Source organism: Enterobacter sp. BNK-14 (assembly GCF_047456095.1).
GTDB classification, from domain to species: Bacteria; Pseudomonadota; Gammaproteobacteria; order Enterobacterales; family Enterobacteriaceae; genus Enterobacter; species Enterobacter kobei.
Genome location: NZ_CP179897.1, coordinates 2,632,703 through 2,690,373, shown reverse-complemented (window position 1 = coordinate 2,690,373; position 57,671 = coordinate 2,632,703). Strand labels below are relative to the sequence as shown.

The window sequence follows — 57,671 nt, the reverse complement described above, 5'->3', positions numbered from 1 at the left end:
TTCGCTACCGCGCCGCCGTCCACGCGCAGGGCGTGCAGGCGAATGCCGGAGTCTGCCTGCATCGCTTCCAGCACGTCGCGCGTCTGGTAGGCAATGGATTCCAGGGTGGCGCGAATAATGTGGTTCGAGTTCACACCACGCGTCAGACCGAAAATCGCACCGCGTGCATAGGGATCCCAGTACGGTGCGCCCAGGCCGGTGAACGCTGGCACCACGTACACACCGTTGGTGTCCTTCACTTTGGTTGCAAAGTATTCGGAGTCGAAGGCATCGCTAATCAGCTTCATCTCGTCACGCAGCCACTGAATAGATGCACCCGCCATAAACACCGCACCTTCCAGGGCGTAGTTCACTTCACCGCGAGGGCCGCAGGCGATGGTGGTCAGCAGGCCGTTTTCTGATTTCACCGCTTTCTCACCGGTATTCATCAGCATAAAGCAGCCGGTGCCGTAGGTGTTCTTCGCCATCCCTTCTTTGACGCACAGCTGGCCGAACAGTGCCGCCTGCTGGTCACCGGCGATACCGGCGATAGGAATACGGGTGCCGCCTTTACCGCCGATGTTGGTCTGACCGTAGACTTCTGAAGACTTGCGCACTTCAGGCAGCATCGCGCGTGGGATATCCAGCGCGTCCAGCATCTTGTCATCCCACTCCAGGGTGTTGATGTTGAACAGCATGGTACGCGAGGCGTTGGTGTAGTCGGTGACGTGAACGCGTCCCTGGGTCATCTTCCAGATAAGCCAGGTATCAACGGTTCCGAACAGCAGCTCGCCGCGTTTTGCACGCTCGCGTGAACCTTCCACGTGGTCGAGGATCCACTTCACTTTGGTGCCGGAGAAATACGGGTCAACCACCAGACCGGTGGCGCTGCGCACGTACTCTTCCATCCCGTCACGCTTCAGCTGTTCACAGATTTCTGAAGTACGGCGGCACTGCCAGACGATAGCGTTGTAGATAGGCTTACCGGTTTCGCGTTCCCAGACAATCGTCGTTTCACGCTGGTTGGTAATACCGATAGCGGCAATCTCGTCGGAACTGATATCGGCTTTCGCCAGTACTTCAACCAGCGTTGAGCTTTGTGAAGCCCAGATCTCCATTGGGTCATGTTCTACCCAGCCTGGACGAGGGTAAATTTGCTCAAATTCACGTTGAGACACGCTGACAATGTTCGCGTCATGATCCATTACGACAGCGCGGGAGCTGGTAGTGCCCTGGTCGAGCGCAACGATATATTTTTTTTCGGTCATGGTATGTGTCCCGTAGTCAGATTACAGCGAAGCTTTTTGTTGTGCGGTAGAAGTCGTTTCCTTCTCCTCTTCCACACAGGTGTCGCACGGTAAGTGGCGACCAATTAATTTGCGGTAGCTAAACGCGCCCAGCGCAGCCCCAACCACCGGCGCAAACAGCGGTACCAGGAAGTAAGGGATATCTTTCCCGCCAGTAAAGGCCACGTCGCCCCATCCCGCGATAAACGCGAAGGCTTTCGGTCCGATATCACGCGCCGGGTTCATCGCAAACCCGGTCAGCGGGCCCATGGATGCGCCGATCACCGCAATCAGCAGACCAATCAGCAAAGGTGCCAGCGGGCCACGCGGAATGCCGTTTCCGTCGTCGGTCAGCGCCAGGATAACGCCCATCAGAATAGCGGTAATCACCATTTCAACTGCGAACGCCTGCACAAAATTGATATGCGGGTTTGGATAGGTTGAGAAGATGCCTGCCAGATCCAGACTTTCGACGCTGCCGCGCACCATATGATGCGTCTGTTCGAAGTCGATGAAAAGATTGTAATAAAGCCCGTAAACTAACGCCGCTGCACAAAACGCGCCGGCAAACTGAGAAAGAATGAAGGGAACAACTTTGCGTCCGTCGAAGCACGCGAACAGCCACAGTGCGATAGTCACCGCCGGGTTAAGATGTGCACCAGAAACCCCTGCAGTCAGGTAGATGGCCATCGCCACGCCCAGACCCCAGATGATACTGATTTCCCACTGACCAAAACTGGCACCCGCCACTTTCAGTGCAGCGACACAGCCCACTCCGAAGAATATCAACAACCCGGTACCAAGGAACTCGGCAATGCACTGGCCTTTTAAGGTTGATGTCTGACTCATAATCGGAATCCTGAAGAAATTGATGTTTATTGTTAGCGTGGTCGCCCGTGACAGCCACGATGCCCTGTAGACATAGTGTTAATTTATCGTTAACGAGCAAAAACGAGAAATATCGAAATCAAAATGTGTGGTCTGCGTCAATAAAATGAGCGTTTTCGCGCCATAAAGCGCGTTTTTGCATCAGAAATGGAATGTGAGCTGAATCATTTCATTAACGAATGAGTTAACAACTTAGTGGTATATGCCGCGAACGCACCAGGACGAGACCGAAAAGTGTTGCAAACCGCGATCTGCGCGGCGTGTCGCTGGACACAGAGCGCCGCGCTCCATACAATCGATGGAATATGTCGTGCGCGTTTACGTTAAAGCGTCGCCTTGCAATTCAGGAGAGGTAGCATCATGTCTTTAGAAGTGTTTGAGAAACTGGAATCGAAAGTACAGCAGGCGATTGACACCATCACGCTGCTGCAAATGGAAATTGAAGAGCTGAAAGAGAAAAACAACAGCCTGGCGCAGGAAGTGCAGAACGCGCAGCACAGCCGCGAAGAACTGGAGCGTGAAAACAACCAGCTGCGCGAACAGCAGAACGGCTGGCAGGATCGCCTGCAGGCGCTGCTGGGACGTATGGAAGAAGTCTGATTCCCATTGCCCGAGGGACAAAAAAACCGCCACATTGTTATTGGCGGTTTTTTTATGATTTACGCTTACTGTTTTATTACTCAATATCCAGCGGATCTTCCGAAAGAATAATCCCGGTGTTATCAGCGTACAGATGGTCGCCGGAGAAGAAGGTCACGCCGCCAAAATTGACGCGGACGTCGCTTTCACCGATGCCGTCACCCGCTGCGCCTACCGGAATGGCCGCAATCGCCTGAATCCCGATATCCAGGTCTTCGAGATCGTCCACCTGGCGCACGGAACCGTACACCACAATGCCTTCCCACTCGTTCTGCACGGCAATGCCGGCCAGCTCTGCATCTATCAGAGCGCGACGCACGGAACCGCCGCCATCGACGACCAAAACGCGGCCACGACCGTTCTGTTCGAGCAGATCATACAGCAACCCGTTGTCCTCGAAACATTTCACCGTGACGATTTGTCCGCCAAACGACGACCGTCCACCAAAGTTGGAGAACAGCGGTTCAACGACGTTGACATCTTCCTGGTAGATGTCACAAAGCTCGGAGGTATCGTATTTCATAGGTTTACCGCTCAGTTGCTGCGAATGTGTTCAGTATATCGTGCTAAATGCGTTGTTGGCAAAATCATCAATTGTTAATTGATATTTGTCAGCTAACTGAGCGTCTGGCTTAAGACAATCCCAATGACGAACAACAGGTTAGTCAGCAGGGCGCCTTTTACCGTTCGTTCCAGCATCGGCGGCATCGCTGCCGGGCTAAGTTCACGCATGACGAAGCGGGCCTGCTTAATCAGCAGCGGCGCGGCGAGTATAAACAGCCAGCCCCATACGCTGTGCAGTGAGATCAGATTAAACAGTGCCAGACAAACCAGGGCACCAATCAGCAGGCAGGCATGATAGCGGCGCGCATTGACCGGCCCCAGACGTACCGCGAGCGTATTTTTACCGTTCTCACGGTCGCTGTCGATATCGCGCAGGTTATTGATGTTGAGTACCGCCGTCGCCAGCAGACCGCAGGCGGTTGCGGGCAGGAAAAGGGCAGGGATAACGGTATGCACCTGCAGGTACCAACTCCCCATCACGCTCAGCCAGCCGAAGAACACCAGCACGGAGATATCCCCGAGGCCAATATACCCGTAAGGACGCGTACCGACGGTGTAGGTAATGGCCGCGATAATTGCGAGCAAGCCCAGCACCAGGAAGCCGATGAAGTCGCTGGTGGTTTTCGAGGCGACCGTCACCAGTGCCAGACCCGATAAACAAATCAGTACCACGGTGATAATCAGCGCGCGCTTCATCTGTGCCTGGGTAATCACCCCTTTCTGCATCCCGCGCAGCGGTCCGATACGGTCAGGTTTGTCACTGCCTTTCACCGCATCACCGTAGTCGTTAGCGAGATTGGAGAGAATTTGCAGCAGCCCTGCGGTAATCAATGCCAGCGCAGCGACCAGAGGATCAAAATAACCTTGCCACCAGGCAAGTGCCGTGCCGACGATAATGGCGGCAAAGGCCAGAGGAAGCGTTTTAGGGCGTAGACTTTCGAGCCACGCCTGAGTACGGCTGATATCAGTCATAAGTAGTTAGCCAATAAAAATGGGGGCATTAGCCCCCATTAACGGTGATGAGAATGCAATAACCGCGATTATAGGATAAAACGGCTAAGATCTTCATCTGCCACTAACGCATCAAGATGTTTGCTCACATATTCAGCGTCAATGGTAATGGTTTGACCGTTAAGGTCGCTCGCATCATAAGAGATATCCTCCACCAGGCGTTCCAGCACGGTATGCAGACGACGCGCACCGATGTTTTCGGTGGTTTCGTTAACCTGCCACGCGGCCTGGGCGATACGTTTGATACCGTCTTCGGTGAACTCCAGGTTCACGCCTTCGGTCGCCATCAGCGCTTTGTACTGTACGGTCGCAGAGGCGTTTGGCTCGGTCAGGATGCGTTCGAAATCTTCGGTGGTCAGCGCCTGCAGTTCAACGCGGATCGGCAGACGACCCTGCAGTTCCGGGATCAGGTCAGACGGGCTGGCAACCTGGAACGCGCCGGAAGCGATAAACAGGATGTGGTCCGTTTTCACCATACCGTGCTTGGTGGAGACGGTGCAGCCTTCAACCAGCGGCAGCAGGTCGCGCTGAACGCCTTCACGGGACACGTCCGGGCCGGAGCTGTTGCCGCCGCGCTTACAAATTTTGTCGATTTCGTCGATGAACACGATGCCGTGCTGCTCAACCGCGTCGATAGCATCCTGCTTCAGCTCTTCCGGGTTCACCAGCTTCGCCGCTTCTTCTTCAATCAGCAGCTTCATCGCGTCTTTGATTTTCAGCTTACGTGCTTTCTGCTTCTGGCCGCCCAGGTTCTGGAACATGGACTGCAGCTGGCTGGTCATCTCTTCCATGCCAGGAGGTGCCATGATTTCTACACCCATTGGCGCGGCAGCAAGATCGATCTCAATCTCTTTATCATCCAGCTGGCCTTCACGCAGTTTTTTGCGGAATGCCTGACGCGCGGCAGACGGTTCAGCCTGCTGCTCAGCCTGGCCCCAGTTGTTTTTCGCCGGTGGGATCAGCACGTCGAGAATGCGCTCTTCGGCCATCTCTTCCGCGCGATAGCGGTTTTTCTCAATCGCCTGGACGCGCACCATTTTGATTGCCGAGTCGGTCAGATCGCGGATGATGGAGTCCACTTCTTTACCCACATAGCCCACTTCGGTGAACTTGGTAGCTTCGACTTTGATGAAAGGCGCGTTCGCCAGCTTCGCCAGACGACGGGCAATTTCGGTTTTACCGACACCGGTTGGGCCGATCATCAGAATGTTTTTCGGCGTCACTTCATGGCGCAGCTCTTCGTCAAGCTGCATACGACGCCAGCGGTTACGCAGAGCGATAGCCACGGAGCGCTTGGCGTTATCCTGGCCGATAATGTGTTTGTTCAGTTCGCTGACAATTTCGCGTGGGGTCATTTCAGACATGGGAGATCCTTACGCTTTGGAGGTCAATTCTTCGATGGTGTGGTTATGGTTGGTATAGATGCAGATATCACCTGCAATATCCAACGCCTTCACCGCGATATCACGTGCGTTCATGTCGGTATTTTCCAACAGCGCGCGGGCTGCAGCCTGGGCATAAGGGCCGCCAGAGCCGATGGCAATCAGGTCATTCTCCGGCTGAATAACGTCACCGTTACCGGTGATGATCAGCGAAGCGGTTTCATCGGCTACCGCCAGCAGCGCTTCGAGCTTGCGCAGCATACGGTCGGTACGCCAGTCTTTTGCCAGCTCAACGGCCGCTTTCACCAGATGACCCTGGTGCATTTCAAGCTTGCGTTCAAACAGTTCAAACAGCGTGAAGGCATCAGCTGTACCGCCTGCAAAACCGGCGATCACTTTGTCGTTATAGAGACGACGGACTTTCTTCACGTTGCCTTTCATGACGGTATTACCCAGCGTGGCCTGGCCATCACCGGCGATTACCACATGGCCGTTACGGCGTACACTTACTATTGTTGTCACGAGCAGACCCCCTGGTTACAAATTCGGGAAACAGAAGCCCTGAGCCTGTGCTCAGGGCTGAATTAAATGATAGATGGGGGAGATTTTGGGGGTTTCAACCCCCAGAGGCGAGTCGAATGCAGTTTGTGTGGCCGGCCACTTTCAAACGAGAAAGGGTGCCATCGGCGTTTTCTTTGCCTTTGACCGGGCCAATCACCACGCGGTTCCAGCCGTTATTGGTGGTAATGCGTGAATCAAACCCTTCAAATGCCAGCTGAGCACGCACGGTTTCGGCCTGCTCCGCACCTTTAAACGAACCGCACTGTACCATCCAGCGGCGTTCGTCTTTTTTCTCAGCCGTCTGCTTCGGCGCTTCGGTCTCTTTGGTGACCGGCGCAGCCTGCTGCGTTTTCGGCTGCTGTGCAGTGGTATGCGCTGGCGTCTGGAGCAGATCCTGATACGGCTGAGCCGCCTGTTTTTGCGGCTGTGCTTTTGGCTGCTGCTGAACAGGCTGAGATTGTACCGTACGCGTCTGCTGCTGCGGTTGCTGGTAAGGCTGTGCCTTCGGCTGCTGTACCGGCTGAGTTTGCGTCCACTGCTGCTGCTGTTGCTGCTGAATTTGAGCCTGGCGCTGACGCTGCAACTGCAACGTTTGCTGACGCTGCGCTGGCGTTTGTTCATTCCATGGCACTTCGTTCAACTGCGTCGGCTGCTGGCGCATATCGGCCTGCATTTGTGCCAGCAACTGGCGCTGCTCGTCCGTCAGTTGATCGGCATTCTTCACTTCACCACCGGCAGAGGGCTCGGTAGGCGCACGCACGCCAGGCTGGCGGCTTTCCAGCTCTTTGATATAGCGCCAGCGCTCTTCAGGTTTCGGAGGAAGGCCATTACCGGCCACTTTACTGGCCTGAAGCGCCTCGGACTCTTCCTTTTTATGGTGCGTGATGAAGTACAGACCACCAATAAAGGCGACGACAACAGCCGCAGCAATAGCGACCATTGCTGGCGAGACAGCAGGCAGGCTACGTTGCTTTTTCCTTGAGCTACTCTTTTTGCGTCGCGAAGGTGCCGGCTGGCCGCGACGTACATAATCTCGTTGTGCCACTATCGTTTCGCTGTATTTATTCGTTCGTCAGCCCGCCATGTTACTTAAGCGGCGGGGCTTTGACCAGATAAGGGTGTCCTAAAGACGTTTACGTTAAGTCAATGCCTGGGTAGAGCCCCGGACTATCAGTTCGCAGTCCAGCAACCGCGAGCCGCTGCTAACTGTTTGACCGTGAAGCTGATCCAGCAGAAGCAGCATCGCTTCGCGACCGATTTGATAGCGCGGTTGCGCGACCGTTGAGAGCGGCGGATCGCAAAATTCTGAAAGCGAAATATTATCGAATCCGATGATGGATAAATCTTTCGGTATGCGCAGGCCGCGGCGTTTGGCGTACGATAACGCGCCCAGCGCCATCACGTCGCTGTGACAAAATACGGCGGTTGGCGGTTCAGGCAGGTCCAGAAGCTTCTCCAGCGCCTGGCCACCGGCTGCGAAGGTAAAATCACCGCGGGCAATGTAGTGCGGATCGACGGTAACGCCAGTACGGCGCAGTGCCTGAACGTAGCCCTGCAGGCGGTAGTGGCACAGCGGCATTTCTTCTGGCCCGGCAATACAGCCAATGCGCTTATGCCCCAGCTCCTGAAGATAGTTCACCGCGTTGAATGCGGCGGTGAGGTTATCGATATGGACCGTCGGTAGCTCCAGTTCAGGGGCAAACTCATTGGCCATGACCATCGGCGGTAAATTGCGTTGTTCTTCGATGCTGGCGTCAAACGGCAGGCGCGAGCCAAGCAGCAGCATGCCGTCGATCTGCTTGGTAATAATGAGGTCGATAAAGGTTTTTTCCTGCTGGTTCTGATGGGCGCAGTCGCCAATCAGAACGAGGTAGCCTTGTTCCGCCGCCGTCACTTCGATACCGCGGATAATCTCACTGAAGAAGGGATCGCAGATGTCCGGCACAATCACAAGGATTGTGCGTGATTCATTGCGTTTGACGTTGCGCCCCATCGCCTGTGGGAAATAACCCACTTCAAGCGCAGCCTGCTCTACCCGGTTGCGGGTCGCCTGGGAGACTTTATCCGGGTTCATTAATGCGCGGGACACGGTTGCCGTTGAGACTTGTGCTTTCTCGGCAACGTCTTTCATGGTCGCCGTGGCAACCTCTTTCCTGGACTTCAACGTCTTCTCCTCGCCTGAACACCGAACTTCTGACATCACCATTTTTACAGATAGTTAATGGAATCGGTTACAGAATTTTCATAAAAAGTGTGAGGAGCGTTAAATTTTTCGATCCGTCTTCAGCCTTCGATGGGATCGACGTCCAGCACCCACTTCACTTTACGTGCTTCAGGCAGGGTGTTGATCAGCGCCAGCGTGCCGCTAACAATGTGCTGTAAACGGATCCGCGAAGGATGCTGGAGCAAAATTTGCCAGCGGAAACGTCCGCCGCGTTTCGGCGCCAGCGCCGGTACCGGACCCAGGATCCACAGCTGATTATCCACCAGGGGGCTGGCCTGCAGGAGATTTCTCAGCTGCTGCAGGAAAAGCGGTGCCTGCTGGTTGTTATGATCTTCCGCGCGGATGATGACGTGGCTGGTCCACGGCGGCAGCTGCATGGTCTGTCGTTCGGCCAGCGCCTGCTCGGCAAAGGCGTCATAGCCTTTGTGCAGCAGGGTTTGCAGCAGCGGGTGCTCAGGGTGGTGCGTCTGCAGAACCACTTCGCCCTGTTTGCCTGCGCGCCCTGCCCGTCCGGCCACCTGGGTATAGAGCTGGGCAAAACGCTCGGCCGCGCGGAAATCCGCAGAGAACAGCGCGCCGTCCACGTCCAGCAGGGCGACCAGCGTGACGTCCGGGAAGTGGTGTCCTTTTGCCAGCATTTGGGTACCAATCAGAATGCGCGCCCCGCCGCGATGTACTTCCGCGAGCTGCTGTTCCAGCGCGCCCTTGCGGCTGGTGGTGTCTCTGTCGATACGAGAGATTGGAACGTCAGGGAAGAAGGGCGCCAGCGCCTGCTCAAGCTGTTCCGTTCCTAGTCCGACCGGCACGATATGCGTTGACCCGCACGATGGACACTGGCGCGGCACCGGACGCTGGCTGTCGCAGTGGTGACAACGCAGGTGGCGCTGTGCCTGATGGAAGGTGTAGTAGTGGTCACAGCGTGGGCATTCCGCAATCCAGCCGCAGTCGTGGCACAGCAGGGCGGGTGCAAATCCGCGGCGGTTGAGGAACAGAATCACCTGGTTGCCCGCCTGCAAATGCTGACGCATGCGGGTAATCAATGCGGGTGCTAGCCCGGCCTGAACCTGCTGACCTTTTAGATCGAGCACGTGCTGAATGGCCGGACGGGCATTCCCGGCACGACGCGTCAGACGCAGCATATGATATTTGCGCTGGCGCACGTTGTGCAGGGTTTCGAGCGCAGGGGTGGCGGAGCCAAGAATAATCGGAATTTGCTCGCTGTGGGCGCGATAAACTGCCAGATCGCGGGCATGGTAGCGCCAGCCTTCCTGTTGCTTATAGGAGCTGTCGTGCTCTTCGTCGATCACGATCACGCCAAGATTTTTAAACGGCGTAAACAGCGACGAGCGGGTGCCGATCACAATCGCCGCTTCGCCATTTTTCGCTTTCAGCCAGGCGCTGAGGCGTTCGCTGTCGTTCAGACCGGAGTGCAGGACCTCAACCGGCGCGTTAAAGCGCTCGCGGAATCGAGCGATGGTTTGAGGGGTTAAGCCAATTTCCGGCACCATGACCAGCGCCTGTTTGCCCTGCGCGAGCACGTTTTCCAGCACGCTCAGATACACTTCGGTCTTACCGGAACCGGTGACGCCCGCCAGCAGCCAGGCAGAAAAATGGTCCGAGGCGCTGTGAATGGCGCCGACCGCGGTGGCCTGCTCGGTATTCAGGCGCAGACGATCCCCTGAAACGGAGAAGCCGTCGCGCCAGTCGTGAAGGGCTGGGGCCTGGCTTGCCAGCTCGCTCAGACCTTTCTTTCTCAGGGCCTGTAAAGCGGCTTCGCTCACCTCAAGTTCGTCGACCTGATGCCGCCAGATGTTACCCTGGCGCAGAGCGGCCAGCGCCTGCTGCTGTTTCTGCGATCGTTTGAGGCTATTAATGTCTACGGCCTGCCCTTGCTCGGTGGCAAACCAGTACCACATCGGCGCATGGCTGGCGCTCTTACCCTGGCGCAGCAGGATAGGCAGGGCGTGGAACAGGACATCCCCAATCGGATGATGGTAGTAATCAGCCGCCCACAGTAGCAGTCGCCAGGTGTTGGTGGAGTAAACCGGTTCGCTGTCCAGTACCTCAATGACCGATTTCAGCTCATTAAGGGGGAGTTCGCTTTTATCGCTGACGGAAACAACGATCCCCACACGCTGTTGTTTGCCAAACGGCACGGTCACGCGACAGCCCGCTTTGGCGCTCATGCTGTCGGGCAGCAGGTAGTCAAAGGTGCGGGGAAGCGGAACGGGCAGGGCAACGTGAGCGACGGGCATCGAATCTTCCTGACTTGAAAAGTGGCGCGTTAGTATACACATTAGTGAAAGCGGCGTGCGGATCAGTTTGCATACGTTGGTCAAATTCTGTATGATTCGCCGCCTTTGGTGTACTTTACGCCAAAGAACTTACATTCAACATCGCGTGGTGTCTGGCGTTAGGGCTGGAAGAGCGACGCGGCCTTAACTGAGGTTCTCCCATGAAAAAAGATATTCACCCGAAATACGAAATGATTACTGCAAACTGTTCTTGCGGTAACTCTATCCAGATCCGCTCCACCGTGGGTCACGATCTGAACCTGGACGTGTGCGGCAAATGCCACCCGTTCTACACTGGTAAGCAGCGTGATGTTGCAACCGGTGGCCGTGTTGACCGCTTCAACAAGCGTTTCAGCATCCCGGGCGCTAAATAAGTTTCCCGAAAAAAAGGCACCGCAAGGTGCCTTTTTTGTATCCGCTTCTCAGTATTCCCACGTATCCGGGTCAATACCCAGTTCACGCATGATCACCTTCGCCTCTTCCGGGATTTCGTCGCTACGCTCTTTGCGCAGATCGTCATCGTTCGGCAACGGTTGACCGGTAAACGCATGCAGGAACGCTTCGCACAGCAGTTCGCTATTGGTCGCGTGACGCAGGTTGTTCACCTGACGACGCGTACGTTCATCGGTGAGGATCTTTAACACCTTCAGAGGAATGGAAACCGTAATTTTCTTTACTTGCTCACTCTTCTTACCGTGCTCAGCGTATGGGCTGATATATTCGCCGCTCCATTCAGCCATGAGATACCTTTAATCCTCTCAGTCATTAATCTAAAGGTGCAAACCGGTCACTGCCCGTTTTGAACCGTAATCTTGCGTAGTTTACCGTAGAGACGATACCGTGGCACGGATATTGCCGCTGCAGCGTGCACTAAAGCATATAATTTTAACGGCTATTTGCGCATTGCTCAATCTATACGCAAAGAAGTTTAGATGTCCAGATGTATTGACGTCCATAATTTGAATGTTTACTCTGGTGCCTGACTTTTCACCTCATTCGCCAGGAAGCCCTCACCATGACGCGTAAACAGGCCACTATTGCAGTGCGTAGCGGATTAAATGATGACGAGCAGTACGGCTGCGTTGTCCCGCCGATTCATCTTTCCAGTACCTACAATTTCACCGGATTTAATGAACCCCGCGCGCACGACTACTCGCGTCGTGGCAACCCTACGCGTGATGTGACCCAGCGTGCGCTGGCCGAGCTGGAAGGGGGCGCAGGGGCCGTATTGACCAACACCGGGATGTCTGCGATTCACCTGGTGACGACCGTGTTCCTGAAGCCGGGAGACCTGCTGGTCGCCCCGCACGACTGCTATGGCGGCAGCTATCGCCTGTTTGACAGCCTCGCAAAACGCGGCTGCTATCGCGTGCTGTTTGTCGATCAAAACGACGAACAGGCGCTGAAACAGGCGCTGGCAGAGAAACCAAAGCTCGTTCTGGTGGAAAGTCCAAGCAACCCATTGTTGCGCGTTGTCGATATTGCGAAAATTTGTCAGCTCGCAAGGGATGCGGGAGCGATAAGTGTAGTGGATAATACGTTCCTCAGTCCGGCCCTTCAGAACCCACTCGCACTGGGTGCTGATCTGGTATTGCATTCATGCACTAAATATCTGAACGGCCACTCTGACGTGGTAGCGGGCGTGGTGATTGCAAAAGATCCCGACGTTGTCACGGAACTGGCATGGTGGGCCAATAACATTGGCGTCACCGCCGGGGCGTTCGACAGCTACCTGCTGTTGCGCGGCATCCGTACGCTTTCTCCGCGTATGGAAGTGGCGCAGCGCAATGCCCAGGCCATTGTCGATTTCCTGAAAACCCAGCCGCTGGTGAAGAAGCTTTATCACCCGTCGCTGCCGAAAAACCAGGGGCACGAGATTGCCGCGCGCCAGCAGAAAGGGTTTGGCGCGATGTTAAGTTTTGAACTGGACGGCGACGAGCAAACGCTGCGTCGCTTCCTGAGCGGGCTGTCATTGTTTACGCTGGCGGAATCATTAGGTGGGGTTGAAAGCTTGATCTCCCACGCCGCAACCATGACGCACGCCGGTATGGCACCGGAAGCACGTGCCGCCGCCGGGATTTCCGAGACGCTGCTGCGTATCTCGACCGGTATTGAAGATTCTGAAGATTTAATTGCCGATCTGGAAAATGGCTTCCGGGTCGCAGCCAAGGGGTAATCATGAGTGTGATAGCGCAGGCAGGGGCGAAGGGTCGTCAGCTGCACAAGTTTGGTGGTAGTAGTCTTGCTGATGTGAAATGTTATCTGCGCGTTGCAGGGATCATGACGGAGTATTCACAGCCGGGTGACATGATGGTTGTCTCCGCGGCGGGCAGCACCACCAACCAGTTGATTAGCTGGCTGAAACTGAGCCAGACCGATCGCCTTTCTGCGCATCAGGTGCAACAGTCCTTACGCCGCTATCAGAGCGAACTGATTGCTGGCCTGCTGCCAGCGGACGTTGCCGACGGGCTGATCAGCGCTTTTACGCACGATCTTGAACGTCTGGCGGCCCTGCTGGACAGCGGGATCACCGACGCGGTGTATGCCGAAGTGGTGGGCCACGGTGAAGTGTGGTCTGCACGTCTGATGGCTGCCGTGCTGCAACATCTGGGTGTGGATGCCGCCTGGCTCGACGCCCGTGATTTCCTCCGCGCCGAACGCGCCGCACAGCCGCAGGTGGATGAAGGGTTATCCTATCCGCTGCTGCAACAGCTCCTGGTGCAGCATCCCGGCAAACGTATTGTTGTCACCGGCTTTATCAGCCGCAGCAACGCGGGCGAAACCGTGCTGCTGGGCCGTAACGGTTCTGACTATTCAGCAACGCAAATCGGTGCGCTGGCGGGCGTATCCCGCGTGACCATCTGGAGCGACGTGGCCGGCGTTTACAGCGCGGACCCGCGTAAAGTGAAAGATGCCTGTTTGCTGCCGCTGCTGCGTCTCGACGAAGCCAGCGAGCTGGCGCGTCTGGCCGCGCCGGTACTGCACGCGCGCACGCTGCAGCCGGTGTCCGGCAGCGATATAGACCTCCAGCTGCGTTGCAGCTATACCCCGGATCAAGGCTCTACGCGTATCGAGCGCGTGCTGGCGTCCGGTACCGGGGCGCGTATTGTCACCAGCCACGACGACATCTGTCTGATTGAGTTCCAGGTGCCCGCGGGCCAGGATTTCAAGCTGGCGCATAAAGATATCGACCTGGTGTTAAAGCGTGCCCAGGTGCGTCCGCTGGCCGTTGGCGTGCATAACGACCGCCAGCTGCTGCAGTTCTGCTATACCGCTGAAGTGGCGGACAGCGCCCTGAAGATTCTGGATGAAGCGGGCCTGCCGGGCGAGCTTCGCCTGCGTCAGGGGCTGGCGCTGGTGGCGATGGTGGGGGCGGGCGTCACCCGTAACCCGCTGCATTGCCACCGCTTCTGGCAGCAGCTGAAAGGCCAGCCGGTTGAATTTACCTGGCAGTCAGAAGAGGGCATCAGCCTGGTCGCCGTGCTGCGTAAAGGGCCAACCGAAAGCCTGATTCAGGGTCTGCACACCTCCCTGTTCCGCGCGGAAAAACGCATCGGCCTGGTGCTGTTTGGTAAAGGCAACATCGGTTCCCGCTGGCTGGAGCTGTTCGCCCGTGAGCAGGTGACGCTTTCGGCACGTACCGGGTTTGAATTCATTCTCGCAGGCGTGGTGGACAGCCGCCGCAGCCTGCTGAATTACGAAGGGCTGGACGCCAGCCGGGCGCTGGCCTTCTTTAACGATGAGGCCGTCGAGCAGGATGAAGAGTCGCTGTTCCTGTGGATGCGCGCGCACCCGTATGACGATCTGGTGGTGCTGGACGTCACCGCCAGCGAACAGCTTGCCGATCAGTATCTGGATTTCGCCAGCCACGGTTTCCACGTTATCAGTGCCAACAAGCTGGCGGGGGCGAGCAGCACGGATAAATACCGTCAGATCCACGACGCGTTTGAAAAAACAGGCCGCCACTGGCTGTATAACGCCACCGTTGGGGCGGGCCTGCCGGTTAACCACACCGTGCGTGACCTGATTGAAAGCGGCGACAGCATTCTGGCGCTGAGCGGGATCTTCTCCGGCACGCTCTCCTGGCTGTTCCTGCAGTTTGACGGCACCGTACCGTTTACCGACCTGGTGGATCAGGCGTGGCAGCAGGGCTTAACCGAGCCTGACCCGCGTGTTGACCTCTCCGGTAAAGACGTGATGCGTAAGCTGGTGATTCTGGCGCGCGAAGCGGGTTACGACATCGAACCGGATGCCGTCCGCGTCGAGTCCCTGGTGCCTGCTGGCTGTGAAGAAGGGTCTGTGGACCATTTCTTTGAAAATGGTGAAGAGCTTAACGAGCAGATGGTGCAGCGTCTGGAAGCGGCGAACGAGATGGGACTGGTGCTGCGCTATGTGGCGCGTTTTGAGGCCAACGGTAAAGCCCGTGTCGGCGTCGAGGCGGTGCGACCTGACCATCCGCTGGCGGCGCTGCTGCCGTGCGATAATGTCTTCGCGATCGAAAGCCGCTGGTACCGCGATAACCCGCTGGTGATCCGTGGCCCGGGCGCGGGGCGCGATGTCACCGCCGGAGCGATCCAGTCCGACATCAACCGTCTGGCTAAGCTGCTGTAACGTCTACATTTCCCTCTCCCTGTGGGAGAGGGCCGGGGTGAGGGCATCGGACCGCGCTCACCCCATCATGAATTTCCTTCATCTTCCCTGAGCAAACCTCACCGTTATTGTTGATTATTTATGTTGACGTCCCTCCGCTTTTCCGTCATTTTTACATCTGGACGTCTAAACGTATAGAAGTTCACAATACAACAAACAATGACACGCGACAGATAGAGGTAAGGTATGAGCTTTTTTCACGCCAACCAGCGGGAAGCACTGAATCAGAGCCTGGCCGAAGTAAACGGCCAGATTAACGTCTCTTTTGAATTTTTCCCGCCGCGCACCAGTGAAATGGAGCAAACCCTGTGGAGCTCTATCGATCGCCTGAGCAGCCTGAAGCCAAAGTTTGTCTCCGTGACCTACGGTGCGAACTCCGGCGAGCGCGACCGCACGCACAGCATCATCAAAGGCATTAAAGACCGTACCGGTCTGGAAGCTGCGCCGCACCTCACCTGTATCGACGCCACCCGTGACGAGTTACGTGCCATTGCCCAGGACTACTGGAACAACGGTATCCGTCATATTGTCGCCCTGCGCGGCGATCTGCCGCCGGGAAGCGGTAAGCCGGAAATGTATGCCGCCGACCTGGTCGCGTTGCTGAAAGACGTGGCCGACTTTGATATCTCCGTCGCCGCGTATCCTGAAGTTCATCCGGAAGCGAAAAGCGCCCAGGCGGACCTGCTCAACCTGAAGCGTAAAGTGGATGCGGGTGCCAATCGCGCGATTACCCAGTTCTTCTTTGATGTGGAGAGCTACCTGCGTTTCCGTGACCGCTGCGTTTCCGCGGGCATCGACGTCGAAATTATCCCGGGAATTTTGCCGGTCTCTAACTTCAAACAGGCGAAGAAATTTGCTGATATGACCAACGTGCGCATTCCGCTGTGGATGTCCAAAATGTATGAAGGGCTGGACGATGACCCGGAGACCCGCAAGCTGGTGGGCGCTAACATCGCGATGGACATGGTGAAGATCTTAAGCCGCGAAGGGGTGAAGGATTTCCACTTCTACACGCTCAACCGCGCGGAAATGAGCTATGCCATCTGTCACACCCTGGGCGTTCGTCCGGCATAAAAAAATAGAAAGCCCTTATAAAATGAGGGCTTTTTAATCAAACAGATAGTTAAAAGGTATTAACTATCGAATCTGTGGATTATTTCAACTATATCTTATTGCTAGTGGTGTATATCGTAACGGTAACACTGTACAAGGGAGCATAGCGATGAGCACGTCAGACGAGACCAATAACGCAGCATCAGCCGGCAAATGCCCGTTCCATCACGGCGGCGCCGATCACAGCGCGGGAGCAGGTACAAGCAGCCGTGACTGGTGGCCAAAGCAACTCCGCATTGACCTTCTTAACCAACATTCCAACCGTTCTAACCCGCTGGGTGAAGACTTCGACTACCGCAAAGAATTTAGCAAACTCGACTACTCTGCCCTCAAAGGCGATCTCAAAGCGCTTTTAACCGACTCTCAGCCGTGGTGGCCTGCTGACTGGGGCAGCTATGCTGGCCTGTTTATTCGCATGGCGTGGCACGGCGCGGGTACTTATCGCTCCGTTGATGGACGCGGCGGGGCAGGACGCGGTCAACAGCGTTTTGCACCGCTGAACTCCTGGCCCGATAACGTCAGTCTGGATAAAGCGCGTCGTCTGCTGTGGCCCATCAAGCAAAAATATGGGCAAAAAATTTCCTGGGCTGACCTGTTCATCCTGGCGGGGAACGTGGCGCTGGAAAACTCCGGTTTCCGCACCTTTGGTTTCGGTGCCGGTCGTGAAGACGTCTGGGAACCGGATCTGGACGTGAACTGGGGCGATGAAAAAGCCTGGCTGACCCACCGTGACCCGGAAGCGCTGGCGAAGCGTCCTCTGGCCGCAACCGAAATGGGCCTGATCTACGTTAACCCGGAAGGGCCAAACGCCAGCGGTGAACCACTGTCCGCGGCGGCAGCCATCCGCGCGACCTTTGGCAATATGGGCATGAACGACGAAGAGACCGTGGCGCTGATCGCCGGTGGTCATACGCTCGGTAAAACCCATGGCGCAGGTGAAGCCACACATGTGGGCACCGACCCTGAAGCCTCACCGATTGAAGCGCAGGGCCTGGGCTGGGCGAGTACGCACGGTACAGGCGTTGGTGCAGATGCCATTACGTCCGGTCTGGAAGTTATCTGGTCACAAACTCCGACCCAGTGGAGCAACTACTTCTTCGAGAACCTGTTCAAATATGAGTGGGTCCAGACCCGCAGCCCGGCAGGTGCCATTCAGTTTGAAGCCGTGGATGCGCCAGAAATTATGCCGGACCCGTTCGACCCGTCGAAAAAACGCAAACCAACGATGCTGGTCACCGACCTGACGCTGCGTTTTGATCCGGAATTCGAGAAAATTTCTCGCCGCTTCCTGAACGATCCGCAGGCTTTCAACGAAGCCTTTGCGCGCGCGTGGTTCAAACTGACTCACCGCGATATGGGCCCAAAAGCGCGGTACATTGGTCCGGAAGTGCCGAAAGAAGATCTGATCTGGCAGGATCCGCTGCCTCAGCCGGTGTTCAATCCTTCGAAAGAAGACATTGAAAGCCTGAAAGCGGAAATCATTGCCTCGGGTCTCTCCGTGAGTGAGCTGGTTTCCGTTGCCTGGGCGTCTGCATCGACCTTCCGCGGTGGCGACAAGCGTGGCGGCGCCAACGGTGCGCGTCTGGCGCTGGCGCCTCAGCGCGACTGGGATGTTAACGCCGCTGCCGTACGTGCATTACCGGCTCTGGAAGCCATCCAGCGCACCACCAATAAAGCCTCTCTGGCCGATATCATCGTGCTGGCGGGCGTGGTAGGCGTTGAGCAGGCGGCGAAAGCGGCAGGCGTTTACGTTACCGTACCGTTTACGCCGGGCCGCGTGGATGCGCGCCAGGACCAGACGGATATCGAGATGTTTAACCTGCTCGAGCCGATTGCCGATGGCTTCCGCAACTACCGTGCGCAGGTGGATACGTCAACCACCGAATCACTGCTGATCGACAAAGCGCAGCAGCTGACGCTGACCGCACCCGAACTGACGGTTTTGGTCGGCGGTCTGCGCGTACTCGGGGCAAACTTCGATGGCAGCAAGAATGGCGTGTTCACCGACCGTGAGGGCGTGCTGAGCAATGACTTTTTCGTGAACCTGCTGGATATGAATACCCAGTGGAAGGCGACCGACGACTCAAACGAGCTGTTTGCCGGTAGCGATCGCGCCAGTGGCGAAGTGAAATACACCGCGACCCGCGCGGACCTGGTGTTCGGTTCAAACGCCGTCCTGCGCGCGCTGGCTGAAGTCTACGCCAGCAGCGATGCACACGAGAAGTTTGTGCGTGATTTTGTTGCCGCCTGGGCGAGAGTGATGGATTTGGATCGGTTTGACGTGAAGTAACCAGTATGCCGGGTGGCGGCTACGCCTTACCCGGCTTGCAAAAGCATGTCATTCGTAGGCCGGGTAAGCGTAGCGCCACCCGGCTTTTTTTATTACTCCCACTCCTGCAGGAACCGCTGTCCATACTGGTCAGCCACCAGCAGCGCCGCATACACCTGATCTGGCGTTACTCCGCCCGGCATGTTGTGAATAGTTTCCCCTTCTGCACAGGACGCTTCTGCGATCAGACGCATTTTGGCCGGAATATCCTCTTTAATATTCAGCTGCGCCAGCGTGATCGGCAGTCCCACGCTGTGGCAAAGCGCCGCGACGGTCTCTATTTCTTCTACCGGCGCATTTTCGAGCACCAGCTGCGTCAGCGTACCAAACGCTACTTTTTCACCGTGATAGAAGTGATGCGCATCCGGCACCGCCGTCATACCGTTATGAATCGCATGTGCCGCAGCCAGTCCACCGCTTTCAAAACCTACGCCGCTGAGATAGGTGTTGGCTTCGATAATGCGTTCCAGCGCAGGCGTTACGACATGCTGTTCCGCCGCCAGCATGGCTTTCTCACCCTCTTCAAGCAGCGTGTTATAGCACAGCTCCGCCAGCGCGAGTGCCGCCTGCGTGCATTTACCGCCCGCCATCGTCGTGGCACCGCTGCGCGAGCAGACGCGCGCTTCAAACCAGGTCGCCAGCGCATCGCCAATCCCCGCGGCAAGCAGACGAGCCGGTGCACCCGCGACGACTTTGGTATCCACAATCACCATGTTCGGGTTGTGCGGCAGCATCAGGTAGCGATCGAACTCGCCGCTGTCGGTATAGATTACGGAAAGTGCGCTGCACGGTGCATCGGTGGAGGCAATGGTCGGGGCAATCGCAACCGGCACGTCCATAAAGTGTGCCAGCGCTTTGGCGGTGTCCAGCGTCTTCCCGCCGCCGATACCCAGCACGGCCAGACAGTCGGCGCTATCGGCCAGTTTTTTCAGACGATCGATTTCATTTTGTGAACATTCGCCACCAAACGGTGCGATTTCTGCATGCAGCTCTGCTTTTTTAAAGCTCTGGCGCAAGGTTTCTTCAGCAAAACCCAGCACAAATTTATCGCCGACAACCAGCCAACGCGTTGCCAGCGGTTTCAGGTAGTCGCCGAGGCGGGTAAGCACATCAGCGCCCTGGATATATTTTCCCGGCGATTGAATGATACGGTCCATAACATTTCTCCCTTAGAGGTTGAGGTTACCAAACGCGTTTTTCCAGTCCTGCTCGAACTTCTCTATGGCTGACTCTACCGCCGGCGTGCCGAGCATTTGTTGCGCTACATCTAAAGGAAGCGTGATTGCGTCGCATCCGGCCAGCAGGCAGTCCAGCGCCTGACGTGGCGTTTTGAAGCTGGCGGCCAGCACCTTGCTCTCAGGGGCATGCATTTCCAGAAGAGACTGCAGCTCCTGGACCATGCGGATACCATCACCGCCCTGGGCATCGACGCGGTTCACATACGGTGCGACATACGACGCGCCCGCCAGCGCAGCCAGCAGACCCTGTGCGGCGCTGTATACGGCCGTCCCGAGTGTAGTGATCCCCTCGTTTTTCAATGCCTTAATCGCTACAAGTCCTTCTGCCGTTACCGGAATTTTCACCACGATATCCGGCAGGGCATTACTGAGACGTTTGGCTTCTGCCACCATTCCCCCGGCGTCACGGCTCATGGTCTGGGCAAACAGAGTGCCCCGGGGAGCGATGGCTTTTTGCAGGCGCGGCAGCACGCTCCAGATGGACTCCCGGCTGGCGGCAATAATGCTCGGGTTAGTGGTCACACCCGCGATCGGGAATACCCGCGCCAGACGCTCAACTTCCGCCACGTTGGCGGTGTCCAGGTACAGTTCCATTATTTTTCCTTAAGTCAGAAAGGTTGAATAAAGGATAAGGCGCGGCAGAGTACGGCGGATACAGGTCAATTTTGCCAAATACTGGACAAATGTAATGTCCTTAGTGAAGTGAGAGAACGATCACAATGCTATTTTTTGGCGATCAGCTGGCTGTGATACTGACGACGATATTCGGAAGGGGAGCGCTCGGTGTGCTTACGAAAGAGACGGCAAAAGTAATTGCTGTCGGTAAATCCGCAGCGTGCGGCGATATCTTTAATTTTAAGGTCATAGCCTTTCAGCAGCTGGCGGGCGTGTTCCAGACGGGTCTGCGTCAGGTATTCATTGAACCCGACGTTCCCGGTCTTCTGAAAAAGGTGAGAGAGATAGTTAGGGGAAATATAAAATGCCCCGGCAACGGAATCCCGGGTCAGCGCCGAGGCATGGTTTTCATCAATAAAGCGACGAACGGCTTCGAATAATGCGCGGCTGCGGCTATCAGTGTGGATATCACTGCCAAGCAGATCGCGGCAGTGGCTGAGCAGACTTAATATCACCAGCCTGGCCGTGTCCTGCTCAGTTGGCTGCATCTGCAGCTCATTGAGCGTTTGCAGGAGAAACGCGCCCGTCCGGGGCCCTCTTCTGGCAATCTGCTGCTGTTGTATAAGAGCGTTACCCCGGTAGAGCTGAAGCGTCAGCTGCTGTTTGCCGAAACTTATTCTGAGCGAGTTTGAAGAATGCAGCGGGACGTTCCCGGATGCGGAAAAGAAGGCTTCGCAGCGGATTTCCAGGATAACTGAGAGACAAGGTGATGTGCGGTTATTCTCGGCAGGCGTGACAAAATGCACTTGATCCAGGGGGAATGCGCCTTTAATCAGAGCCGTGAGGATGTGCGTAATATCGTGGAACATGTTTTGGATACCGGGGTATTGCCGGGTGGGCGCAAGCACCCCCCGGCATAGCCGATTAGCCCGTGTTACGCATACCCGCCGCAACGCCCGCAATCGTCACCATCAGCGCCTGCTCAACGCGAGGATCCGGCTCCTTGCCTTCTTCTTCCGCCAGACGAGAACGGTGCAGCAGCTCTGCCTGCAGGACGTTCAGCGGGTCGGTGTAGATGTTACGCAGCTGGATAGACTCGGCGATCCACGGCAGGTCCGCCATCAGGTGTGAGTCGTTGGCGATATCCAGCACCACTTTGATGTCGCCTTCCAGCAGTTCGCGCAGCTCTTTACCCAGCGCCCACAGCTCAGGCTTAACAAGACGCTGATCGTAGTATTCCGCCAGCCACAGGTCAGCTTTCGAGAAGACCATCTCCAGCATACCCAGACGGGTAGAGAAGAATGGCCAGTCGCGGCACATGGTTTCCAGTTCGTTCTGTTTACCGTCTTCCACCACTTTCTGCAGCGCGGCACCGGCACCCAGCCAGGCAGGCAGCATCAAACGGTTCTGCGTCCAGGCGAAAATCCATGGAATTGCGCGCAGTGACTCTACGCCGCCGGTCGGGCGACGCTTCGCCGGACGCGAGCCCAGCGGCAGTTTACCCAGTTCCTGCTCAGGTGTTGCCGAGCGGAAGTAAGGCACAAAATCTTTGTTTTCACGCACGTAGCCACGGTACAGATCGCAGGAGATCGCCGACAGTTCGTCCATGATATGGCACCAGGACGCTTTCGGCTCCGGCGGTGGCAGCAGGTTTGCTTCCAGAATGGCGCTGGTATAAAGCGACAGACTGCTGATGGTCACTTCCGGCAGGCCGTATTTGAAGCGGATCATCTCACCTTGCTCGGTCACGCGCAGGCCGCCTTTCAGGCTGCCCGGCGGCTGCGACAGCAGTGCCGCGTGTGCAGGCGCGCCGCCGCGGCCGATTGAGCCACCGCGTCCGTGGAACAGGGTCAGCTCAATACCGGCTTTCTCGCAGGTTTTGATCAGTGCATCCTGCGCCTGATACTGCGCCCAGGATGCCGCCATCACGCCCGCATCTTTGGCGGAGTCGGAATAGCCAATCATCACCATCTGCTTGCCCTGAATAAAGCCGCGATACCAGTCGATGTTCAGCAACTGGGTCATCACGTCGTTGGCGTTGTTCAGGTCATCGAGGGTTTCAAACAGCGGCGCCACCGGCAGGGCATAGTCGATGCCCGCTTCTTTCAGAAGCAGATGAACGGCCAGCACGTCGGACGGGGTCTTCGCCATGGAGATCACATAGGCGGCCACCGATCCTTTCGGTGCGTCCACGATCGCTTTACAGGTGTTGAGCACCTCGCGGGTTTCGTTGCTTGGCTCCCAGTTGCGCGGCAACAGAGGGCGCTTGGAGTTCAGTTCGCGGATCAGGAATGCCTGTTTGTCGGCTTCGGACCAGCTTTCATAGTCGCCGATGCCGAGATAGCGGGTCAGTTCACCCAGCGCTTCGGTATGGCGGGTACTTTCCTGACGTACGTCGATACGCACCAGCGGCACGCCGAAACATTTCACGCGGCGCAGGGTGTCGAGCAGTTCGCCGTTAGCGATGATGCCCATCCCGCAGGCCTGGAGTGATTTATAACAGGCGTACAGCGGTTCCCAGAGCTGTTCGTTCTGGCTGAGCAGGCCTTCCGGCTTCGGCAGACGCTGGCCTTTCAGGCGCGCTTCCAGCCAGGCCTGAGTCGCCATCAGCTGACCGCGCAGTTTTTTCATCAGGAAACGGTACGGCTCGCTGGCGCCTTCTTCACCGGCCAGCGCGCGCAGTTCCGGCGTCGCTTCGACCATCGACAGTTCGGAAATCAGCACCTGAATATCTTTCAGGAACAAATCGGTCGCTTTCCAGCGGCTCAGCAACAGAACGTGACGGGTGATTTCCGCAGTGACGTTCGGGTTGCCGTCGCGGTCACCGCCCATCCAGGAGGTGAAGCGTACCGGCACAAAGTCGACCGGCAGGCGGTAGCCGAGGTTCTCTTCCAGCTGTTCGTTCAGCTCGCGCAGGTAGTTCGGCACCCCTTCCCACAGGCTGTTTTCCACCACCGCAAAGCCCCATTTGGCTTCGTCGACCGGGCTGGGGCGTTGCTTACGAATTTCGTCGGTATGCCAGGACTGAGCAATCAGCTGGCGCAGACGGCGCATCAGCTGGTTGCGTTCATAGTCGGCGATGTCTTTGTTATCCAGCTGCTTGAGGCAGTTGTTCACTTCCACCATTTTGTGGATCAGGGTACGACGGGTGATCTCGGTTGGGTGAGCGGTCAGAACCAGCTCCAGCGAGAGAGACTCCACCGCCTTTTTGATGGTGGCTTCGGTGAGATCGGGCTGGTCTTTCAGTTTACGCAGCGTACGGGCAATCACTTCCGGGTTGCTGGCAGCTTCGCCATTAGGCGAAATGCTGTGGTATTGCTCAGCGGTGTTGGCCAGGTTCAGGAACTGGCTGAAGGCACGGGCAACGGGCAGCAGCTCATCGTTGGAGAGGTTCTGCAAGGTGGTGAGCAGTTCCTGACGGCTGGCCTCGTTACCGGCACGGGAAGATTTAGACAGCTTGCGGATGGTTTCAACGCGTTCGAGGATGTTTTCCCCCAACGCATCTTTGATGGTATCTCCAAGCACTTTGCCGAGCATACTGACATTACTACGCAACGCGGAATATTGTTCGTTCATAAAAACCCAGTCACCCCATCATTTTTGTTTATGCCCATGCGAAAATCTGCTGGACAATATTTTGTCATCTCCCTTTATAAAGCCACGTAAAACCCCCGTCGTCAATTGCTGCGAAAACGGTTCAGCAAACGAATAAATGCGGGCAATTTACGAAATTTAATTCGCATTGCGTCAGATAAGAGATGCTTATGGGAATGTGACGGAGATCATGCGATTTGTTGCCCTCACTCTAACCCTCTCCCACCGGGAGAGGGTTAGAGTCGGTGCGGTTTTAATGCCAGCAGAAGTGGTGCACAACCTGGGTAATCAACTCGCGAGTGGGCTTGATGAAGCGGGTTTCCAGATACTCATCCGGCTGGTGCGCCTGGTTAATGGAGCCAGGGCCAAGGACCAGCGTCGGACACAGCGTCTGAATGAACGGCGCTTCGGTGCAGTAGTTCACCACGTCGGTTTTTTCACCAAGCAGTTTTTCCACCACTTCAACCAGTTGGTGATCCGGAGGGCACTCATAACCCGGGATCGGCGGATGCAGTTCGGAGACCGTCAGGCGGCCCGGCCAGCGCTCGCTCACCGGGGCCAGCGCTTCATTCAGCAAGCCGTCGAGATCGCTCAGCGTCATACCCGGCAGCGGGCGGATATCCATATGCAGTTCGCAGCAGGCGCAGATACGGTTGGAGGCATCGCCGCCGTGCAGGCTGCCGAGGTTTAGGGTCGGATACGGCACGGTGAACGCGTCATAGTGATAACGTTCTTTCAGCGAGTCGCGCAGGGTCATGATGCGGCCGATGGCGTCATGCATCAGCTCAATCGCATTTACGCCGCGCGCCGGATCGCTGGAGTGGCCGGACTGGCCCAGCACGCGCACGGCCGTCGAGATATGGCCTTTATGCGCGCGAATCGGTTGCAGTGAAGTCGGTTCGCCGATAATGGCGCAATCCGGGCGAATCGACGTGTTTTCAGAGAAGTAGCGCGCGCCCGCCATGCTGGTCTCTTCGTCGGCGGTCGCCAGAATGTAGAGCGGCTTTTTCAGTTTTGTCACGTCCACGTCACGCAGCGCGTCGAGGATAAAGGCGAAGAAGCCTTTCATGTCGGCGGTGCCGAGACCATAGAGTTTGTTGTCGTGCTCGGTCAGGGTGAACGGATCGCGGGTCCAGCGGCCATCGTCAAACGGCACGGTGTCGGTATGACCGGCAAGCAGCAGGCCGCCCGCACCGGTTCCGGTGCTGGCCAGCAGGTTAAATTTATGACGGGTTCCGGGGACGGGCTGTACCTCAACGTTAAACCCAAGATCGCTAAACCAACCCGCCAGCAGATTGATTAAAGACTCATTGCTTTGATCCAGCGCTTCTTCCGTTGCACTGATGGACGGTGTGGCAATCAGGGCGCGGTAGATCTCGATAAATGGCGGTAAGTTCATTTTCATTGTTGACACACCTTAGGTCGTGATAGTATCAATATTCATGCAATAAATGTGAATAAAAATACATTAACGTTGAGCATAAAGGAACCCGATGTTGAATACGCTGATTGTAGGCGCTAGCGGTTATGCGGGCGCAGAGCTTGTAAGCTACGTGAATCGCCATCCACATATGACCATAACCGCTTTGACCGTGTCAGCGCAAAGCAATGATGCAGGAAAGTTAATTTCCGATTTGCATCCGTGGCTTTTGGGCATTGTCGATCTGCCGCTGCAGCCGATGTCTGACATCAGTGAGTTCACCGACGGCGTTGACGTGGTGTTTTTAGCCACTGCGCACGAAGTCAGTCATGACCTGGCACCGCAGTTCCTGGCAGCCGGCTGCGTGGTGTTCGATCTCTCCGGCGCGTTCCGCGTTAACGACGGCGCGTTCTACGAAAAATATTACGGTTTCACCCATCAGCACCCCGATCTGCTTGAAAAAGCGGTTTACGGCCTGGCGGAGTGGAGCACAGACAAACTCAAAGAAGCGGATCTGATTGCCGTGCCGGGCTGCTACCCGACGGCGGCGCAACTTTCCCTGAAACCGCTGATCGACGCAGGTCTGCTGGATCTGAATCAGTGGCCGGTGATCAACGCCACCAGCGGCGTGAGCGGAGCAGGGCGCAAAGCGGCGATCTCTAATAGCTTCTGCGAAGTGAGCCTTCAGCCGTATGGCGTGTTTAATCACCGCCATCACCCTGAAATCACGACGCATCTGGGTACGGACGTCATTTTCACGCCGCATCTGGGCAGCTTCCCGCGCGGGATCCTTGAAACCATCACCTGCCGCCTGAAACCGGGCGTGACCAAAGAGCAGGTGAGCGAGGTCTTCACGCAGGCGTATGCGGATAAACCGCTGGTGCGTCTGTATGACAAAGGCGTGCCGGCGCTGAAAAATGTGGTCGGGCTGCCATTCTGCGACATCGGCTTTGCCGTACAGGGCGAGCACCTGATTGTGGTCGCTGCAGAAGATAACTTACTCAAAGGCGCTGCCGCACAGGCAATGCAGTGTGCAAATATTCGTTTCGGCTTCCCTGAAACGCAGGCTCTTATTTAAGGTGTGATGATGAACCCATTAATTATCAAACTCGGTGGTGTACTGCTGGACAGCGAAGAAGCGCTGGAGCGTCTGTTTACCGCGCTGGTGAACTATCGTGAATCACACCAACGTCCGCTGGTGATTGTGCACGGCGGCGGCTGCGTGGTAGATGAGCTGATGAAAGGGCTCAACCTGCCGGTGAAAAAGAAAAACGGCCTGCGCGTCACGCCCGCTGACCAGATTGACATCATTACCGGCGCGCTGGCGGGAACGGCGAACAAAACGCTACTGGCATGGGCGAAGAAACATCATATCGCCTCCGTTGGCCTCTGTCTGGGGGATGGCGACAGCGTAAAAGTGACCCAGCTCGATGAAGAACTGGGCCACGTTGGACTGGCGCAGCCGGGTTCGCCTAAGCTGATTAACACGCTGCTGGAAGGTGGTTTCCTGCCAGTGGTGAGCTCTATCGGCGTGACCGAAGAGGGCGAGCTGATGAACGTTAACGCGGATCAGGCGGCAACGGCTCTGGCGGCTACGCTGGGCGCAGACCTGATCCTGCTTTCCGACGTGAGCGGCATTCTGGACGGCAAAGGCCAGCGCATCGCGGAAATGACCGCGGCCAAAGCCGAACAGCTGATCGCGCAGGGCATCATTACTGACGGCATGATCGTCAAAGTGAACGCCGCGCTGGATGCCGCTCGCACGCTGGGTCGCCCGGTGGATATCGCCTCCTGGCGTCACGCGGAACAACTGCCGGCGCTGTTTAACGGCACGCCGATTGGCACGCGTATTTTAGCGTAATCGATTTAATGTTTTGTAGGCCCGGTAAGCGCAGCGTCACCGGGCAGTGAAATTCAAAGATATTAAGGAAGCATGTTATGGCACTTTGGGGTGGGCGTTTTACACAGGCAGCGGATCAGCGGTTCAAACAGTTCAATGACTCTTTGCGCTTCGACTACCGCCTGGCCGAACAGGATATTGTCGGCTCTGTGGCCTGGTCCAAAGCGCTAGTAACCGTTGGCGTGCTGACCGCAGAGGAGCAGCTGCAACTGGAAGAGGCGCTGAATAACCTTCTGGAAGAGGTGCGTCTGGATCCGCAGCAAATCCTGCAGAGCGATGCCGAAGATATTCACAGCTGGGTGGAAGGCAAACTTATCGACAAAGTCGGTCAGTTGGGTAAAAAGCTACACACCGGCCGTAGCCGTAACGACCAGGTTGCTACCGACCTGAAGCTGTGGTGTAAAGAGACCGTTGGCGAGCTGCTGGCAGCTAACCGTCAGCTGCAGAGCGCGCTGGTAGAGACCGCGCAGAACAACCAGGACGCCGTGATGCCGGGCTATACCCACCTGCAGCGCGCGCAGCCGGTGACCTTTGCCCACTGGTGTCTGGCCTATGTTGAGATGCTGGCGCGTGACGAAAGCCGTCTGCAGGACACCCTGAAACGTCTGGATGTCAGCCCACTGGGCAGCGGCGCGCTGGCCGGTACCGCGTATGAAATCGACCGTGAACAGCTCGCAGGCTGGCTGGGCTTTGCGTCCGCCACCCGTAACAGCCTGGACAGCGTCTCTGACCGTGACCATGTACTGGAGCTGCTCTCCAATGCGTCTATCGGGATGGTGCATCTGTCGCGCTTTGCCGAAGACCTGATCTTCTTTAACTCCGGTGAAGCCGGTTTTGTGGAGCTGTCCGACCGCGTGACCTCAGGCTCTTCCCTGATGCCGCAGAAGAAAAACCCGGACGCGCTGGAGCTGATCCGCGGCAAATGTGGCCGCGTGCAGGGCGCGCTGACCGGCATGATGATGACCCTGAAAGGGCTGCCGCTGGCGTATAACAAAGACATGCAGGAAGACAAAGAAGGGCTGTTCGACGCGCTCGACACCTGGCTGGATTGTCTGCATATGGGTGCGCTGGTGCTGGATGGCATTCAGGTGAAACGTCCGCGCTGCCAGGAAGCGGCGCAGCAGGGGTATGCCAACTCCACCGAGCTGGCGGATTACCTGGTCGCGAAGGGTGTACCGTTCCGTGAAGCGCACCATATTGTGGGCGAAGCGGTGGTGGAGGCGATTCGTCAGGGTAAACCGCTGGAAGACCTGGCGCTTGCTGACCTGCAGAAGTTCAGTGCGGTTATCGGGGAGGATGTCTATCCGATTCTGGCGCTGCAATCCTGCCTGGATAAGCGTGCCGCGAAAGGCGGCGTGTCGCCGAAGCAGGTCGCGCAGGCGATTACGGATGCGAAAAACCGGTTGGTTTGATCGGTGCGGGTGGGTGCCCTCACCCCGGCCCTCTCCCACAGGGAGAGGGAGCAAACACTAAAAATGGCAACTTCGGTTGCCATTTTGCGTTTACCTCGGGCTTTTTTGCGCAAAAAAAAAGCGGACCACGGGGTCCGCAAAAGTTCACGTTGGCTTTAGTTGTTCGAGTTTTGAGAGAAACTCGATGACGGTGCGGGGACGTCAAGGGTCAAACACGTGCCGCCTCGTCTATGTGGTGTATTATTCAACAGAAAGCTTGATAGGGATAATCGTTCGTTGCTATGCTATCTATCGCCATGAACTATCGTGGCGACGGAGGATGAATAATGAATATTCGTGATCTTGAATACCTGGTAGCGCTAGCCGAGCACCGCCATTTTCGCCGTGCTGCAGATTCCTGCCACGTCAGCCAGCCGACGCTGAGCGGTCAGATCCGCAAGCTGGAAGATGAGCTGGGCGTGATGCTGCTGGAGCGCACCAGTCGTAAGGTACTGTTCACCCAGGCCGGTTTGTTGCTGGTGGATCAGGCGCGCACCGTGCTGCGCGAGGTCAAAGTGCTCAAGGAAATGGCAAGCCAGCAGGGGGAAGCGATGTCCGGCCCACTGCATATTGGCCTGATCCCAACCGTTGGCCCGTATCTTTTGCCGCACATCATTCCAATGTTGCACCAGACTTTCCCAAAACTCGAAATGTACCTGCATGAAGCGCAAACCCATCAACTGCTGGCGCAGTTAGATAGCGGCAAGCTTGACTGCGCTATTCTGGCGCTGGTGAAAGAGAGCGAAGCGTTTATTGAAGTGCCGCTGTTCGATGAGCCAATGATGCTGGCGATCTATGAAGATCACCCGTGGGCGAACCGCGATCGCGTGCCGATGGCCGATCTGGCCGGTGAAAAGCTGCTGATGCTGGAAGATGGCCACTGTCTGCGCGATCAGGCAATGGGCTTTTGCTTTGAAGCGGGTGCCGACGAAGATACCCATTTCCGCGCAACCAGCCTGGAAACGCTGCGTAATATGGTGGCGGCGGGAAGCGGGATTACGCTGCTGCCTGCGCTGGCCGTGCCGCGCGAGCGTAAGCGTGACGGCGTGGTTTATCTGCCGTGCATTAAGCCGGAACCGCGTCGCACGATCGGCCTTGTTTATCGTCCGGGGTCACCGCTGCGCAGCCGCTATGAGCAGCTGGCAGAGGCCATCCGCGGTGCGATGGATGGCCATTTCGATAACGCGTTAAAACAGGCGGTTTAAGCCGTTCAGCGCGGCGACCCGATAGGCTTCCGCCATAGTCGGGTAGTTAAAGGTGGTGTTAACGAAGTACTCAATGGTGTTACCGCCGCCTTTTTGCTCCATAATCGCCTGGCCGATGTGAATGATTTCCGCCGCGCGCTCACCAAAGCAGTGAATGCCGAGGATCTCTTTCGTCTCGCGATGGAACAGGATTTTCAGCGTCCCCACGCTCATTCCGACAATTTGCGCCCGCGCCAGATGTTTAAACTGCGCGCGACCCACCTCATATGGCACTTTCATTGACGTCAGCTGCTGCTCGGTTTTCCCTACGGAACTGATTTCCGGGATGGTATAGATGCCGGTCGGGATATCTTCGATCAGATGCGCCGTCGCTTCACCTTTCACCAACGCCTGTGCGGCAATACGGCCCTGGTCATAAGCGGCAGAGGCCAGGCTTGGGTAACCAATCACGTCGCCGACCGCGTAAACGTGCGGCAGGGCAGTCTGGTACATACTGTTGACCTTCAGCTGACCGCGGCTGTCGGTCTCAAGTCCGATATTCTCCAGCTGCAGGGAATCGGTGTTGCCGGTACGACCGTTGGCGTACAGCAGGCAGTCCGCTTTCAGCTTCTTACCGGACTTGAGGTGCATGATCACACCGTCGTCGCAACCTTCAATCTTCTCGTATTCTTCGTTGTGGCGAATCACCACGCCGCTGTTCCAGAAGTGGTAGGAGAGAGAGTCTGACATCTCCTGATCGAGGAATGCCAGCAGGCGGTCGCGCGTGTTGATGAGATCAACTTTGACATCCATTCCGCGGAAGATCGACGCATATTCGCAGCCAATGACCCCTGCGCCATAGATAATGACGTGGCGGGGTTCATGGTGCAGGCTCAGAATCGAGTCGCTGTCGTAAACGCGCGGGTGCGAGAAGTCGACGTCGGCCGGGTGGTAAGGGCGCGATCCGCAGGCAATCACAAATTTTTCGGCGGTGAGTGTCTCAACCGAACCGTCGTGGCATTCAAGTGCCAGGGTGTGTTCATCCACAAAATGCGCGTTGCCCTGCAAAATCTCACAGTGGTTACGCTCATAAAACCCCTGGCGCATGCGCGTCTGCTGGTTAATGACGGTATCCGCATGATTCAGGATGTCGGCAAAGGAGGAACGAAGAAGTCGGGAGTGGTCGCTGTAAAGAGGGTTCTGGTTAAATTCGATAATGCGGCTAACGGCGTGGCGGAGGGCTTTTGAAGGGATGGTACCCCAGTGGGTGCAACCGCCGCCGACATTATGGTAGCGCTCAATGACCGCTACTCTGGCTCCCTGTTTCACCAGACCCATAGCAGCGCCTTCGCCGCCGGGGCCGGAACCAATAACTATTGCGTCGTAATCGTAGGAATGTGGCATGGTAAGGCTTACCTGTTCTTATACATAAAAGCAACAGAATCATAACATCATTGCCAGGGTAACCCAATTATCGTTGTGCTTTTTTCCGGCAGTGGAGCACAAACCGCACGTAAACAATCATTCACAAAGCCAGGCAAACAGATTAATTTTATTCTCTGGTATAGTGCCAGCAGGCCTTTGGAAGGATTCAACTATCGTGATGGGCGTAAGAGCACAACAAAAAGAGAAAACCCGGCGTTCGCTGGTGGAAGCCGCATTCAGTCAACTGAGTGCCGAGCGGAGTTTTGCCAGTTTGAGCCTGCGCGAAGTCGCACGCGAGGCCGGGATTGCGCCAACGTCCTTCTATCGTCATTTCCGTGATGTGGATGAACTGGGCCTGACCATGGTCGATGAAAGCGGTCTGATGCTGCGCCAGCTGATGCGCCAGGCACGTCAGCGTATCGCCAAAGGGGGTAGCGTGATACGCACCTCCGTGTCGACCTTTATGGAATTTATTGGCAATAACCCCAACGCGTTTCGTCTGCTTTTGCGCGAGCGTTCGGGCACATCGGCGGCGTTTCGTGCCGCCGTCGCGCGTGAAATTCAGCACTTCATCGCGGAACTTGCCGACTATCTTGAACTCGAAAACCATATGCCGCGTGCGTTTACTGAAGCACAGGCTGAGGCGATGGTGACGATTGTTTTCAGCGCGGGTGCCGAAGCGCTGGATGTCAGCATTGAACAACGCAAACAGCTCGAAGAGCGACTGGTATTGCAGCTCAGGATGATCTCCAAAGGCGCGTACTACTGGTATCGCCGTGAACAAGAGAAACTGGCACATCAAACCGAAGAGTGAAGGTGAGTAATGAAACAGTCAGGTCAGGATAAAGGGACGCTGTTGCTGGCATTGATCGCTGGCTTATCCATTAATGGGACGTTTGCCGCTATTTTTAGCTCAATTGTTCCGTTTTCGATTTTCCCGCTTATTGCGCTGGTGCTGACGGTGTACTGCCTGCATCAACGTTACCTGAACCGCACCATGCCGGTGGGGTTACCGGGGCTGGCCGCTGCCTGCTTTATTCTGGGCGTATTGCTGTATAGCACCGTGGTGCGTGCGGAGTATCCGTATATCGGATCTAACTTCTTCCCTGCGGTACTGTCTGTGGCGCTGGTATTCTGGATTGGCTCGCGCATGCGTAGCCGTAAGAGCCAGTTACCAGAGTAATGAATTATTTGTAGGGCAGGTAAGCGAAGCGCCACCTGCCAAAACCGGCCTACAGATTACCGTGCGGTAAGTAAAACGCCGCACTCCATATGGTGCGTATACGGGAACTGATCGAACAGCGCCAGACGTTCAACGTTGTGCGTCTGGCTTAATGTTTCGAGGTTCTTGCACAGCGTCTCCGGGTTACAGGAGATGTACAAAATGCGCGGGTACGCCTGCACCATCTTTTCGGTTTCGCTGTCCAGGCCACTGCGCGGCGGGTCGACAAAAATCGTCTCACACTGGTAGCTCTTCAGGTCGATCCCTTCCAGGCGGTTAAACGCCCGCACGCCGTTCATGGCCTGCGTGAACTCTTCTGCGGCCATACGAATGATCTGCACGTTGTCGATATGGTTAGCGGCAATGTTGTACTGCGCGGCGGCAACTGACGGCTTGGCAATTTCGGTTGCCAGAACGCGATCAAAGTTACGTGCCAGGGCCAGGGAGAAGTTGCCGTTACCGCAGTACAGCTCAAGCAGGTCGCCTTTAGATCCTTCCGTCGCCTTGAGCGCCCACTCCAGCATCTGCACGTTCATCGCGGCGTTCGGCTGAGTGAAGCTGTTCTCGACCTGACGATAAATCATCTCTTTACCCGCCACCGGCAAACGCTCATCGACGTAATCCTGATCCAGCATGATTTTGGTTTTGGTCGCGCGGCCAATCAGGTGGACATTGATGTTCTGCGCACGCAGCGCATCGCGCAGGGCTTCTGCCTGTTCGCGCCATTCGTCGGTCAGCGCTTTGTGGTAGAGCAGAGAGACAATCGCCTGATTGCTTTGCGTGGTCAGATAGTCAATCTGGAACAGCTTATGACGCAGCACCGGATTATCGCGCACACCGTCAATGATCAGGGTCATCAGTTGGTTGATGAGCTCACTCGCCGCCGGGAAACTGTCCACGCGAATGCGGGATTTCGTCTGCTGATCGAAAATGATGTGGTACAGGTCATCTCCGTCGTGCCAGATGCGGAACTCGGCGCGCATGCGGTAGTGGCTGACGGGAGAGCGGAACACCTCGGGAACGGGCGCGTTGAACGGCGTCATCATACTTTGCAGGCGGACGACTTTCTCTGCCAGCTGCGCGTCGTACTGTTCTGTCGGGAGGTGTTCTGGGGTCATGATGCGTCCTGAGTGATAAAGAATTACGCGGGGATTGTAGGCATTGTGCAGGGGATGTCCAGATTTAATGGCTCATAGCTGTCTGGACATCTATACGTGTCTAATTGTAGCATTCTGTTTCCGGTCTCCTGAGAGTGAAAAGGGAATCCAGTGTAATTCTGGAGCTGACGCGCAGCGGTAAAGACTGGCGGGATGAACGTTGTAGACACTGTGACAATGGGAAGTCTTCATCCGTATAACGCCACCTAGCCCGAAGACCTGCCGGGATCACGTCGCATTTGGTTTCATCATCGCGTGCTATCGATGGGGCCTGCGGCATCCTTCTTATATTGTGGATGCTTTAACAATGATTAAAAAAGTATCGCTGTTGACGGCGCTGTCCGTCACGGCATTTTCGGGCTGGGCGCAGGATAGCGCCGACTCGTTGGTGGTGACGGCAAATCGTTTTGAACAACCGGCAAAAACCGTTCTGGCGCCGACGTCCGTTGTGACGCGAGAAGATATTGAACGCTGGCAGGCAAAGAGCGTTGTGGAAATCATGTCGCGTTTGCCGGGAGTGGACATCGCGCAAAGTGGTGGCCTGGGTGCGACCTCTTCTACTTTTATTCGTGGTACTGAGTCCCGTCACGTTCTGGTTCTGATTGACGGTGTACCGCTGAACAATGCCGGGATCAGCAACGTTCCCGATCTTAGCCAAATCCCCACCTCGCTGATTCAGCGCATTGAGTACATCCGCGGCCCGCGTTCTGCGCTGTATGGCTCCGACGCGATTGGCGGTGTGATCAACATTATCACCGGGCGCGATAAACCGGGCGCGGAAATTTCTGCCGGAGTGGGTTCTAAGGGTTATCAAACTTATGACGGTTCTTTCCAGCAGGTTCTGGATAAAACCAAAATCACCATGGCGGGTAATTACACTTATACCCGTGGTTTCGATATCGGTGCGAAAGATGCTCCGCGTCAGCCGGATCGTGACGGTTTTATGAGTAAGTCACTTTACGGTTCTGTGGAACAGCAAATTACCGATAGCATCAGTGGTTTTTTCCGCGGCTTTGGTTACGACAATCGCACTGCGTATGACGGCTATGACCATTACGATGCTAATTTTGTTGTTGATGGACGACCGGATACGCGCCAACTCTACAGTCAAAATTGGGATACTGGCCTGCGCTACAGTCAGGGGATATTTAAATCGCAGTTGGCCATAGGTTATGGTCGCAGCAAAGATCAGAACTATGACCCGAAGAAAGGGCGTTATTCAGATTCCGCAACGACGGACGATGTGAAGCAGTACACCACACAGTGGTTAAATTCCCTTGAAGTAGGTCATGGTAATATTGGTGCGGGCCTGGACTGGCAGAAACAAAAAACTCAGGCTGGTTCTAGCACTATGGATAACGGCTATGAGCAGCGCAATACGGGCGTCTTCCTCTCGGCGATGCAGCAATTTGACAGCATCACGCTAGAAGCTGCGGCACGTAACGATGATAACTCGAATTTTGGCAATCATGCTACGTGGCAAACCAGTGCTGCGTGGGAGTTTATCGATGGTTACCGGATTATTGGTTCATATGGCACGGCTTATAAAGCACCGACGATGAGCCAGATTCACAGTGAGAAATATGGCAATCCTGACCTTAAGCCTGAAGAGAGTAAACAGTGGGAAGGAGGCTTTGAAGGTCTGACGGGGCCGGTTAACTGGCGCGTAACGGGTTATCGTAACGACATTGATAACCTAATTGGCTACGACGCAAACTACCGGTACTACAATGTGGACGAAGCCCGTATCAAAGGGATTGAAGCCACCGCGCAGTTTGATACCGGTCCGGTAGGGCACCAAATTTCCTATGACTATGTTGACCCACGTAATACTAAAACCAATGAAGTTCTGGCGCGCCGTTCTAAGCAGCAGGTTAAGTACCAGCTTGACTGGCAGGTATGGGATCTCGACTGGAATGTTTCCTATCGTTATTTGGGTACACGCTATGACGTTGCGGTCGATCCGAATACCTATTCTACAGAACGTGTAAAAATGGGTGGTGTCAGCCTGTGGGATGTCGCAGTTTCGTATCCTGTCACCTCACACCTCACAGTTCGTGGTAAAATAGCCAACCTGTTCGATAAAGATTACGAGACAGTTTATGGCTACCAAACTGCAGGACGGGAATACACCTTGTCTGGCAGCTACACCTTCTAATCCGCGTCCCACCGTGCTGGTATTTGATTCCGGCGTCGGTGGGCTTTCGGTCTATGATGAGATTCGGCATCTCCTGCCGGATCTCCATTACATTTACGCTTTCGATAACGTCGCGTTCCCGTACGGGGAAAAGAGTGAGGACTTTATCGTCGAGCGCGTGGTTGAAATCGTCACCGCAGTGCAAAAGCGCTATCCCCTTGCACTGGCCGTCATCGCCTGTAATACGGCGAGCACCGTTTCCCTTCCCGCCCTGCGTGAAAAATTCCCGTTCCCGGTTGTGGGCGTCGTGCCTGCAATCAAGCCTGCGGCACGTTTGACGGCGAATGGCATTGTGGGATTGCTGGCCACGCGAGGTACGGTAAAGCGTCCTTATACCCGCGAGCTGATCGAGCGTTTTGCTAACGAATGCCAGATTGCGATGCTCGGTTCGGCAGAGCTGGTGGAGATGGCCGAAGCGAAATTGCATGGACAGGCGGTATCACTCGACGAGCTGCGTCGTATTCTTCGTCCATGGTTGCGGATGCCCGAACCCCCGGATACGGTTGTGCTCGGCTGCACCCACTTCCCGTTACTACAGGAAGAGCTGTTAGAGGTACTACCGGAGGGAACACGGCTGGTGGATTCCGGTGCGGCTATCGCGCGTCGTACGGCCTGGCTGCTGGAACATGAAGCGCCTGATGCGAAATCAGCCGATGCGAATATTGCTTTTTGTATGGCAATTACGAAAGAGACTGAGCAACTTTTACCCGTTTTACGCCGTTATGGCTTTCAAACGCTCGAAAAACTGGCGCTATAGCACGGTTTTGAGCAAAAAAGAGACGGTTGAAAGTTTTTTTTAAAAGAGGGGTTGTCAACGTCTGAGAACTCCCTATAATGCGCCTCCACTGACACGGAACAACGGCTTACAGGCCGCCGGGTTAGCGGGGTTCAGAGATGAACGCCAACAGAGAAAAGCAAAAATAATCGCTTGACTCTGAATGAGGAAAACGTAATATACGGGACCTCGCAACGGTGAGCGAAAGCCGCGTTGCAACTGCTCTTTAACAATTTATCAGACAATCTGTGTGGGCACTCAAAGTGACATGGATTCTTAATGTCTTCGGACAATAAATGAATACCAAGTCTCTGAGTGAACATACGTAATTCATTACGAAGTTTAATTCACGAGCATCAAACTTAAATTGAAGAGTTTGATCATGGCTCAGATTGAACGCTGGCGGCAGGCCTAACACATGCAAGTCGAACGGTAGCACAGAGAGCTTGCTCTCGGGTGACGAGTGGCGGACGGGTGAGTAATGTCTGGGAAACTGCCTGATGGAGGGGGATAACTACTGGAAACGGTAGCTAATACCGCATAACGTCGCAAGACCAAAGAGGGGGACCTTCGGGCCTCTTGCCATCAGATGTGCCCAGATGGGATTAGCTAGTAGGTGGGGTAACGGCTCACCTAGGCGACGATCCCTAGCTGGTCTGAGAGGATGACCAGCCACACTGGAACTGAGACACGGTCCAGACTCCTACGGGAGGCAGCAGTGGGGAATATTGCACAATGGGCGCAAGCCTGATGCAGCCATGCCGCGTGTATGAAGAAGGCCTTCGGGTTGTAAAGTACTTTCAGCGGGGAGGAAGGTGTTGTGGTTAATAACCGCAGCAATTGACGTTACCCGCAGAAGAAGCACCGGCTAACTCCGTGCCAGCAGCCGCGGTAATACGGAGGGTGCAAGCGTTAATCGGAATTACTGGGCGTAAAGCGCACGCAGGCGGTCTGTCAAGTCGGATGTGAAATCCCCGGGCTCAACCTGGGAACTGCATTCGAAACTGGCAGGCTAGAGTCTTGTAGAGGGGGGTAGAATTCCAGGTGTAGCGGTGAAATGCGTAGAGATCTGGAGGAATACCGGTGGCGAAGGCGGCCCCCTGGACAAAGACTGACGCTCAGGTGCGAAAGCGTGGGGAGCAAACAGGATTAGATACCCTGGTAGTCCACGCCGTAAACGATGTCGACTTGGAGGTTGTGCCCTTGAGGCGTGGCTTCCGGAGCTAACGCGTTAAGTCGACCGCCTGGGGAGTACGGCCGCAAGGTTAAAACTCAAATGAATTGACGGGGGCCCGCACAAGCGGTGGAGCATGTGGTTTAATTCGATGCAACGCGAAGAACCTTACCTACTCTTGACATCCAGAGAACTTAGCAGAGATGCTTTGGTGCCTTCGGGAACTCTGAGACAGGTGCTGCATGGCTGTCGTCAGCTCGTGTTGTGAAATGTTGGGTTAAGTCCCGCAACGAGCGCAACCCTTATCCTTTGTTGCCAGCGGTCCGGCCGGGAACTCAAAGGAGACTGCCAGTGATAAACTGGAGGAAGGTGGGGATGACGTCAAGTCATCATGGCCCTTACGAGTAGGGCTACACACGTGCTACAATGGCGCATACAAAGAGAAGCGACCTCGCGAGAGCAAGCGGACCTCATAAAGTGCGTCGTAGTCCGGATTGGAGTCTGCAACTCGACTCCATGAAGTCGGAATCGCTAGTAATCGTAGATCAGAATGCTACGGTGAATACGTTCCCGGGCCTTGTACACACCGCCCGTCACACCATGGGAGTGGGTTGCAAAAGAAGTAGGTAGCTTAACCTTCGGGAGGGCGCTTACCACTTTGTGATTCATGACTGGGGTGAAGTCGTAACAAGGTAACCGTAGGGGAACCTGCGGTTGGATCACCTCCTTACCTTAAAGAACCTGCCTTTGTAGTGCTCACACAGATTGTCTGATGAAAAAACAGCAGTAAAAATCTCTGCAGGCTTGTAGCTCAGGTGGTTAGAGCGCACCCCTGATAAGGGTGAGGTCGGTGGTTCAAGTCCACTCAGGCCTACCAAACTCCTTTTAAAGGATGAGCGGTACAGAGATTACAAACGATGGGGCTATAGCTCAGCTGGGAGAGCGCCTGCTTTGCACGCAGGAGGTCTGCGGTTCGATCCCGCATAGCTCCACCATCTTTTACTGCGAACACAAGAAAACTTCAGAGTGAACCTGAAAAGGTGCACTGCGAAGTTTTGCTCTTTAAAAATCTGGATCAAGCTGAAAATTGAAACGACACACATGTTATGTGTGTTCGAGTCTCTCAAATTTTCGCAAACCGATGATGAATCGAAAGAAACATCTTCGGGTTGTGAGGTTAAGCGACTAAGCGTACACGGTGGATGCCCTGGCAGTCAGAGGCGATGAAGGACGTGCTAATCTGCGAAAAGCGCCGGCGAGGTGATATGAACCTTTGACCCGGCGATGTCCGAATGGGGAAACCCAGTGTGTTTCGACACACTATCGTTAACTGAATACATAGGTTAACGAGGCGAACCGGGGGAACTGAAACATCTAAGTACCCCGAGGAAAAGAAATCAACCGAGATTCCCCCAGTAGCGGCGAGCGAACGGGGAGCAGCCCGGAGTCTGAATCAGCTTGTGTGTTAGTGGAACGGTCTGGAAAGTCCGACGGTACAGGGTGATAGTCCCGTACACGAAAATGCACAGGTTGTGAACTCGAAGAGTAGGGCGGGACACGTGGTATCCTGTCTGAATATGGGGGGACCATCCTCCAAGGCTAAATACTCCTGACTGACCGATAGTGAACCAGTACCGTGAGGGAAAGGCGAAAAGAACCCCGGCGAGGGGAGTGAAAAAGAACCTGAAACCGTGTACGTACAAGCAGTGGGAGCCTACTTGTTAGGTGACTGCGTACCTTTTGTATAATGGGTCAGCGACTTATATTCTGTAGCAAGGTTAACCGTATAGGGGAGCCGAAGGGAAACCGAGTCTTAACTGGGCGTTAAGTTGCAGGGTATAGACCCGAAACCCGGTGATCTAGCCATGGGCAGGTTGAAGGTTGGGTAACACTAACTGGAGGACCGAACCGACTAATGTTGAAAAATTAGCGGATGACCTGTGGCTGGGGGTGAAAGGCCAATCAAACCGGGAGATAGCTGGTTCTCCCCGAAAGCTATTTAGGTAGCGCCTCGTGAATTCATCTTCGGGGGTAGAGCACTGTTTCGGCTAGGGGGCCATCCCGGCTTACCAACCCGATGCAAACTACGAATACCGAAGAATGTTATCACGGGAGACACACGGCGGGTGCTAACGTCCGTCGTGAAGAGGGAAACAACCCAGACCGCCAGCTAAGGTCCCAAAGTCATGGTTAAGTGGGAAACGATGTGGGAAGGCACAGACAGCCAGGATGTTGGCTTAGAAGCAGCCATCATTTAAAGAAAGCGTAATAGCTCACTGGTCGAGTCGGCCTGCGCGGAAGATGTAACGGGGCTAAACCATGCACCGAAGCTGCGGCAGCGACACTATGTGTTGTTGGGTAGGGGAGCGTTCTGTAAGCCGTTGAAGGTGGCCTGTGAGGGTTGCTGGAGGTATCAGAAGTGCGAATGCTGACATAAGTAACGATAAAGCGGGTGAAAAGCCCGCTCGCCGGAAGACCAAGGGTTCCTGTCCAACGTTAATCGGGGCAGGGTGAGTCGACCCCTAAGGCGAGGCCGAAAGGCGTAGTCGATGGGAAACAGGTTAATATTCCTGTACTTGGTGTTACTGCGAAGGGGGGACGGAGAAGGCTATGTTAGCCGGGCGACGGTTGTCCCGGTTTAAGCATGTAGGCGGAGGTTCCAGGTAAATCCGGTACCTTATTAACGCTGAGGTGTGATGACGAGGCACTACGGTGCTGAAGTAACAAATGCCCTGCTTCCAGGAAAAGCCTCTAAGCATCAGGTAACACGAAATCGTACCCCAAACCGACACAGGTGGTCAGGTAGAGAATACCAAGGCGCTTGAGAGAACTCGGGTGAAGGAACTAGGCAAAATGGTGCCGTAACTTCGGGAGAAGGCACGCTGATATGTAGGTGAAGCCCCTGCGGGTGGAGCTGAAATCAGTCGAAGATACCAGCTGGCTGCAACTGTTTATTAAAAACACAGCACTGTGCAAACACGAAAGTGGACGTATACGGTGTGACGCCTGCCCGGTGCCGGAAGGTTAATTGATGGGGTTAGCGGCAACGCGAAGCTCTTGATCGAAGCCCCGGTAAACGGCGGCCGTAACTATAACGGTCCTAAGGTAGCGAAATTCCTTGTCGGGTAAGTTCCGACCTGCACGAATGGCGTAATGATGGCCAGGCTGTCTCCACCCGAGACTCAGTGAAATTGAACTCGCTGTGAAGATGCAGTGTACCCGCGGCAAGACGGAAAGACCCCGTGAACCTTTACTATAGCTTGACACTGAACACTGGTCCTTGATGTGTAGGATAGGTGGGAGGCTTTGAAGCGTTGACGCCAGTCTGCGTGGAGCCGACCTTGAAATACCACCCTTTAATGGCTGGTGTTCTAACGTAGACCCGTGATCCGGGTTGCGGACAGTGTCTGGTGGGTAGTTTGACTGGGGCGGTCTCCTCCCAAAGAGTAACGGAGGAGCACGAAGGTTAGCTAATCCTGGTCGGACATCAGGAGGTTAGTGCAATGGCATAAGCTAGCTTGACTGCGAGAGTGACGGCTCGAGCAGGTGCGAAAGCAGGTCATAGTGATCCGGTGGTTCTGAATGGAAGGGCCATCGCTCAACGGATAAAAGGTACTCCGGGGATAACAGGCTGATACCGCCCAAGAGTTCATATCGACGGCGGTGTTTGGCACCTCGATGTCGGCTCATCACATCCTGGGGCTGAAGTAGGTCCCAAGGGTATGGCTGTTCGCCATTTAAAGTGGTACGCGAGCTGGGTTTAGAACGTCGTGAGACAGTTCGGTCCCTATCTGCCGTGGGCGCTGGAGAATTGAGGGGGGCTGCTCCTAGTACGAGAGGACCGGAGTGGACGCATCACTGGTGTTCGGGTTGTCATGCCAATGGCACTGCCCGGTAGCTAAATGCGGAAGAGATAAGTGCTGAAAGCATCTAAGCACGAAACTTGCCCCGAGATGAGTTCTCCCTGAGACTTTAAGTCTCCTGAAGGAACGTTGAAGACGACGACGTTGATAGGTCGGGTGTGTAAGCGCAGCGATGCGTTGAGCTAACCGATACTAATGAACCGTGAGGCTTAACCTTACAACGCCGAAGCTGTTTTGGCGTGAGAGAGACGATTTTCAGCCTGATACAGATAACAGAATTTGCCTGGCGGCTTTAGCGCGGTGGTCCCACCTGACCCCATGCCGAACTCAGAAGTGAAACGCCGTAGCGCCGATGGTAGTGTGGGGTCTCCCCATGTGAGAGTAGGGAACTGCCAGGCATCAAATTAAGTAGTAAGCCGGTGCATAAATCCGGTGGTTACAAGCAGTCTTCGGTGGAGCGGTAGTTCAGTCGGTTAGAATACCTGCCTGTCACGCAGGGGGTCGCGGGTTCGAGTCCCGTCCGTTCCGCCACTTATTAAGACATTAAGCCTGCCTCACTGGCAGGCTTAATGGCAAAAAACTTTAGGGGCGTAGCTCAGTTGGTAGAGCACCGGTCTCCAAAACCGGGTGTCGCGAGTTCGAGTCTCTCCGCCCCTGCCATATCGAATCCTTTGCTTCGGCAAAGGATTTTTTTTTGCCTGAAATACAACGGCACACCTGAATTTTCAGCCAGCTTCCCTGCTGGCTGATGCATCATTCCATAATATTGATTTTTAAGAGATCTTTTATCTGCGACTGCTTATCGCTGTTTTGCAGCCAAATCGCATACAGCGGGCGCGAAATGGTGGTGGAATCTATCACGGTATGTAGCCCCGCTTTAGTATCTGCCCAACGGGCTGGTAACCAGGTGCAACCCTTCAACAAGGGAAGTTGCTGACAGGCAATCTCGGCAGAACTGGTGGTTAACTGTGGAACATCATCTGGGGCTATCAATCCCGCCTCATGCTGCTGAAAATCAGGACCCCACTCCAGGCGCAAATAGGTCAGATCGGCTTTCATCATTGAAGGTTCAGAAGCATAAAGTGCCAGACCAAACTGCCCTACGATCTGGCTGCTAAATTCGTCCATCTTGGGGGCTTCGGTCGTGATAAGAAGATCAAGCTGGCGCTCATGAAGTTGCTTAACCAGGGACTGGCGTTGCGCAATTCTGGCTTCAAATTGCAAATGTTCATGAGAACGATATAGCCGGGTAAGCCACTGACTTAGCATACATTCCCACAGTGACGCGCTGGCCCCTATCGAGAACTCATTGTGCCTCGACGTATGGGCAACCTCTTTACGTGCTGCCTGCCAGGTATTCATCAACGTTTCCGCATAGGGGAGCAGTTTCTCACCGGCAGGCGTTAAACGTATGTTGTTGCGGTGGCGGGTAAAAAGATTCACACCCAGTTGATTTTCCAGCTGTCGAATACGAAAACTGACCGCTGACTGCGTCAGGTAAAGGGCTTCAGCTGCTCGCCCAAAGTGGCGTGTTCTGCTCACTTCGAGGAAAGTTTTTAGCAATTCCGTATCCACATCTTTCTCCGCAAAATAATTTGTCGTTATGATTTAAATGTTTTGTTTTACACTCTGTCAAGCGTAACTAATACTCCGCGCCATAAATAGCTCGGCCAAAGAATTAGGAGCGTGTAGGATGGCGGAAAGCTTTACGACGACTAATCGTTTTTTCGACAATAAACATTATCCGCGCGGGTTCTCTCGTCACGGCGATTTCACCATCAAAGAGGCGCAGCTGCTTGAGCGTCATGGTTATGCCTTCAACGAGCTGGATCTGGGTAAGCGTGAGCCCGCAACTGAAGATGAAAAGCAGTTTGTCTTAGTGTGCCGTGGCGAGCGTGAGCCACAGTCTGAAGCAGAACGTGTATGGATCAAGTACATGGCGCGCATTAAGCGTCCAAAACGCTTCCATACGCTCTCCGGCGGTAAGCCGCAGATGGAAGGCGCAGAAGACTACACTGAGTCTGATGACTAAGATGATGAGAAGGGGCTACGGCCCCTTTTTTACGCCAGCAACTTCTGCAGATGGAGCAGCAAACGATCGATAGCGCGGTAGCTCAGCGCCTCCTGCAAGTGTTTCCTCTGAATGTCACTACAACCCTCCACGTCAGCAATGGTTCTGGCCACTTTCAGCAAACGCTGCCACGCGCGTATAGAAAGACCAAAACGCGTCAAGGTTTCCTCCAGCCAAACCGCATCCTCTATGTTAAGAGAACAAAACTGCCGGATCCCGGCATTATCCAGCCGTGCATTCAGCCTGTTCTGACGGGCATATTGTCGCGTCTGGGCAGCAATGACCCGCTCGCGTACATCTGCTGAGCTTTCACCCGTGATGCCTTTTTGCCTGAGCAGGCCCGGCGGGGGAAGGGGGATTTCGAGGGATAAATCGAAACGGTCGAGAAACGGGCCGGATAACTTTCCCAGATAGCGCAATGTCTGCTCAGGCGTACAGCGGTTATGGTTGCCCTGATAATGACCCGTAGGGCTGGGATTCATCGCAGCGACCAGCTGAAACTGCGCGGGATAGCTTATTTTGGCTCGCGTGCGTGAGATGTGTATCTCTCCAGATTCAATGGGTTCTCTCAGGGCATCCAGGACGCGGCGCTCAAACTCAGGCAGCTCGTCGAGAAACAGAATGCCATTGTGCGCCAGTGATATTTCACCCGGCCCGGGAATAGACCCACCGCCGACCATCGCCGTCAGTGAAGCGCTATGATGAGGTGAACGAAAAGGGCGACGGCGCCACTGTTTTTGCAACGAGGTAGAACTGATAAGGCTATAAATGGCGGCACTTTCCAGCGCTTCATGATTATTGAGCGGTGGCAGCAAGCCACTCAGCCTGCTCGCCAGCATCGTTTTACCCGTACCAGGCGGGCCGATCAAAAGAAGATTGTGTCCACCTGCGGCCGTAATCTCCAGCGCCCGTTTCCCTTGCTCCTGTCCCATAATCTCGCTGAGATCCTCTGGGGTATCGGCTATAACATTGTCACACTCTTCCGGCTCGGACAGTTCATGGCGCCCTTCCAGCCAGGCGCAAACTTCCTGTAAATGCCCTGCGACAAGACACCCCTTCTCGGCGATAAGACTCACTTCTGATGCATTTTCATTCGCGACAATGATTTGCCGCCCTGCGCGTATAGCTTCCAGCGCGCCCGATATCGCACCGGGAACGCCCCTTAACGCGCCTGTGAGCGCGAGTTCTCCCACAAACTCGTACGAGCCTAGCCTGGTCGTATTAAGCTGCTCAGAGGCTGCGAGAAGCGCAATCGCGATAGGTAAATCATATCGTCCTCCCTCTTTGGGCAGATCGGCGGGAGCCAGGTTGATGGTGATCTTCTTTGCGGGGAAGGTATAACCGCTATTTATTATTGCGCTGCGAACGCGATCCCGGGCTTCTTTAACCGTCGTTTCAGGTAGCCCGACGAGCGTGAGCCCGGGTAGCCCATTACTCAGATGAACCTCTACAGAAATAAGCGGTGCCTTCACCCCGAGAGCCGCACGCGTATAAACAACTGACAGTGACATTTGCACTACCTCCTGGTACGACTATGCCAGTGCCTCTTTTGTCTGTTTAGCGTCATTTTGTGTATTTACGGCTCTTATTCAGAGATTTTAAGCGCACACTGAAATCATTACATACCCGTGGAAGACTTCTCGCAGAAGGTAAAAAGCGCCGTTTTGATGGTTAGCGCCGTCGTAAAAATATGAAAAATATTCATTCTTCAATTTCCCCATATAAAACAACGATTTTAAGAAATATGATTCGCGGCCTAACCAAATGCGTCATAAATAAATCTTGTGTTTGATTTAAAAACTGTGATACCTCTTTAGGTATTCCTTCGAACAAGATGCAAAAAGAACTGAAAATGACAGCCCTTCTACGAGTGATTAGCCTGGTCGTGATTAGCGTGGTGGTGATTATTATCCCACCGTGCGGGGCTGCACTTGGACGAGGAAAGGCTTAGAAATCAAGCCTTAACGAACTAAGACCCCCGCACCGAAAGGTCCGGGGGTTTTTTTATGACTAAAAAACGTAAACGAGGAGCAGGACATGACGACTAGCATAAAATTCTGTTTCTCCAGATTTATGACGGGGAACTAACTATGAATGGGGCACAATGGGTTGTACATGCGTTGCGCGCGCAGGGAGTCGAGACCGTATTCGGTTATCCGGGTGGCGCGATCATGCCGATTTACGATGCACTGTATGACGGCGGCGTGGAACATCTCTTGTGCCGACACGAGCAGGGGGCAGCAATGGCCGCTATCGGCTATGCCCGCGCGACGGGTAAAACTGGCGTGTGCATGGCAACGTCAGGTCCGGGCGCAACGAACCTGATTACCGGCCTGGCTGATGCACTGCTCGATTCCGTGCCCGTCGTGGCGATCACCGGTCAGGTGGCTTCCCCGTTTATCGGTACCGATGCTTTCCAGGAAGTGGACGTACTTGGTTTATCGCTGGCCTGCACCAAGCACAGCTTCCTTGTCCAGTCTCTGGATGAGCTGCCGCGCGTAATGGCCGAAGCGTTCGAAGTAGCGAGCTCGGGCCGCCCTGGCCCCGTTCTGGTGGATATCCCGAAAGATATCCAGGTTGCACTCGGCGAACTGGAACCGCACTTCTCCACCGTGGAAAGCGACGATGCGTTCCCGCATGCAGAGGTTGAAGAGGCGCGCCAGATGTTGGCGCAGGCGAAACAGCCGATGCTGTACGTCGGCGGGGGTGTCGGCATGGCGCAGGCCGTGCCTGCCCTGCGTGAATTTATCGCGGTAACGCAAATGCCTGCCACCTGCACGTTGAAAGGTCTTGGTGCGGTTGATGCAGACGACCCATACTATCTCGGCATGCTGGGGATGCACGGCACTAAAGCCGCAAACCTGGCGGTGCAAGAGTGCGATCTGCTCATCGCCGTGGGTGCGCGTTTTGACGACCGCGTTACCGGCAAACTGAATACCTTCGCGCCAAATGCCAAAGTTATCCATATGGATATCGACCCGGCGGAGATGAACAAACTGCGTCAGGCGCACGTCGCGCTGCAGGGCGATCTCAATACGCTGTTACCTGCACTGGCGCAGCCACTGGATATCAGCGCGTGGCGCCAGCACGCCGCAGAGATGCGCGCCGAACACGCCTGGCGTTACGACCATCCTGGCGATGCCATCTACGCGCCGCTGCTGCTGAAACAGTTGTCTGACCGTAAACCGGCTGATAGCGTCGTCACCACCGACGTAGGCCAGCACCAGATGTGGTCAGCCCAGCACATGACCTACACCCGTCCGGAAAACTTCATCACCTCCAGCGGCTTAGGCACCATGGGCTTTGGCCTGCCTGCCGCCGTGGGTGCGCAGGTGGCTCGCCCGAACGATACGGTTATCTGTATCTCCGGTGACGGCTCCTTCATGATGAACGTTCAGGAGCTGGGCACCGTTAAGCGCAAGCAGTTGCCGCTGAAAATCGTGTTGCTGGATAATCAGCGTTTAGGGATGGTTCGCCAGTGGCAACAGCTGTTCTTCCAGGAGCGTTACAGCGAAACCACCCTGACCGATAACCCCGATTTCCTCACCCTGGCCAGCGCCTTCGGCATTCCTGGCCAGCACATCACCCGTAAAGACCAGGTTGAAGCGGCACTCGACACCATGCTGTCAAGCGAAGGGCCGTACCTGCTTCATGTCTCAATCGACGAGCTTGAGAACGTCTGGCCGTTGGTACCGCCCGGTGCCAGTAACTCACAAATGCTGGAGAAATTATCATGATGCAACATCAGGTCGCCGTGCAGGCTCGCTTCAACCCGGAAACCTTAGAACGCGTTTTGCGTGTGGTCCGTCATCGTGGTTTTCAGATTTGCTCTATGAATATGGAGACGGCCACCGACGCGCAGAACATCAGTATCGAATTAACCGTTGCCAGCCCGCGGCCGGTCGACTTACTGTTTAGTCAGTTATCAAAACTGGTAGACGTTGCCCATGTTGCCATCTGCCAGAGCACAACCACATCACAACAAATCCGCGCTTAAGCGTGACAGGACGAAAAAATGACGACAAAAAAAGCTGATTACATTTGGTTCAATGGTGAGATGGTTCGCTGGGAGGACGCGAAGGTCCACGTCATGTCCCACGCGCTGCACTACGGCACCTCCGTCTTTGAAGGTATCCGTTGCTACGATTCTCACAAAGGGCCAGTGGTGTTCCGCCATCGCGAACACATGCAGCGTCTGCATGATTCAGCCAAAATTTATCGTTTCCCGGTTTCACAGAGCGTTGATGAGCTGATGGAAGCCTGCCGCGAAGTCATTCGCAAGAATAACCTGACCAGCGCCTACATTCGTCCACTGGTTTTCGTGGGTGATGTCGGTATGGGCGTGAACCCGCCAGCCGGTTACAACACCGATGTGATCATTGCCGCGTTCCCGTGGGGGGCTTACCTCGGAGCAGAAGCCCTGGAGCAGGGGATCGACGCAATGGTTTCTTCCTGGAACCGCGTGGCGCCAAACACCATCCCGACCGCTGCTAAAGCGGGCGGTAACTACCTTTCCTCTCTGCTGGTCGGTAGCGAAGCGCGCCGTCACGGCTATCAGGAAGGTATCGCGCTGGACGTGAATGGCTACATCTCGGAAGGCGCAGGTGAAAACCTGTTTGAAGTGAAAGATGGCATCCTGTTCACGCCGCCATTCACATCTTCCGCGCTGCCGGGTATTACCCGTGACGCCATCATCAAGCTGGCGAAAGACCTGGGTATCGAAGTGCGCGAGCAGGTGCTGTCCCGCGAATCCCTGTATCTGGCGGATGAAGTGTTCATGTCCGGTACGGCGGCTGAAATCACGCCGGTTCGTAGCGTAGACGGTATTCAGGTCGGCGAAGGCCGCTGTGGCCCGGTCACCAAACGCATCCAGCAAGCCTTCTTTGGCCTCTTTACTGGCGAAACAGAAGATAAATACGGCTGGTTGGATCAGGTTAATCACTAAATATAAATTTGGGACGGCACGCACCGTCCCATTGAATAGTCAGACGGGAGTAAATAAAGCATGCCTAAGTATCGTTCAGCCACCACCACCCACGGCCGTAACATGGCGGGTGCCCGCGCACTGTGGCGCGCCACCGGGATGACCGACGCCGATTTCGGCAAGCCAATTATCGCCGTGGTGAACTCCTTCACCCAGTTTGTGCCAGGCCATGTGCATCTGCGCGACCTCGGTAAACTGGTTGCCGAGCAAATCGAAGCTTCCGGCGGTGTGGCGAAAGAGTTCAACACCATCGCGGTGGATGACGGTATCGCAATGGGTCACGGGGGCATGCTCTATTCACTGCCGTCGCGTGAGCTGATCGCCGACTCGGTTGAGTACATGGTCAACGCCCACTGCGCCGATGCAATGGTCTGTATCTCCAACTGCGATAAAATCACCCCGGGGATGCTGATGGCCTCCCTGCGCCTGAACATTCCGGTGATCTTCGTCTCCGGCGGCCCAATGGAAGCCGGTAAAACCAAGCTGTCCGACAAAATCATCAAGCTCGACCTGGTCGATGCGATGATCCAGGGCGCGGATCCGAAAGTGTCTGACGAGCAGAGCGACCAGGTTGAACGCTCCGCGTGTCCGACCTGCGGCTCCTGTTCCGGGATGTTCACCGCCAACTCCATGAACTGTCTGACCGAAGCGCTGGGCCTGTCGCAGCCGGGTAACGGCTCGCTGCTGGCGACACACGCCGATCGTAAACAGCTGTTCCTCAACGCCGGTAAACGCATCGTTGAGCTCACCAAACGCTACTACGAACAGGATGATGCCAGTGCACTGCCGCGTAACATCGCCAGCAAAGCGGCGTTTGAAAATGCGATGACGCTGGATATCGCCATGGGCGGTTCCACCAATACCGTTCTGCACCTGCTGGCCGCCGCGCAGGAAGCCGAAATCGACTTCACCATGAGTGATATCGACAAGCTGTCCCGTAAAGTGCCGCAGCTGTGTAAAGTTGCGCCAAGCACCCAGAAATACCATATGGAAGATGTTCACCGTGCCGGTGGCGTAATCGGTATCCTGGGCGAGCTGGATCGCGCCGGGCTGCTGAATCGCGACGTGAAAAACGTGCTCGGCCTGACGCTGCCGGAGTCGCTGGACCAATACGACGTGATGCTGACCAAAGACGACGCGGTGAAAACGATGTTCCGCGCCGGTCCCGCCGGGATCCGTACCACGCAGGCGTTCTCGCAGGATTGCCGCTGGGATTCCCTGGATGACGATCGCGCCGAAGGCTGCATCCGTTCGCTGGAGCACGCCTACAGCAAGGACGGCGGTCTTGCCGTGCTGTACGGTAACTTCGCGGAAAACGGCTGCATCGTGAAAACGGCAGGCGTGGACGACAGCATCCTTAAATTCACCGGCCCGGCGAAAGTGTACGAAAGCCAGGATGAAGCGGTGGACGCCATCCTCGGTGGCAAAGTGGTAGAAGGCGACGTGGTTGTTATTCGCTATGAAGGGCCGAAAGGCGGGCCGGGCATGCAGGAAATGCTCTACCCAACCACCTTCCTGAAATCCATGGGTCTCGGCAAAGCCTGTGCGCTGATCACCGACGGCCGTTTCTCCGGCGGTACGTCCGGGCTCTCCATCGGCCACGTTTCACCGGAAGCGGCAAGCGGCGGCAACATCGCCATCATTGAAGACGGTGACCTGATCGAAATCGATATCCCGAATCGCGGCATTCAACTGAAGCTGAGCGACCAGGAAATTGCGGCCCGTCGTGAGGCACAAGAAGCGCGCGGCGATAAAGCCTGGACGCCGAAAGATCGTCAGCGTGAAGTCTCCTTCGCCCTGCGCGCCTACGCGAGCCTTGCCACCAGTGCAGATAAAGGCGCGGTGCGCGATAAATCGAAACTTGGGGGCTAATGATGGCCGAGTCACAACCCTTATCCGCCGCCCCCGAGGGGGCGGAATATCTGAGAGCGGTGCTACGCGCACCGGTCTATGAAGCCGTGCAGGTCACGCCGCTTCAGAAAATGGAAAAACTCTCTTCGCGCCTCGATAACGTGATCCTGGTGAAGCGCGAAGACCGCCAGCCGGTGCACAGCTTCAAGCTGCGTGGCGCCTACGCGATGATGGCCGGACTGACCGACGAGCAAAAAGCGCGCGGCGTCATTACCGCCTCGGCGGGCAACCATGCGCAGGGCGTGGCGTTCTCGTCTGCTCGTCTGGGGTTGAAAGCGCTAATCGTGATGCCGGTTGCTACCGCTGACATCAAAGTCGACGCGGTACGCGGTTTCGGCGGGGAAGTGCTGCTCCACGGCGCCAATTTTGACGAAGCTAAAGCCAAAGCCATTGAGCTGGCGCAGCAGCAGGGCTTCACCTGGGTGCCGCCGTTCGATCACCCGATGGTCATTGCCGGACAAGGCACGCTGGCGCTTGAACTGCTGCAGCAGGATGCCCATCTCGATCGCGTCTTCGTTCCGGTGGGCGGCGGCGGGTTAGCGGCGGGTGTGGCCGTGCTGATCAAACAGCTGATGCCGCAGATCAAAGTCATCGCTGTTGAAGCGGAGGACTCTGCCTGCCTGAAAGCGGCGCTGGATGCCGGGCATCCGGTGGATCTGCCGCGCGTTGGTCTGTTTGCCGAGGGCGTGGCGGTAAAACGCATTGGCGATGAAACCTTCCGTCTCTGCCAGGAATACCTCGACGATATCGTCACGGTTGATAGCGATGCTATCTGCGCGGCAATGAAAGATCTGTTTGAGGATGTGCGTGCGGTCGCGGAGCCGTCCGGCGCGCTGGCCCTGGCGGGGATGAAAAAATACATCGCGCAGCACAACATCCGCGGCGAGCGCCTGGCGCATGTGCTTTCCGGCGCCAACGTGAACTTCCACGGCCTGCGCTACGTGTCCGAGCGCTGCGAGCTGGGTGAACAGCGTGAAGCATTGCTGGCGGTGACTATTCCGGAAGAGAAGGGGAGCTTCCTGAAGTTCTGCCAGCTGCTGGGCGGTCGTTCGGTGACGGAGTTCAACTACCGTTTCGCCGATGCCAAAGATGCCTGCATTTTCGTCGGCGTGCGTCTGAGCCGTGGCGTCGAGGAGCGTAAAGAGATCCTTAACCTCCTGCATGACGGTGGTTACAGCGTGGTGGACCTTTCAGACGACGAAATGGCGAAGCTGCACGTGCGCTATATGGTCGGCGGGCGTCCCTCGAAGCCGCTCAGGGAACGCCTGTTCAGCTTCGAATTCCCGGAATCACCGGGCGCGTTGCTCAAATTCCTGCACACGCTGGGCACGCACTGGAACATCTCCCTGTTCCATTACCGCAGCCACGGCACCGACTACGGCCGCGTGCTGGCGGCGTTTGAACTGGGTGAGCACGAGCCGGATTTTGAAACACGGCTGAACGAACTGGGCTATGAGTGTCACGACGAAACCCACAACCCCGCCTTCCGTTTCTTCCTGGCAGGATAAGCGGAGCGCAACCCGACTTCAATGGTTGGGCAATATCTTCCAGAACGCATCAATAAGCGGCTCATGCAGCCGCTTTTTTTGTGCGCACACGCCAAGCTCAAACGGCGTTTTCTCATCGCTGCGATCCAGAATCATCACGCGATTGCGCACCGGTTCCGGGCTATTTTCCAGCACCACTTCCGGCAATAGCGCCACGCCGCAGCCGAGCGCCACCATCGACACCATCGCCTCATGACCGCTGACCGTGGCGTAAATCAACGGGTTACTGATTTTTTGTCGGCGGAACCACAGCTCAATGCGACGGCGCACTGGCCCCTGGTCGGCCATGATAAACGGCACCGTGGACCAGTCCGGTTTTTCTACCGATACCTGGTTTCGCACCGGGCAGGGCAGCGCCGGGGCAATCAGTACCACCGCCAGATTTTCGAGCATTGAAAACGCTACCGCACCCGGGAGCGTTTCGGGTTTCCCTGCAATGGCGAGATCTGCTTCGCCCGTCACCACTTTTTCCATCGCGTCGGCGGCGTCGCCCGTGGTCAGCTTAATTTCAACCGATGGATGTGCCGCGCGGAAGCGATCAAGAATGGGCGGCAGATGGCTGTAGGCGGCAGTGACGGAGCAGAAAATATGCAGCTCGCCGGACAGCGACGGCCCCTGCTGGTCAATGGCGTGCCGTAGCTGCTGATACTGCAGCAACGTCTGCTGGGCAAAAAGGCGCAGTTCTTCACCCGCTTCCGTGAGCGTGACGGTGCGGTTATCGCGCACAAACAGCGGCTGGCCGAGGTCTTCCTCAAGGCGCTGTATCTGGCGCGAGAGCGTGGAGGGGCTGACGTGCATCGCCCGTGCGCTGCGGCCAAAGTGACGGCTTTCCGCCAGATGCAGAAACATTTTCAGATCGCGTAAATCCACCGATTCCACTCCCTCTTTTTATATTGCAAAAATTGCAATATGACGTTGTGAATATATCAATTTCCGCAATAAATTTCCTGTTGTAATGTGGTTCTATTCTCGCTGAAACGCGAACCGAACAATAAGACACACAACATCACGAGGTATCACCCATGGCTAACTACTTTAATACACTGAACTTGCGCCAGCAGCTGGCGCAGCTGGGCAAATGCCGCTTCATGGCGCGCGATGAATTTGCCGATGGCGCGAGCTACCTTCAGGGTAAAAAAGTGGTCATCGTCGGCTGTGGCGCACAGGGTCTGAACCAGGGCCTGAACATGCGTGACTCCGGTCTGGATATCTCTTATGCCCTGCGTAAAGAAGCGATTGCTGAAAAGCGTGCTTCCTGGCGTAAAGCGACCGAAAACGGCTTCAAAGTGGGCACCTACGAAGAGCTGATCCCGCAGGCGGATCTGGTGGTTAACCTGACCCCGGACAAACAGCACTCTGACGTGGTGCGTTCCGTACAGCCGCTGATGAAAGACGGCGCTGCGCTGGGTTACTCCCACGGCTTCAACATCGTTGAAGTGGGCGAGCAGATCCGCAAAGACATCACCGTAGTGATGGTGGCACCGAAGTGCCCGGGTACGGAAGTACGCGAAGAGTACAAACGTGGCTTCGGCGTACCGACCCTGATCGCGGTTCACCCGGAAAACGATCCGAAAGGCGAAGGCATGGCGATTGCCAAAGCATGGGCAGCGGCGACCGGCGGCCACCGTGCGGGTGTGCTGGAATCGTCCTTCGTTGCCGAAGTGAAATCTGACCTGATGGGCGAGCAGACCATTCTGTGCGGTATGCTGCAGGCCGGTTCTCTGCTGTGCTTCGACAAGCTGGTGGAAGAAGGCACCGACCCGGCCTACGCGGAAAAACTGATCCAGTTCGGCTGGGAAACCATCACCGAAGCGCTGAAGCAGGGCGGTATTACGCTGATGATGGACCGTCTGTCCAACCCGGCAAAACTGCGTGCTTACGCTCTGTCTGAACAGCTGAAAACCATCATGGCACCGCTGTTCCAGAAACATATGGACGACATCATCTCCGGCGAATTCTCTTCCGGCATGATGGCGGACTGGGCGAACGACGATAAGAAACTGCTGACCTGGCGTGAAGAGACCGGCAAAACCGCGTTCGAAACGGCACCACAGTTTGAAGGCAAAATTGGCGAGCAGGAGTACTTCGATAAAGGCGTACTGATGATCGCCATGGTGAAGGCGGGTGTTGAGCTGGCGTTCGAAACCATGGTGGATTCAGGCATCATCGAAGAGTCTGCCTACTACGAATCTCTGCACGAACTGCCGCTGATCGCGAACACCATCGCCCGTAAGCGTCTGTACGAAATGAACGTGGTTATCTCAGATACCGCTGAATACGGTAACTACCTGTTCTCTTACGCCTGCGTACCGCTGCTGAAAGAGTTCATGACCACCCTGCAACCGGGCGATCTGGGCAAAGCGATTGCGGAAGGTGCGGTAGACAACGCGCAGCTGCGCGATGTGAATGAAGCGATTCGCAGCCACCAGATCGAGAAAGTGGGTCACAAACTGCGTGGCTACATGACTGATATGAAGCGTATCGCGGTAGCGGGTTAACAACCTTGTCGGGTGGCGCTTCGCTTACCCGACCTACAAACACGTAAAATGTAGGCCGGGTAAGGCGCAGCCGCCACCCGGCTTTTTATTTGCGATATAACACTTTAATGACGTGGTAGCCAAACTGCGTGTGCAGCGGACCCGTCGGCTCCAGCACCGGGCAGGAGAAGACCACTTTATCGAACGCCGGCACCATCTGACCCTGACGGAATTCACCTAAATCGCCGCCACGTTTGCCTGACGGACAAATTGAGTGCTTCTTAGCCAGCTTGCCGAAGTCGGCGCCGTTTTTGATCTGCTCCAGAAGATCCAGAGCCAGTTTCTCTTCTTTAACAAGAATATGCAGTGCTGCTGCTGTTTTTGCCATGATCGTGCCTTGAGTGGTATGGATTAGGCTCGCTATACTACCACGCTGTTATTCTCCCCTCCTGACTTTCATTGAGTGATCATTTATGCGTCTAAACCCCGGACAACAACAAGCCGTCGAATTTGTCACCGGACCCTGTCTGGTGCTGGCGGGAGCAGGATCCGGTAAAACGCGCGTCATCACCAATAAGATTGCGCACCTGATCCGTGGCTGTGGTTATCAGGCCCGTCACATTGCGGCGGTCACCTTTACCAACAAAGCGGCACGCGAAATGAAAGAACGTGTCGGCCAGACGCTGGGGCGCAAAGAGGCGCGCGGGCTGATGATCTCCACGTTCCACACGCTGGGGCTGGATATCATCAAACGTGAGTATGCCGCGCTGGGGATGAAATCCAACTTTTCGCTTTTCGATGACACCGACCAGGTGGCATTACTCAAAGAGCTCACTGAAGGGCTGATAGAAGATGACAAGGTGCTGTTGCAGCAGCTGATCTCGACGATCTCTAACTGGAAAAACGATCTAATGACCCCGGCCCAGGCTGCGGCGATCGCCAAAGGGGAACGGGATCGGATCTTCGCCCACTGTTATGGTCTGTACGATGCGCACATGAAAGCGTGTAATGTGCTGGACTTCGACGACCTGATCCTGCTGCCGACGCTGCTTTTACAGCGAAATGAAGAGGTGCGCGAGCGCTGGCAGAATAAAATCCGCTACCTGCTGGTGGATGAATATCAGGACACCAACACCAGCCAGTACGAGCTGGTAAAGCTGCTGGTGGGCCAGCGTGCCCGTTTCACCGTGGTAGGCGACGACGACCAGTCGATCTACTCCTGGCGCGGCGCGCGTCCGCAAAACCTGGTGCTGCTGAGTAAAGACTTCCCCGCGCTGCAGGTGATTAAGCTGGAGCAAAACTACCGCTCCTCCGGGCGGATCCTGAAGGCGGCAAACATCCTGATTGCCAATAACCCGCACGTATTTGAGAAGCGCCTGTTCTCCGAGCTGGGCTACGGCACGGAGCTGAAAGTGCTCAGCGCCAACAATGAAGAACATGAAGCGGAGCGCGTGACGGGCGAACTGATTGCCCACCACTTCGTCAACAAAACCGAATATAAAGATTACGCGATCCTTTATCGCGGTAATCACCAGTCGCGCGTCTTTGAAAAGATGCTGATGCAGAACCGCATACCGTACAAAATCTCGGGCGGCACCTCGTTCTTCTCACGGCCTGAAATTAAAGATCTGCTGGCCTATCTGCGTGTGCTCACTAACCCGGATGACGACAGCGCGTTTCTGCGCATCGTGAATACGCCGAAGCGCGAAATCGGTCCGGCGACGCTGCAAAAGCTGGGTGAATGGGCGATGACCCGCAATAAAAGCCTGTTTACGGCCAGCTTCGATATGGGACTAAGCCAGACGCTGACCGGGCGCGGTTACGACTCGTTAACGCGATTCACCCACTGGCTTGGCGAAGTGCAGCGTCTTGCAGAGCGCGAGCCGGTGGCGGCGGTGCGCGATCTGATTCACGGTATTGATTACGAATCCTGGCTGTACGAAACCTCCGCCAGCCCGAAAGCGGCTGAGATGCGCATGAAAAACGTTAACCAGCTGTTCAGCTGGATGACCGAAATGCTGGAAGGCTCGGAAATCGATGAGCCGATGACCCTGACCCAGGTGGTCACTCGCTTTACCCTGCGCGACATGATGGAGCGCGGCGAGAGCGAAGAAGAGGCCGATCAGGTTCAGCTGATGACGCTGCATGCGTCAAAAGGGCTGGAATTTCCGTATGTGTATCTGGTCGGTATGGAAGAGGGGTTGCTGCCCCATCAGAGCAGTATTGATGAAGACAACGTCGACGAGGAGCGGCGTCTGGCCTATGTGGGGATCACCCGTGCGCAGAAAGAGCTGACGTTCACGCTGTGTAAAGAGCGCCGCCAGTATGGTGAGCTTGTCCGCCCGGAGCCAAGCCGTTTTCTGCTGGAACTGCCGCAGGACGACCTGATTTGGGAACAAGAGCGCAAGGTGATTACCGCTGAAGAGCGGATGCACAAAGGCCAGGCGAACGTGGCAAACATTCGCGCCATGCTGGCAAAAGCCAAAGAAAAGGGATGAGTTTGAAGGGTTTGTAGGCCGGGTAAGCGCAGCGCCGCCCGGCATATT

At 55.7% G+C, this 57,671-nt stretch carries 45 protein-coding genes, 4 tRNA genes, 3 rRNA genes and 1 riboswitch (1 of these 53 cut by a window edge); of the genes, 31 read left to right on the top strand and 21 right to left on the bottom strand.

From position 1 onward, the window contains the following. Window positions 1-1,247: the 5' portion of a glycerol kinase GlpK gene (gene glpK / locus ACMGGM_RS12855; RefSeq protein ID WP_014885706.1), read on the bottom strand. It extends 262 nt beyond the left edge of the window; the window shows 1,247 of its 1,509 coding nt (coding positions 1-1,247); its start codon is at window positions 1,245-1,247; its stop codon lies beyond the left edge, outside the window. Between the two features lie 21 nt (window positions 1,248-1,268). Further along, on the bottom strand, window positions 1,269-2,114 hold the full coding sequence (locus tag ACMGGM_RS12850; RefSeq protein WP_014885705.1) for an MIP/aquaporin family protein: 846 nt from the start codon (window positions 2,112-2,114) through the stop codon (window positions 1,269-1,271). Window positions 2,115-2,513: 399 nt separating this feature from the next. Here ACMGGM_RS12850 and zapB point away from each other — a divergent pair, with 399 nt between their 5' ends. Beyond that, complete coding sequence (gene zapB, locus ACMGGM_RS12845) at window positions 2,514-2,753, top strand: septal ring assembly protein ZapB (RefSeq protein ID WP_008501806.1); 240 nt, start codon at window positions 2,514-2,516, stop codon at window positions 2,751-2,753. 76 nt (window positions 2,754-2,829) lie between these two features. Here zapB and rraA read toward each other — a convergent pair whose 3' ends face one another. From rraA to priA, 7 genes are all read right to left on the bottom strand, one after another. Beyond that, window positions 2,830-3,315 carry a ribonuclease E activity regulator RraA gene (gene rraA, locus ACMGGM_RS12840; RefSeq protein ID WP_014885702.1) on the bottom strand — a complete coding sequence of 162 codons (486 nt, stop codon included), beginning with the start codon at window positions 3,313-3,315 and terminating at the stop codon, window positions 2,830-2,832. Window positions 3,316-3,407: 92 nt separating this feature from the next. Further along, complete coding sequence (gene menA, locus ACMGGM_RS12835; protein ID WP_014885701.1) at window positions 3,408-4,328, bottom strand: 1,4-dihydroxy-2-naphthoate polyprenyltransferase; 921 nt, start codon at window positions 4,326-4,328, stop codon at window positions 3,408-3,410. Window positions 4,329-4,396: 68 nt separating this feature from the next. Beyond that, a complete protein-coding gene (gene hslU, locus ACMGGM_RS12830) occupies window positions 4,397-5,731 on the bottom strand; it encodes an HslU--HslV peptidase ATPase subunit (protein ID WP_010436948.1) in 1,335 nt (444 codons plus the stop codon). 9 nt (window positions 5,732-5,740) lie between these two features. Further along, window positions 5,741-6,271: an ATP-dependent protease subunit HslV gene (gene hslV / locus ACMGGM_RS12825; RefSeq protein ID WP_008501802.1), complete on the bottom strand. Its 531-nt coding sequence runs from the start codon at window positions 6,269-6,271 to the stop codon at window positions 5,741-5,743. A 94-nt stretch (window positions 6,272-6,365) separates the two neighbouring features. Continuing rightward, on the bottom strand, window positions 6,366-7,355 hold the full coding sequence (gene ftsN / locus ACMGGM_RS12820) for a cell division protein FtsN (protein ID WP_014885700.1): 990 nt from the start codon (window positions 7,353-7,355) through the stop codon (window positions 6,366-6,368). A gap of 93 nt (window positions 7,356-7,448) precedes the next feature. Beyond that, window positions 7,449-8,474 carry a DNA-binding transcriptional regulator CytR gene (gene cytR / locus ACMGGM_RS12815; RefSeq protein WP_014885699.1) on the bottom strand — a complete coding sequence of 342 codons (1,026 nt, stop codon included), beginning with the start codon at window positions 8,472-8,474 and terminating at the stop codon, window positions 7,449-7,451. Window positions 8,475-8,593: 119 nt separating this feature from the next. Beyond that, window positions 8,594-10,789 carry a primosomal protein N' gene (gene priA / locus ACMGGM_RS12810; protein ID WP_045134874.1) on the bottom strand — a complete coding sequence of 732 codons (2,196 nt, stop codon included), beginning with the start codon at window positions 10,787-10,789 and terminating at the stop codon, window positions 8,594-8,596. Between the two features lie 200 nt (window positions 10,790-10,989). Between priA and rpmE the strand changes: the two genes are divergently transcribed. Further along, window positions 10,990-11,202 carry a 50S ribosomal protein L31 gene (gene rpmE / locus ACMGGM_RS12805; RefSeq protein WP_003862040.1) on the top strand — a complete coding sequence of 71 codons (213 nt, stop codon included), beginning with the start codon at window positions 10,990-10,992 and terminating at the stop codon, window positions 11,200-11,202. Between the two features lie 48 nt (window positions 11,203-11,250). Here rpmE and metJ read toward each other — a convergent pair whose 3' ends face one another. After that, window positions 11,251-11,568 carry a met regulon transcriptional regulator MetJ gene (gene metJ, locus ACMGGM_RS12800; RefSeq protein WP_006179183.1) on the bottom strand — a complete coding sequence of 106 codons (318 nt, stop codon included), beginning with the start codon at window positions 11,566-11,568 and terminating at the stop codon, window positions 11,251-11,253. A gap of 275 nt (window positions 11,569-11,843) precedes the next feature. Between metJ and metB the strand changes: the two genes are divergently transcribed. From metB to katG, 4 genes are all read left to right on the top strand, one after another. Continuing rightward, window positions 11,844-13,004: a cystathionine gamma-synthase gene (gene metB, locus ACMGGM_RS12795; RefSeq protein ID WP_045134875.1), complete on the top strand. Its 1,161-nt coding sequence runs from the start codon at window positions 11,844-11,846 to the stop codon at window positions 13,002-13,004. Between the two features lie 2 nt (window positions 13,005-13,006). Next, entirely contained in the window at window positions 13,007-15,439 is a 2,433-nt protein-coding gene (locus tag ACMGGM_RS12790) for a bifunctional aspartate kinase/homoserine dehydrogenase II (RefSeq protein WP_023338878.1), read from the top strand. A gap of 225 nt (window positions 15,440-15,664) precedes the next feature. Then, window positions 15,665-16,552 (top strand): methylenetetrahydrofolate reductase, encoded by an 888-nt coding sequence (gene metF, locus ACMGGM_RS12785; RefSeq protein ID WP_023331596.1) that lies wholly within the window; start codon window positions 15,665-15,667, stop codon window positions 16,550-16,552. 148 nt (window positions 16,553-16,700) lie between these two features. Then, window positions 16,701-18,881 carry a catalase/peroxidase HPI gene (gene katG, locus ACMGGM_RS12780; RefSeq protein WP_023331595.1) on the top strand — a complete coding sequence of 727 codons (2,181 nt, stop codon included), beginning with the start codon at window positions 16,701-16,703 and terminating at the stop codon, window positions 18,879-18,881. A gap of 92 nt (window positions 18,882-18,973) precedes the next feature. Here the strand turns inward: katG and gldA are convergent, their stop codons facing one another. From gldA to argE, 5 genes are all read right to left on the bottom strand, one after another. Next, window positions 18,974-20,077 carry a bifunctional L-1,2-propanediol dehydrogenase/glycerol dehydrogenase gene (gene gldA, locus ACMGGM_RS12775; RefSeq protein WP_414149024.1) on the bottom strand — a complete coding sequence of 368 codons (1,104 nt, stop codon included), beginning with the start codon at window positions 20,075-20,077 and terminating at the stop codon, window positions 18,974-18,976. A 12-nt stretch (window positions 20,078-20,089) separates the two neighbouring features. Next, window positions 20,090-20,752: a fructose-6-phosphate aldolase gene (gene fsa / locus ACMGGM_RS12770; RefSeq protein ID WP_032635167.1), complete on the bottom strand. Its 663-nt coding sequence runs from the start codon at window positions 20,750-20,752 to the stop codon at window positions 20,090-20,092. A 128-nt stretch (window positions 20,753-20,880) separates the two neighbouring features. Then, window positions 20,881-21,642, bottom strand: a complete 762-nt coding sequence (locus ACMGGM_RS12765; RefSeq protein WP_063944104.1) for an AraC family transcriptional regulator — start codon at window positions 21,640-21,642, stop codon at window positions 20,881-20,883. Window positions 21,643-21,697: 55 nt separating this feature from the next. After that, entirely contained in the window at window positions 21,698-24,349 is a 2,652-nt protein-coding gene (gene ppc, locus ACMGGM_RS12760; protein ID WP_014885691.1) for a phosphoenolpyruvate carboxylase, read from the bottom strand. 271 nt (window positions 24,350-24,620) lie between these two features. Further along, a complete protein-coding gene (argE, locus tag ACMGGM_RS12755) occupies window positions 24,621-25,772 on the bottom strand; it encodes an acetylornithine deacetylase (protein WP_014885690.1) in 1,152 nt (383 codons plus the stop codon). Window positions 25,773-25,860: 88 nt separating this feature from the next. Here argE and argC point away from each other — a divergent pair, with 88 nt between their 5' ends. The 4 genes from argC to oxyR all read left to right on the top strand — a co-directional run bounded on the left by argC (window position 25,861) and on the right by oxyR (window position 30,343). Continuing rightward, window positions 25,861-26,865 carry an N-acetyl-gamma-glutamyl-phosphate reductase gene (argC, locus tag ACMGGM_RS12750; protein WP_023331592.1) on the top strand — a complete coding sequence of 335 codons (1,005 nt, stop codon included), beginning with the start codon at window positions 25,861-25,863 and terminating at the stop codon, window positions 26,863-26,865. 6 nt (window positions 26,866-26,871) lie between these two features. Further along, window positions 26,872-27,648, top strand: coding sequence for an acetylglutamate kinase (gene argB, locus ACMGGM_RS12745; protein ID WP_086527814.1), 777 nt, complete (start codon window positions 26,872-26,874; stop codon window positions 27,646-27,648). Window positions 27,649-27,725: 77 nt separating this feature from the next. Then, on the top strand, window positions 27,726-29,099 hold the full coding sequence (gene argH / locus ACMGGM_RS12740; protein ID WP_032635165.1) for an argininosuccinate lyase: 1,374 nt from the start codon (window positions 27,726-27,728) through the stop codon (window positions 29,097-29,099). Between the two features lie 326 nt (window positions 29,100-29,425). Further along, window positions 29,426-30,343 (top strand): DNA-binding transcriptional regulator OxyR, encoded by a 918-nt coding sequence (oxyR, locus tag ACMGGM_RS12735; RefSeq protein WP_014885686.1) that lies wholly within the window; start codon window positions 29,426-29,428, stop codon window positions 30,341-30,343. Here oxyR and sthA read toward each other — a convergent pair. Next, entirely contained in the window at window positions 30,326-31,726 is a 1,401-nt protein-coding gene (gene sthA, locus ACMGGM_RS12730) for a Si-specific NAD(P)(+) transhydrogenase (protein WP_014885685.1), read from the bottom strand. The two genes, oxyR and sthA, sit on opposite strands and share 18 nt — an antisense overlap. A 196-nt stretch (window positions 31,727-31,922) precedes the next feature. Here sthA and fabR point away from each other — a divergent pair, with 196 nt between their 5' ends. Next, the gene (gene fabR / locus ACMGGM_RS12725; protein ID WP_008501784.1) at window positions 31,923-32,561 is read left to right on the top strand and encodes an HTH-type transcriptional repressor FabR; all 639 of its coding nucleotides are present in this window, start codon (window positions 31,923-31,925) and stop codon (window positions 32,559-32,561) included. A 9-nt stretch (window positions 32,562-32,570) separates the two neighbouring features. Then, a complete protein-coding gene (locus tag ACMGGM_RS12720; protein WP_063614527.1) occupies window positions 32,571-32,930 on the top strand; it encodes a YijD family membrane protein in 360 nt (119 codons plus the stop codon). A gap of 56 nt (window positions 32,931-32,986) precedes the next feature. On the opposite strand, the gene trmA is transcribed toward ACMGGM_RS12720, so the two are convergent. Continuing rightward, window positions 32,987-34,087, bottom strand: coding sequence for a tRNA (uridine(54)-C5)-methyltransferase TrmA (gene trmA, locus ACMGGM_RS12715; RefSeq protein WP_023331591.1), 1,101 nt, complete (start codon window positions 34,085-34,087; stop codon window positions 32,987-32,989). 104 nt (window positions 34,088-34,191) lie between these two features. Further along, window positions 34,192-34,368, top strand: a riboswitch (cobalamin riboswitch). 65 nt (window positions 34,369-34,433) lie between these two features. On the opposite strand from trmA, the gene btuB reads away from it, so the two are divergent. From btuB to ACMGGM_RS12670, 9 genes are all read left to right on the top strand, one after another. Continuing rightward, window positions 34,434-36,284: a TonB-dependent vitamin B12 receptor BtuB gene (gene btuB / locus ACMGGM_RS12710; protein ID WP_014885683.1), complete on the top strand. Its 1,851-nt coding sequence runs from the start codon at window positions 34,434-34,436 to the stop codon at window positions 36,282-36,284. Beyond that, window positions 36,229-37,080, top strand: coding sequence for a glutamate racemase (gene murI, locus ACMGGM_RS12705; RefSeq protein WP_014885682.1), 852 nt, complete (start codon window positions 36,229-36,231; stop codon window positions 37,078-37,080). The genes btuB and murI overlap by 56 nt, the downstream gene beginning before the upstream one ends. 382 nt (window positions 37,081-37,462) lie before the next feature. Then, window positions 37,463-39,002: ribosomal RNA gene (locus ACMGGM_RS12700) — 16S ribosomal RNA — on the top strand. 70 nt (window positions 39,003-39,072) lie between these two features. Continuing rightward, a tRNA-Ile gene (locus tag ACMGGM_RS12695) sits at window positions 39,073-39,149 on the top strand. Between the two features lie 42 nt (window positions 39,150-39,191). Further along, window positions 39,192-39,267 (top strand) — tRNA-Ala (locus ACMGGM_RS12690). 180 nt (window positions 39,268-39,447) lie between these two features. Further along, a 23S ribosomal RNA gene (locus tag ACMGGM_RS12685) occupies window positions 39,448-42,352 on the top strand. A 65-nt stretch (window positions 42,353-42,417) separates the two neighbouring features. Further along, a 5S ribosomal RNA gene (gene rrf / locus ACMGGM_RS12680) occupies window positions 42,418-42,533 on the top strand. Together the 16S, 23S and 5S rRNA genes with 4 tRNA genes alongside form the textbook arrangement of a ribosomal RNA operon. Before the next feature lie 56 nt (window positions 42,534-42,589). Continuing rightward, window positions 42,590-42,666, top strand: a tRNA-Asp gene (locus ACMGGM_RS12675). Between the two features lie 53 nt (window positions 42,667-42,719). Continuing rightward, window positions 42,720-42,795: transfer RNA gene (locus ACMGGM_RS12670), tRNA-Trp, on the top strand. Window positions 42,796-42,888: 93 nt separating this feature from the next. On the opposite strand, the gene hdfR is transcribed toward ACMGGM_RS12670, so the two are convergent. Further along, window positions 42,889-43,710: an HTH-type transcriptional regulator HdfR gene (gene hdfR / locus ACMGGM_RS12665; protein WP_014885681.1), complete on the bottom strand. Its 822-nt coding sequence runs from the start codon at window positions 43,708-43,710 to the stop codon at window positions 42,889-42,891. Window positions 43,711-43,828: 118 nt separating this feature from the next. Here hdfR and ACMGGM_RS12660 point away from each other — a divergent pair, with 118 nt between their 5' ends. Then, entirely contained in the window at window positions 43,829-44,167 is a 339-nt protein-coding gene (locus ACMGGM_RS12660) for a DUF413 domain-containing protein (RefSeq protein ID WP_014885680.1), read from the top strand. Between the two features lie 29 nt (window positions 44,168-44,196). On the opposite strand, the gene ACMGGM_RS12655 is transcribed toward ACMGGM_RS12660, so the two are convergent. Then, window positions 44,197-45,717 (bottom strand): YifB family Mg chelatase-like AAA ATPase, encoded by a 1,521-nt coding sequence (locus tag ACMGGM_RS12655; protein WP_045135410.1) that lies wholly within the window; start codon window positions 45,715-45,717, stop codon window positions 44,197-44,199. Between the two features lie 341 nt (window positions 45,718-46,058). Here ACMGGM_RS12655 and ilvL point away from each other — a divergent pair, with 341 nt between their 5' ends. The 7 genes from ilvL (at window position 46,059) to ilvA (ending at window position 52,609) form a co-directional block, all read left to right on the top strand. Then, complete coding sequence (ilvL, locus tag ACMGGM_RS12650; protein ID WP_001311244.1) at window positions 46,059-46,157, top strand: ilv operon leader peptide; 99 nt, start codon at window positions 46,059-46,061, stop codon at window positions 46,155-46,157. Between the two features lie 86 nt (window positions 46,158-46,243). Continuing rightward, the gene (ilvX, locus tag ACMGGM_RS12645; protein ID WP_201405605.1) at window positions 46,244-46,294 is read left to right on the top strand and encodes a peptide IlvX; all 51 of its coding nucleotides are present in this window, start codon (window positions 46,244-46,246) and stop codon (window positions 46,292-46,294) included. Window positions 46,295-46,296: 2 nt separating this feature from the next. Continuing rightward, window positions 46,297-47,943: an acetolactate synthase 2 catalytic subunit gene (gene ilvG / locus ACMGGM_RS12640; RefSeq protein ID WP_045135411.1), complete on the top strand. Its 1,647-nt coding sequence runs from the start codon at window positions 46,297-46,299 to the stop codon at window positions 47,941-47,943. After that, entirely contained in the window at window positions 47,940-48,203 is a 264-nt protein-coding gene (gene ilvM / locus ACMGGM_RS12635) for an acetolactate synthase 2 small subunit (RefSeq protein WP_003860184.1), read from the top strand. The genes ilvG and ilvM overlap by 4 nt, the downstream gene beginning before the upstream one ends. A gap of 18 nt (window positions 48,204-48,221) precedes the next feature. Continuing rightward, window positions 48,222-49,151: a branched-chain-amino-acid transaminase gene (ilvE, locus tag ACMGGM_RS12630; RefSeq protein WP_014885677.1), complete on the top strand. Its 930-nt coding sequence runs from the start codon at window positions 48,222-48,224 to the stop codon at window positions 49,149-49,151. A 60-nt stretch (window positions 49,152-49,211) separates the two neighbouring features. Continuing rightward, window positions 49,212-51,062, top strand: a complete 1,851-nt coding sequence (gene ilvD / locus ACMGGM_RS12625) for a dihydroxy-acid dehydratase (RefSeq protein ID WP_014885676.1) — start codon at window positions 49,212-49,214, stop codon at window positions 51,060-51,062. 2 nt (window positions 51,063-51,064) lie between these two features. Then, complete coding sequence (gene ilvA, locus ACMGGM_RS12620; protein WP_014885675.1) at window positions 51,065-52,609, top strand: threonine ammonia-lyase, biosynthetic; 1,545 nt, start codon at window positions 51,065-51,067, stop codon at window positions 52,607-52,609. An 18-nt stretch (window positions 52,610-52,627) separates the two neighbouring features. On the opposite strand, the gene ilvY is transcribed toward ilvA, so the two are convergent. Further along, on the bottom strand, window positions 52,628-53,518 hold the full coding sequence (gene ilvY / locus ACMGGM_RS12615; protein WP_014885674.1) for an HTH-type transcriptional activator IlvY: 891 nt from the start codon (window positions 53,516-53,518) through the stop codon (window positions 52,628-52,630). A gap of 152 nt (window positions 53,519-53,670) precedes the next feature. Here ilvY and ilvC point away from each other — a divergent pair, with 152 nt between their 5' ends. Beyond that, a complete protein-coding gene (gene ilvC, locus ACMGGM_RS12610) occupies window positions 53,671-55,146 on the top strand; it encodes a ketol-acid reductoisomerase (RefSeq protein WP_045135412.1) in 1,476 nt (491 codons plus the stop codon). 85 nt (window positions 55,147-55,231) lie between these two features. Here ilvC and ppiC read toward each other — a convergent pair whose 3' ends face one another. Then, window positions 55,232-55,513, bottom strand: a complete 282-nt coding sequence (ppiC, locus tag ACMGGM_RS12605) for a peptidylprolyl isomerase PpiC (protein WP_008501570.1) — start codon at window positions 55,511-55,513, stop codon at window positions 55,232-55,234. An 85-nt stretch (window positions 55,514-55,598) separates the two neighbouring features. On the opposite strand from ppiC, the gene rep reads away from it, so the two are divergent. Then, window positions 55,599-57,623, top strand: coding sequence for a DNA helicase Rep (gene rep / locus ACMGGM_RS12600; protein WP_008501569.1), 2,025 nt, complete (start codon window positions 55,599-55,601; stop codon window positions 57,621-57,623). Window positions 57,624-57,671 lie beyond the last annotated feature (48 nt).

What these genes read in the sequence shown, in the direction of transcription:
- ACMGGM_RS12850 (WP_014885705.1), bottom strand. Translation starts at nt 2,114, where the DNA reads ATGAGTCAGACATCAACCTTAAAAGGCCAGTGCATTGCCGAGTTCCTT.
- zapB (WP_008501806.1), top strand. Translation starts at nt 2,514, where the DNA reads ATGTCTTTAGAAGTGTTTGAGAAACTGGAATCGAAAGTACAGCAGGCG.
- rraA (WP_014885702.1), bottom strand. Translation starts at nt 3,315, where the DNA reads ATGAAATACGATACCTCCGAGCTTTGTGACATCTACCAGGAAGATGTC.
- menA (WP_014885701.1), bottom strand. Translation starts at nt 4,328, where the DNA reads ATGACTGATATCAGCCGTACTCAGGCGTGGCTCGAAAGTCTACGCCCT.
- hslU (WP_010436948.1), bottom strand. Translation starts at nt 5,731, where the DNA reads ATGTCTGAAATGACCCCACGCGAAATTGTCAGCGAACTGAACAAACAC.
- priA (WP_045134874.1), bottom strand. Translation starts at nt 10,789, where the DNA reads ATGCCCGTCGCTCACGTTGCCCTGCCCGTTCCGCTTCCCCGCACCTTT.
- rpmE (WP_003862040.1), top strand. Translation starts at nt 10,990, where the DNA reads ATGAAAAAAGATATTCACCCGAAATACGAAATGATTACTGCAAACTGT.
- metJ (WP_006179183.1), bottom strand. Translation starts at nt 11,568, where the DNA reads ATGGCTGAATGGAGCGGCGAATATATCAGCCCATACGCTGAGCACGGT.
- metB (WP_045134875.1), top strand. Translation starts at nt 11,844, where the DNA reads ATGACGCGTAAACAGGCCACTATTGCAGTGCGTAGCGGATTAAATGAT.
- ACMGGM_RS12790 (WP_023338878.1), top strand. Translation starts at nt 13,007, where the DNA reads ATGAGTGTGATAGCGCAGGCAGGGGCGAAGGGTCGTCAGCTGCACAAG.
- metF (WP_023331596.1), top strand. Translation starts at nt 15,665, where the DNA reads ATGAGCTTTTTTCACGCCAACCAGCGGGAAGCACTGAATCAGAGCCTG.
- katG (WP_023331595.1), top strand. Translation starts at nt 16,701, where the DNA reads ATGAGCACGTCAGACGAGACCAATAACGCAGCATCAGCCGGCAAATGC.
- gldA (WP_414149024.1), bottom strand. Translation starts at nt 20,077, where the DNA reads ATGGACCGTATCATTCAATCGCCGGGAAAATATATCCAGGGCGCTGAT.
- fsa (WP_032635167.1), bottom strand. Translation starts at nt 20,752, where the DNA reads ATGGAACTGTACCTGGACACCGCCAACGTGGCGGAAGTTGAGCGTCTG.
- ACMGGM_RS12765 (WP_063944104.1), bottom strand. Translation starts at nt 21,642, where the DNA reads ATGTTCCACGATATTACGCACATCCTCACGGCTCTGATTAAAGGCGCA.
- ppc (WP_014885691.1), bottom strand. Translation starts at nt 24,349, where the DNA reads ATGAACGAACAATATTCCGCGTTGCGTAGTAATGTCAGTATGCTCGGC.
- argE (WP_014885690.1), bottom strand. Translation starts at nt 25,772, where the DNA reads ATGAAAATGAACTTACCGCCATTTATCGAGATCTACCGCGCCCTGATT.
- argC (WP_023331592.1), top strand. Translation starts at nt 25,861, where the DNA reads ATGTTGAATACGCTGATTGTAGGCGCTAGCGGTTATGCGGGCGCAGAG.
- argB (WP_086527814.1), top strand. Translation starts at nt 26,872, where the DNA reads ATGATGAACCCATTAATTATCAAACTCGGTGGTGTACTGCTGGACAGC.
- argH (WP_032635165.1), top strand. Translation starts at nt 27,726, where the DNA reads ATGGCACTTTGGGGTGGGCGTTTTACACAGGCAGCGGATCAGCGGTTC.
- oxyR (WP_014885686.1), top strand. Translation starts at nt 29,426, where the DNA reads ATGAATATTCGTGATCTTGAATACCTGGTAGCGCTAGCCGAGCACCGC.
- sthA (WP_014885685.1), bottom strand. Translation starts at nt 31,726, where the DNA reads ATGCCACATTCCTACGATTACGACGCAATAGTTATTGGTTCCGGCCCC.
- ACMGGM_RS12720 (WP_063614527.1), top strand. Translation starts at nt 32,571, where the DNA reads ATGAAACAGTCAGGTCAGGATAAAGGGACGCTGTTGCTGGCATTGATC.
- trmA (WP_023331591.1), bottom strand. Translation starts at nt 34,087, where the DNA reads ATGACCCCAGAACACCTCCCGACAGAACAGTACGACGCGCAGCTGGCA.
- btuB (WP_014885683.1), top strand. Translation starts at nt 34,434, where the DNA reads ATGATTAAAAAAGTATCGCTGTTGACGGCGCTGTCCGTCACGGCATTT.
- murI (WP_014885682.1), top strand. Translation starts at nt 36,229, where the DNA reads ATGGCTACCAAACTGCAGGACGGGAATACACCTTGTCTGGCAGCTACA.
- ACMGGM_RS12660 (WP_014885680.1), top strand. Translation starts at nt 43,829, where the DNA reads ATGGCGGAAAGCTTTACGACGACTAATCGTTTTTTCGACAATAAACAT.
- ACMGGM_RS12655 (WP_045135410.1), bottom strand. Translation starts at nt 45,717, where the DNA reads ATGTCACTGTCAGTTGTTTATACGCGTGCGGCTCTCGGGGTGAAGGCA.
- ilvL (WP_001311244.1), top strand. Translation starts at nt 46,059, where the DNA reads ATGACAGCCCTTCTACGAGTGATTAGCCTGGTCGTGATTAGCGTGGTG.
- ilvG (WP_045135411.1), top strand. Translation starts at nt 46,297, where the DNA reads ATGAATGGGGCACAATGGGTTGTACATGCGTTGCGCGCGCAGGGAGTC.
- ilvM (WP_003860184.1), top strand. Translation starts at nt 47,940, where the DNA reads ATGATGCAACATCAGGTCGCCGTGCAGGCTCGCTTCAACCCGGAAACC.
- ilvE (WP_014885677.1), top strand. Translation starts at nt 48,222, where the DNA reads ATGACGACAAAAAAAGCTGATTACATTTGGTTCAATGGTGAGATGGTT.
- ilvD (WP_014885676.1), top strand. Translation starts at nt 49,212, where the DNA reads ATGCCTAAGTATCGTTCAGCCACCACCACCCACGGCCGTAACATGGCG.
- ilvA (WP_014885675.1), top strand. Translation starts at nt 51,065, where the DNA reads ATGGCCGAGTCACAACCCTTATCCGCCGCCCCCGAGGGGGCGGAATAT.
- ilvC (WP_045135412.1), top strand. Translation starts at nt 53,671, where the DNA reads ATGGCTAACTACTTTAATACACTGAACTTGCGCCAGCAGCTGGCGCAG.
- ppiC (WP_008501570.1), bottom strand. Translation starts at nt 55,513, where the DNA reads ATGGCAAAAACAGCAGCAGCACTGCATATTCTTGTTAAAGAAGAGAAA.
- rep (WP_008501569.1), top strand. Translation starts at nt 55,599, where the DNA reads ATGCGTCTAAACCCCGGACAACAACAAGCCGTCGAATTTGTCACCGGA.